A 57671-nucleotide genomic window follows, 5' to 3' on the forward strand; every position below is an offset into this window, starting at 1 on the left:
ATAAAGTTAGTTTGTCTAGCATCTAAAATAAAAATTGACGTTTCACGTTGTTTGTTTCGTTCAGTTTTCAAAGAACTTGTCTGCCGCTTCAGAAGCGACTTCATCATATTAACATCTTCATTTTTCGATGTCAACTGCGTTTTAAAATTTCTTTTTTGTCGTTTTCTGCGTTTCCGCATCAGCGACGTTTATTAATATACCATCATGGTTTTTAAATAACAAGTGTTTTTTTAAAAAAACACAAAAAAATATCCAACCTACTTTCTTCTATATAGAAACACCTCATCCCATCTAAAGAAAACGGCTATTTAAATTGTATACCAATACACTCTAATTGACCAAACCTCATTTTATAATCCGATTCTCTTCTATATTAAACCCCATAATCATTCCTTCTCTATAGAATGACAATATAGATTCATCACTTTCCTCTCGAATCAGTATGTTCACTTCCTAATAAAACGAACATGCTGATTTTTTTGTTCTTCCACACAAATTATTTGTTGAACGAATCGTGTGTTCACAGACACCTCGACTCCAACCGAAGCTTGAGATAAAAATCTTATCAACGCGAATAACGAAGGAAATAAAGAAATTCTAACAAAAACATTAACTTAAGATTATTGTTAGAATTTTTTTACATTTAATTAATGAAAAATATCCATTTTTTGTTATATAGTAAGGAAGGACGTACTCAACTACAAATAAACCAATGGAGGAATTACTTTATGGATAGGTTAACGAAGTTTTCATTAAAAAACCGTGCCGCTGTTATCATCATGGTTTTTCTCATTTCCATACTTGGCGTTTATTCCGGTTCTAAATTACCTATGGAGTTTTTACCTAGCATCGATAATCCAGCAGTCACTGTCACCACCTTATCTCCAGGACTCGACGCTGAAGCAATGACGAAAGAAGTAACTGACCCCCTAGAAAAACAATTTCGGAATTTAGAACATGTCGACACTATCACTTCTTCTACGCACGAAGGATTATCACGCATTGATATCGCGTATACATCAAAAGCAAATATGAAAGATGCAGCACGCGAAGTTGAAAAAGCCATTAATACAATTAAATTACCTAAAGATGCAACAAAACCCGTAGTAAGCCAATTAAATACTTCTATGATTCCACTCGCTCAAATTGCAATCCAGAAGCAAAACGGATTTTCAAAAGCAGATGAAAAACAAATCGAAAAAGAAATCGTACCACAACTTGAAAGCATTGATGGTGTTGCCAACGTTATGTTTTTCGGAAAATCAGCTTCTGAATTATCTATCATACTAGACCCAAATCAATTAAAAGATAAAAATGTAACAACCGAGCAAATATTAAAAGTTTTACAAGGAAAAGAGACGTCCACTCCAGCTGGAGCCGTTACCGTTAATAAAGAAGAATATAACCTTCGTGTCATTGGGGATATAAAAAATGTGGATGATATTAAAAACATTACCGTTGCACCTCAAGTGAAATTGCAAGATGTTGCTCAAATTGAACTTAAACAACATTACGATACAATCTCACATATAAATGGAGAAGAAGGCACCGGATTAATCATCATGAAAGAGCCAAGTAAAAATGCAGTTGCCATCGGAAAAGAAATCGATAAAAAAATCAACGATATAAGTAAACAATATAAAGATCAGTTTTCTATTAAACTTTTAGCATCAACTCATGAGCAAGTTGAAAATGCTGTTACTAGTATGGGAAAAGAAGTAATCCTTGGGGCAATTGCTGCAACTCTAATTATCTTAATCTTTTTACGTAACTTCCGAACGACACTCATCGCTGTTGTCAGTATTCCATTATCAATTTTATTAACACTCTTTTTACTACACCAATCTAACATCACACTTAACACACTAACGCTTGGTGGTTTAGCTGTTGCAGTTGGACGTCTCGTCGATGATAGCATCGTTGTCATTGAGAATATTTTCCGTCGTTTACAAAAAGAATCTTTCTCTAAAGATATTATTCTCGATGCAACGAAAGAGGTCGCCGTCGCAATTACTTCTTCTACTTTAACAACAGTCGCTGTTTTCTTACCTATCGGTCTCGTATCAGGGGTAATCGGAAAATTAATGTTACCTATGGTATTAGCAGTTGTATATTCTATACTATCATCCTTAATTGTCGCACTAACAGTTGTTCCACTTATGGCTTTTTTACTACTCAAAAAAACAAAACACAAAAAGCCAAGCTCTTCACCACGATATGTCGCTACATTAAAGTGGGCTCTATCGCATAAATTCATTATTCTACTTACTTCTTTTTTATTATTCGCAGGATCGATTGCAGCCTATGTATTACTACCGAAAGCAAATATAAAATCTGAAGACGACACAATGTTATCTATTAACATGACTTTTCCAGCTGATTACGCTCCTGAAACACAAAAACAAACAGCCTTTGATTTCGAAAAAAAGCTACTTTCTAACTCGGATGTAACGGATGTTATTTTACGAATGGGATCTAGCGCAGAAGATGCACAATGGGGGCAAACGACCAAGAATAATCTCGCAAGTATATTAGTAGTCTTCAAAAAAGGCTCTAATATCGATCAATATATTAAAGAGTTAAAACAAGAACAGAAAACTTTTGAGCCCGCTGAACTTGATTATATAAAAATGAGTTATTCAAGCTCTGGCGGCGGAAACAATTTGCAATTTAACGTAACAGCCACTAATGAAACGAATTTAAAAGAGGCTGCTACTATCGTAGAAACAAAACTAAAAGATATAAGTGCTCTCTCTAAAGTAAAAACAAATTTAGAAGACTCTAAGAAAGAATGGCAAATCCATGTTGATCAAACAAAAGCCGAACAATTAGGATTAACACCAGAATTAGCAGCACAACAAGTAACATTCCTTATGAAGAAATCACCTATTGGTGAGGTTTCAATCAATAACGAAAAAACAACTATTATGATAGAACACAAAAAAGTAAACATTACGAAACAAGAAGACATTTTAAATACAAACATACTATCACCTATCAATGGACCAATTCCTTTAAAAGACATTGCAACTATTTCAGAAAAGCAACTTCAAACAGAAGTCTTCCATAAAGACGGAAAAGAAACGATTCAAATAACTGCCGAGGCATCCAATGAAGATTTAAGTAAAGTAAGCAAAGAAGTAAACGAAGTGATAGCTAACTTAGACTTACCTAGCGGCGCAAAAGTAGCTATTGCAGGTGCAACTGAATCTATGCAAGAGAATTTCACAGATTTATTCAAAATTATGGGAATTGCAATTGGAATTGTATATTTAATTATGGTTATCACCTTCGGACAGGCGCGCGCTCCTTTTGCAATTTTGTTCTCCTTGCCATTAGCTGCTGTCGGCGGTATTTTAGGATTAATCATTTCAGGAACACCTGTTGATGTAAATTCTTTGATCGGCGCACTAATGTTAATCGGGATTGTCGTTACAAACGCTATTGTATTAATAGAAAGAGTGCAACAAAATCGGGAACACGGAATGGACACAAGAGAAGCCTTACTAGAAGCGGGATCTACTAGATTACGTCCAATTATTATGACAGCTATAACGACAATCGTCGCTATGCTTCCTCTTCTATTTGGTCAATCACAAGCCGGAAGCATGGTATCAAAAAGTCTTGCCGTCGTTGTTATCGGTGGTTTAGCAGTCTCAACCGTTCTTACGTTAGTAGTCGTTCCAGTTATGTATGAACTATTAGATAAAATCGGGAGAAAAAGACGCTCTCGCAGAAAAATGAGCACTTCTACAGAAACACCTGATATTTAAAAGAAAAAGCGTTATCTTCATCCATGAAGATAACGCTTTTTCTCTACCTACTCATATAATCCATCATTTTTTCCACATACCGCTCTAGCGGTTCACTAGAATCCACAATAAGATATTCACTATGTAAAGGTCTTTTACTACCATCTAACCACTTTTTAAAAGCTACTTCGGAATCCACTCGTCCAACCTGACTGACCATACGTTTACGTGTTTGTAGCCTATTATTAATCTCTTCCATATCATTAAGATAGCATTCGATATATTTATATTTTACACCATGTTTATTAGACAGTTTCATTCCCTTTTCAACCATCCCTTCATATAGACACGGACTATCCAATATCACACTATGCCCTTGTTCTAAATAAGAATCAATCAATACCCATTCAACATCGTATGATACTCCTCCAACAACCGCTGATTCAATCCCTTTCATTTCTAATGATTGTAACAACGCTGATTTCAAAACGTCATGATCTACAATTACAGCACCTGTTAACTTCGCTATATACTTAGAAACTGTCGATTCTCCCGATCCAGGAAATCCTGACATTTGCAGAAAAAACAATTCCTTCACTCCTTCATTTGCACCTGTTCATCTATATAATTCAATTCCCGTTACTTCCATTCCTTCTATATTAAAACGCAAAAGGAACTCCCTACTTATAAATAGAGAGTTCCTTTTTATAATTTATGCTGCTTTTACCTTCTTCGTCGTTTTACTTTTTCTTTTCGCTCCTGTAAAACGTTTGTGCAATATAGATGCTACTAAGCGTGAAATAACATTGAATAGCAATACCATAATAATTAATACCGCTGCAGATTTTGTCGCAATTAATTTCGCATCTGGGATAATTCCTTCAGAATTTAACTTCCAAATGTGAACCGCTAACGTTTCAGCTGGCCTAAATGGATTTAAAGGATGAGCAGGACTTGAGAAGTCCGCTGCTGAATTTAAAATTGGAGATGTTAAACCCGCTGTGTAAATTAATGCCGCTGCTTCACCAAATATACGACCCGCCGCTAAAATAACACCTGTAATAATTTGCGGTAATGACGACGGGATAATAATACGAGTGATTGTTTGCCACTTTGTTGCACCTAACCCAAGGCTCGCCTCTTTCACATTAGCAGGAACTTCTGAAATTGCATTTTCACAAACACGTGTTAAACCTGGTAAGTTTAAAATCGTTAAAGCAAGGGCACCACCCATTACTGTGTATCCCCATCCTGTCATTGTAACGAACACTAACAAACCGAATAAACCAACAACAATAGAAGGTAAAGATGCCATTGTCTCAATACATAAACGAACAAAGTTTAAAAAACGTCCTTGTTTTGCATACTCTGCTAAATATATTCCAGCACCTAATCCAAGGGGAATAGATATAATAAGCGTTATAACAAGCATATAGAATGAATTGAATAACTGCGGACCAATCCCACCACCAGCTCTTGTATTGCTTGGTTCTCCAAACAAGAAATTAGGATCCCAAAAGCCCCATCCCTTTTGTAAAATCTCAAATACTAAGAACACTAGCAAAGCTACAACTAAAGCCGCTACCGCATAAAAGATACCTGTCCAAACTTTATTTACCGTTCTTGCATTCATTATTATCGCTCACCTCTTTGCCCAATCGCTCGAATTACTAAAATAAACAGGAATGAAATAACAAGTAAAATCATCGCTAAAGTCCATAGCGCATTGTTCCAAGCAGTTCCGTTTAATGTATTTGTCATGTCCATTGTCAAAATACCAGTTAACGTTGCTGTCGGACTATATATTCCTTCTGGTAATTTAATCGTATTCCCAATTACCATTTGAACCGCTAATGCTTCACCAAAAGCACGCGCTAAACCTAAAACAACACCTGTTAAAATCCCCTTTTTCGCAGCAGGAACAATCACTCGGCTAATCGCTTGCCATTTCGTTGATCCTAAACCATAAGAAGCTTCTAAATAATCAAATGGAACAGAGCGTATTGCATCAGAAGCGATACTAGCAATAGTAGGTAAAATCATAATACTTAATACAACAATACCTGCAATTAAACTAAACCCTACTCCTCCAAACGAATCACGTAATAGTGGCACTAAAATCGTAACCCCTAATAATCCGTATACAACCGAAGGAATACCAACTAATAATTCTAAAACAGGCTTCAATACTTTATTTCCAAACTTCGGCGAAATTAAATTCATGAATATAGCAAGAGCTATAGCAATTGGCGCACTAATAATAACCGCACCTAACGAAACCACCGTTGAGCCTACAATGAAAATTACAGCCCCGAAAGTTCCCTCATCAGCATTTGGACTCCATTTTGTCGATGTTAACATCTCAGTAAACGAGATACCACTTTGCGTAAAAGATTGAATTCCTTTACCGCAAATAAACGCAATAATAGCTAATGTAACTAAAACAATAAAAATACCACAAAACGTAACAAGTGATCTTCCTATATATTCACTTTTCACGTAATTAATTTGTTTTTTCCCCTTCATCACAGGACAGACCCCACTTCATAAATTGAAATGAACAGGACTGGCCTTGCAGCCAGCCCCATAAATTTTATTACTTATTTAATTTAGACATTGGAATATAACCCATATCTTCTACTTGCTTTTCAAAATCTTTACCTTTTACATAGTCAATGTAAGCTTTCGTTGCTTCTTTTGCTTCACCTTTCGTTACCATGTACTCGTAAGACCAGAATGGATATTTACCAGACGCAATGTTTTCAACTTTCGGCTCAGCACCATCAATTTTCACTGTTTGTAGCGCACCTTTTTTCTCTCCAACCATGTAAGACATCGCTAAATAACTTACTGAACCTGGAGTAGAGTTAATCGCTTGCTCTACTGCACCGTTAGAATCTTGTGTAGTACCAGTTCCATCATTAATTTTCGCGTCTTTCATAATTGTTTTTTCAAATGTAGCACGTGTGCCAGAAGAAGCCGGACGATTAATTAAGTTGATTTTTTCATCTTTCCCGCCTACTTCTTTCCAGTTTGTTACTTTTCCAGTGAAAATATCTTGTACTTGTTGTACTGTTAAATTATCAACTTTTACATCTTTATTTACGACAAGTGCGAATGCAATACCCGCTACCTTGTTATCTACTAATTCTTTCGCTTTATCAGCATCTTTTATTTTATCTGCAGATGGAACATCTGAGTTACCAATTTGGACTGCACCAGAAGCTACTTGATTAATTCCAGTTCCACTACCGCCACCTTGTACTTGAATAGAAACGTTTGAATTTTTCTCCATAAATTTCTTTCCAGCTTCCTCTGCAAGAGGTTGAAGTGCTGTAGAGCCTGCAGCTGCTATCGTACCCGACAATTCTTGTTTTGCATTATCGCTTCCTTTAGCATCTTTACCTGATGTCTCTTCTGCTTTTCCACATCCCACTAATGAACCCGCTACCACTAAAGCTGCTAAAGAAAATTTAATACCCTTTTTCATGACCATGTCTTGTACCCCCATTTGGATTATCACTTTTCACATTTGTCTACTTCTTTCGAACACAAATTCATTGTAGGACAATAATATTATGTGAGTGTTAAGCAATTTTTAATTTTAAGTAAATGACGATAATAACCCTTAAAAACTAGGAATCCCAACATTTATAGTTGAAGAACCCAACAAAATCCACACTAATTAAGCTGTAATGTAAATTTATTCTTAACAATGTAAATTCAATGTAAATGTTTTTCACTCTTTTTCCCTTTTATTTAAAGCTACATTTACAATTCCACTGTATTTTGTTACTTTTACGCGCCTAATTTATGTACATTACACAGAATTTCAGTAATATTTTTTAGTACAACTAAATAAATTGGAACAATTCTAAAAATAAATGAATATTTTTAAAGTACCAATTGACAGCATCATCCAATGTAGTCTACTATATTACTAACAAAAAGTTTACCTAAGGAAACTTTTTAAACTTAAACTAACAATATAGAGATGAGGTAACTTTTATGGTATCGGCTAATACAAAACCACTTTCCGAATTCAAGACAGGAGAGTTTGTACAGATTGAGAAGATACAATTAGAAGGAACTATGAAACGACGTTTATTAGATTTAGGATTCATCCCTGGGGCCACAATTAAAGTATTACAGCGCAGTCCACTCGGAGATCCGGTCGCTTATCAAGTAAGCAACACAACTATTGCACTACGTAAGGAAGAAAGTTCCCTTATTTTCGGGGTATTAATAGGAGATGATTTCAGATGAGCAAACATCGCATTGCTTTAGCTGGTAACCCGAATACCGGGAAAAGTACATTATTTAATACGTTAACAGGCTTAAAACAACATACTGGAAACTGGACGGGAAAAACTGTTTTAAAAGCTGAAGGGGAATATGAACATAACGGAAATAAATATACATTAATAGATTTACCTGGAACTTACTCACTATATTCAAATTCTGCAGATGAAGAAGTAGCAAGGGATTATATTATATTTGAAAAACCAGAAGTAACTGTAGTTGTTGTAGATGCAACTGCTATGGAGAGAAATTTAAATTTAGCTCTCCAAGTGATGGAGATGACGAGTAACGTAGTCATTTGTATTAACTTAATTGATGAAGCTGAGAAAAAAGGCATCGTTATTGATGAACAGAAATTAGCAAAATCACTTGGTGTACCTGTAATTAAAATTTCTGCTCGTAACAGAGTTGGTATCGGTCATTTACTAAATGTCATTGCCAAAGTAGCAAACAAAAAGCTAATTCCAACACCAATTAAAATTTCTTACAGCGAAAAAATCGAAAGTATGATTCAGGAATTAGAACCACAAATTTATAAAGTGTTCGGTGATACGTATCCAGCACGTTGGATTGCGTTACGTATATTAGATGGAGATAAAAATTTCTTAACTACACTTCAAAAACATCATAACGAACCACTTGTAAGGGAGGTCGTAATAAATGGAATCTCACTCAGCCAGTAAAGCTCTTCCATTGGACTATATTATTCAACATGCACAAACACTTTCAAAAGAAGACATACGTGATGATATTGTCGGAGATATTTACCGAACATCTGCAAGCATATGCAAAGAATCTGTTCAATATACAAATACTGATAAATTGTATCGTTCCGAAAAACTAGATAAAATTTTCACATCTCCAATCTGGGGATTCCCAATTATGCTCGGTATTTTATCTATCATTTTTTATCTTACAATCGCTGGTGCTAACGTACCGTCTGATATGATTGCTGAGTTTTTCGGATGGGCCGAAGGATATTTAACATCTTGGTTCCAAGCTGCGCATGCACCTGAATGGTTACATGGTATTTTAATACTCGGTTTATTCCGTGGTATCGGTGCTGTTATTAGCGTTATGTTACCACCTATGGCCATCTTTTTCCCGATGTTCGCACTATTAGAAAACTACGGATACTTACCACGCGTTGCATTTAATATGGACCGCTTATTTAAACGCTCTGGTGCACATGGCAAACAATCTTTAACAATGGCAATGGGCTTTGGTTGTAATGCAGCAGCCATCATGTCAACTCGTATTATTGAATCACCACGTGAACGTATGCTTGCAATTCTAACAAACAACTTCGTTCCTTGTAACGGTCGCTGGCCGATGTTAATTTTAATGGCTTCATTATTTATGGCTGCTGGTTATACAGGTAGTATGCAAACATTAGTTACTGCTGGCGTTGTAGTTGGGATGGTTGTAATTGGCGTTATTATGACATTAACTGTTTCTTGGGTACTATCAAAAACAGCTTTAAAAGGTGTTCCAACTCACTACACACTTGAGTTACCACCGTACCGTAAGCCAAAAGTTTGGAATACAATTGTGCGTGCAACACTTGATAAATCAGTCTACGTTTTAAAAAGAGCTGTAGTTGTAGCTGCCCCTGCAGCTGCATTAACTTGGTTACTCGCTAATATTTTTATCGGTGACACAAGCTTACTTATGTATTTTGTAAACTTCCTAGATCCATTTGCTAAAATGTTAGGACTTGATGGTTTTATTCTAGCTGCGTTCATTCTTGGACTACCAGCGAATGAAATTGTTATCCCGATCTTATTAATGTCTTATTTATCAACTGGAGCTTTAACTGAAATAGATGATTTTAATCAAATTAAAAATCTATTCTTAGAAAATGGTTGGACTTGGTTAACAGCGTTAAACACAATGTTGTTCTCACTTCTTCATTTCCCATGTGGAACAACACTGGTTAACATATATAAAGAAACAAAAAGTGCCAAATGGACATTCTTATCGTTTGCAATCCCTACCGTTATCGCCATTGTTGTTACATTCCTCTCTACACAATTGGTACATTGGTTAGGGCTTGTATAAGCAAAGCATACATAGAAGGTATCCCCCTTCACATTTGCTTTGCACGAAAGAAACCTGAATTTATTCGGGTTTCTTTTTTTTCGCATTAGTATTCCAAGGCTGCGCTCCATACACTGTGAGCTTCTTATGAATAAAGTATATGGCTCCCGGAAGAACCGCCATTAATATCGTGCAACTAATTCCTAATCCAGTAAACAACTTCCATCACCTTACTTCACTTTCTTCGGTAAAGCTGAGCCTGAATGTTCAATTGTCGGATCAACATGAACATTAATTTCAGCATTACTAAAATAATTCTGACCTTGATCCCAATTCTTACTAACTTTCTTCCACTCTTTATAATTATACCTCTTATATGCCTCTCCTAATTCCAATACATCTACCTTATATTTTTTTTGAACAAGCTGTATAGACTTTTCAATACGCTTCTTCATTTCCTTTGAGATCTCTTTCTTTAAAAGCTTTTCATTCATCACTTGTTTCGGTTCATTAAAATGTAATTCAGCTAATATGCCTTCTGTGGACAATTGAATATCAAACTTCGGTTTTGTAGCATTTTCAGTAGACACCTGGATCTTTCGGCGCAACTTATGAATTTCATATGTAATGAGCTGATTCTTTTTACGAACAGTAAAGAAACCTCCAATTTTTTTACCTATTACATAGTTCATTCCTAATGTTTGTTCTCCACTCAAAGTTCCAACGCACTTATTATCCTTTCCACGGATCAATGCCGCTCCTTCCATTTGTACCCCTTGTTTAGTTAATCCTAAGAGAGGTAATGCAAAACTTCGATCTGCGATCATTTTCCCTTGCACCTCACCAATTCTCGCCGCCTCAATCATTTGAGCGTTTTTCGGAGGATGTTCAGCTAACATATCAATGTACTGCGCCGGTAAGTTTTCAGGTTTGGCGCTCTGTTTTAAAATAGATTCTGCATTTTTCTTGGAAACGAACAAACGAATATTTCTTCTCATTTCATGATCACGAAAATATACATCTAACGTATTTTGCAAAACATACGGATTCGCTAGTAATTCATCCGAAAAAATAATGACTTGTATATGCGGAAAAAATAATGTTCGACTAATTTTTTTAGCAATTATTCTTATTTGCTCAAAGACGCTATCTGCTTTCGCACTTACGTTAATATAATTTTCACTATCTCCATCGCCCTGTCCACCTTGTTGTGCTAACTTACTGGGAAGTACCATCTGATACGTCCCTTTCATAATCGGATTTGATTTCTTTTTCTTCACAATATCGTAAGCTGCGCCTACTACAAATCCTCTTTCTTCTATTTCTTCTAGTTCAGAACACCCACTTATAAATCCAGCTAAAACCATAACCATTATAATTTTAAGAAGGTTTTTCATTTCTACCATTCCTTCTTTTTATTTTATATACAATAAAAACTAGCAAAGGAGCTAATACGACAAACCCCATATCTATCCACGCTAAATACGTTCCGTAACTTGATAACGTATCTAAATTACCAGGGAGCATATTCAGCATAAAAATCAGAGGCGCGCTTCCGAAAATAAAAATATGTTTCTTCACTTTCGGAAACATGGCACAAAACAATAAAGATGCGACGTCATAATACATTGCTGTAGTGTTATAAATAGTAATAATCCAAGTCGTAAAAAAAATTGCATCGAACCTTTCTAAAAAGCCTCCACCAATTTCAATTTCTTTCCCTAATTCAATTGTTGGATATGTCAATCCACGAGTTGTCATATACGTAAAAACACTAATACAAGTTACATAAATTAAAATATATGAGAGCACATTTACTATCACGGCTTTTGCAACTGCCATTGGTGCCTTTTTCGCTGTCTTATCATTCAACAACACAGCATAAAACAAAGCTACCTCAAATCCAATAAATGTGAATATGGAATTTTTAACCCCAACAGCGTACTGACTTACTTCCGTTTGAAAAGCTGGAAATAAATTGTTTATTTCCATTAAATTTATATTCAATAAAGAAAGAAGCACTATCGCAATTAAAACAATAGGTAAAAATAGAACATTTAACCTTAATAAGGCCGCTCTTGATCCTGCTATTCCGTAAATAACAACTAGTAAGAAGAAGAAAGACAGTAGTTGTATCGGTGTCTCACTAAATAAATACGTTTGAGAAATAATTGAAATCATTCTCGATTCATATGCTGTCAAAGCAGCAAACGTTAATACTAAAATGCTACTAATTGTGTATGCAACAGGCTTTGTCAAATGCGCACTTGTATATTGAACAAAGTTTTGTTTCGGAAATAAAATAGCTATCCTCGTTACAAACCAACCTAAAACTGCACATACCAATCCACCCAAAAGTAAAATAATCCAACCGTCCGAAAATAAAGTTTGATTAGCAATATCTCGTGGCATAGACAATGCTCCTATACCAATAATGGTCGATGATACTGCAAACCCAATTTCCCGAGATCCAATCTCTTCATCGCCATACTCAAATGGTTTCAATTATTTTCGCTCCTTTGGACGTATTGTAGAATCTTTCGTTTGTAAATATTCTGGTCTATCTTTCAACATCGATTTTGGCATACGAATAAACTCTTCTTTCCAATCTTTATAAAATGCAGGAGCAATTGGAGTCGTATACGGTACACCAACACTTGTTAAATTTGTAATATGAATAGCAAGTGCAATAAGAGCTAGAATGATTCCATACAACCCAAAAGCAGTCGCTGCTAATACAAAGACGAAAAGTAAAATACGAAACGTAATCGTAATGCTATATACAGGGAGAGAAAAGGTAGCAATAGCTGTAACCGCAATAATGATAACTAAAAACGGATTTACAATTCCTGCGTTCACTGCTGCTTCTCCAATTACAAGACCACCTACAATCCCAATTGTTTGCCCCATCGGTTTCGGCAACCTAATCCCCGCTTCTCGTATTAACTCCATCGTTAATGCCATCATTAACGTTTCAATATATGCAGGAAACGGAACACCTTCTCTTGCCCCAGCAATTGAATAAGCCAATTTAGAAGGAATAAGGCCTTGATGATATGAGACGAGCGCTACATACATCGCTGGCATTAAAATCGCAATTATACCAGAACCCATCCGCAAAATTCTTAATAAAGTCCCAATTACCCAGCGCTCATAATGATCTTCCACAGATTGAAAAATATCAACAAATACTAGCGGAGCTATAAGGGCAAACGGTGATCCATCCACCAAAATAGCTGCCTTTCCTTTCGCTAATGAGGCCACAATATTATCAGGCCTTTCTGTATTCAAAAACTGGGGAAACGGTGACAAATTATTATCTTGAATTAATTGCTCAATCGTACCAGTCTCAAAAACGACATCTGTCTCTATTGATTGAAGACGCCGATCTAGCTCTTTTACAATGTAAGGATTAATAATGTCTTCTATATATACTAACGTCACTTCTTTTTGTGATCTCTTCCCCATAATATAAGATTGAAATCTCAGCTTTGGGTCACGTAAACTACGACGAATTAACATTTTATTCACGTTAATATCTTCATTTAATCCAATCCTCGGTCCACGTATTAAATCTTCTGTTACTGGCGGTTCTAAACTTCTTTTTTCCCAAGCTCTACTATTAATCACGATAGCGGTTTGAATGTTATCAATTAATATAACCGTATCTCCCGCTAAAATCGCATTTATAATATCCGGAAACGTTGTCTTCTTACCAACTTCTGCAATAGAAATAAAACGATCTAATAACGTCTGAACGACAACTGCTTCTTTTTCTATTTCTTCATATTGGAGTGTACGAACTACATATTTATAAACATTATCCTTATCTGTTAACCCACATAAAAAAATAACAGCACAGCGTGTAAAACTACCAGCAAGGGCAACTTCCCTAATTGTTAAATCATTAGGCGAACCTAACTCATCCCTAATTTCTTTCATAACTTCAAATAAGTTACCTTTTAGCTCTAACAAGTCCCCCACCTAACTTCCTTTTCAACAAGTTTTTAGTTAGATTCCGCTAATAGAAGAAAATATATACAAAAAAGAGCTATCTCTTTTCAAAGATAGCTCTAGTTCACGGATTACTTTTCTACTATTATATTGTCTGCTTTTATAGACACGTTTTTCGTGAATCCACTAACGATAAACATCACAAGCATATTCATTAACAATGCGACTATTCCTACATTTAAATCTTTTATATATTGAGGAAACCCCGGAAACATCGTAGCTACAGTTGAACCAGATAAAGTAATATATGCAACCACTAACAACCCAATCCCCATTCCTGCAATTGCCCCTTGTTTCGTAACAACTTGACGTGGAAACAAACTACATACAAGCGCAGGGAAAAGTTGTGTCACGATACTATATCCCATTAAAAGAAGTGCTCCTATCGTTTCTCCACCTTTAAAAGTGAACAAAACAGCTACAAGCGTTACTACAGGAACAAATAATTTCGCCGCTTTTGCAACTTGTCGATCCGAAGCAGATGGGACCATTGTTCGGTAAATATTTTTCGCTAATAATGTAGAAGCGGCCATGACAAGCATAGAACCCGGAACTAATGCCGTTAAAACGCCAGCGCTACCAATAATCCCAATAAACCACGGATCAAAAGTTTGAAGGGTCAGACGGAATAACGAAAGGTCTACATCCCCTCCCTTTAACCCTGGAACTTGCAAGATAGCAGCAAAACCCGCAAAGAATACGAAAAGTAAAACTAAAGAATAAAGTGGCATAATGGCCGCATTTTTACGAAATACTTTTTCATTTTTTGCAGAGAAAGCAGAAGCGAATGTATGGGGCCACATATAGAAACCGAGAGCCGTTAATACAATAGTAGAAACAAACCAAGAAATACTCATTCCTTTATCAGGTAAAGATAAAAATCCTGGTTTTGCTGCTTCTACAGCTTCGAACATCGGCTGAAATCCTCCATAATAATGGTATGGTAAATATATCCCTAAAAACATAACGATAAACAGGATCATAATATCCTTCAAAGCCGCTGTCCAAGCAGAGCCGTGTATACCTGAAACCATTACATATATCGTTATGACAATTGCACCAATCCATACCGCAATAACTGGCGATACCCTTCCGTAAGACGCTTCCGACACGATAATACCTAATCCTTTCAACTGTAAAACAAGATAGGGGATAATCGAAATAACCCCAATGATAGAAACGATAATACCAAGTGTCTGACTCTTATATTTCTTCACGAAAAAATCTGGCTGCGAAACAAGATTGTGCTCTTTCGCATACTTCCAAACCGGTGGTAATAAAAAGTAAGATAAAATATAAGCTAATGCACCATAACCTAAAATATAGAAAGTAGGTGCTCCCTTACTATACGCCCATCCACTTCCGCCTAAAAAGGTGAACGTCGTATAAATTTCACCTGCCATAAGAAGAAAAACAAAAATAGTTCCAAATCCTCTTCCACCAACTGACCATTGCTCTAAATTCATATCTTTTCCATGTTGTGCCCGAATTCCTAAAAATAGTGCGAGAAATAAAAATAAAATAATGATAAGTAATGCGGTCATTTTACATCCCCCTTATTCGCAGGATCAAATACGTACACAATCCCCATACAAAGAGACGTAATGAGCACCGATAATAATACCCAAAATAATAAAAATGGCATCCCTAATACGTAAGGAGTAACTGAATTAGCAAATACAGGTCCAATAACTAAACAAAAAACTGGAATAAGCGCTAATAGATGTATTTTCTTCATCTCATTCTCCTTTGCTTATAAAATTCATAATGGATGATACAAAGACTTCCACGCCAATTGGCAATGCATCCTCATCAATCGTAAAACGAGGGTGGTGGTGAGGATATATAATTCCTTTCTCTTTATTTCCTGCTCCAATAAAAAAGAATGTCCCTGGCGCCTTTTGTAAAAACGCTGAAAAATCTTCCCCAGCCATCGTCGGCTGTAAACGAGTAACTCCTTCCCGACCATAAAGTTGTAATGCAGTTTGTTCAATAATTTCTGTAACCTCATAATCATTTACTACTGGGCGATATCCATATTCATAAGAAAACGTATATTTCGCTCCGTAAGCTTCCGTCACATGCTTCACAATCCGTTCAATCCTTTTCTCTGTTTCTTCTCGTAACTCATGTTTTAAACTCCGCACTGTCCCTTCAATCTCCGCTTGTTCTGGAATCACATTATGGGTTGTCCCAGCATGGAATTGCGTAACAGATACTACAAGAGAATCTAACGGATTCGTGAGGCGAGATACAATTTGCTGAAGTTGGGAAACAACTTGTGTACCGATTGCAATACTATCCACAGTTTCATGAGGGATTCCAGCATGTCCACCTTTTCCTTCTATCGTAACTTTAAACACATCTGGAGCAGCCATTGCAGGACCATAAATTACACCTATTTTGCCAACCTGTAACGATGCCCAAAGGTGAGCACCAATAATATAATCCACACCTTCCATTACACCCGCTGCAACCATTTCCTCTGCACCGCCAGGAAAGTTTTCTTCTGCATGTTGGAAGAGAAAACGAATCTCCCCCTTAATCTTCTCTCTTTCCTCTACTAACTTATGTACAACTCCAAGTAATATCGCTATATGCCCATCATGGCCACATGCATGCATCACACCTGGATATGCAGAAATAAAATCAAACTCATTTTCTTCATGAATAGGAAGAGCATCCATGTCAGCACGAACCGCGATGGTTTTACCAGGCTGCTTACCAATTAACCTTGCCATTACACTATATTTAGTAGGTCTTGACACTTCTAAATGTGGGATTTTCCGAAGTATGTCGAATACAAACTGTGATGTTTTTTCTTCTTGAAAAGATAACTCTGGATACTTATGAAAATGCCTTCTCCACTCAATCAATTGATTTTTCAATACAACTAGTTCCTTCGCTACATCCATTTCTCTTCTCCCCTTCTTCACCAAGTTAAATGTTATTATAACGTGAATTGTTAAGTTTTAAAAGAATATTCCGAATTTTCCGTTATAAATATTTAAAAATAAAAAGCCATCAAAAAGATGACTTTTCATTATTACAAAATAGTAATCGCTTGTTTCCCCATTTGCTCCCACGCTTTCTCAAACTCTGCTCGTGGAACAGCGAAACGCGGATTGTTTTTTAGAGGATCATTTACATACACAAAGTTTTGATCGTATCCAACCACTACTACACTATGCTCAAAATATGTAATTTTCACTTCACCAGAACTTGTTTTCCATGTTTCAAAACTACTTTCAGCTAGCGGCTTAAACGTTGTATTAATAATAACCCATACTGGAGAGCCAGAACTAATTACCTTATATAGATCATTCACGTCTCTATCTGTTAAATTAATTACTTTTTCAGGAACATATTTTTCTGCTAAATTAAAGATTGGTTTATTATATACACCATATCCTTGTTCAGCTTTCGTATAAATATTTCCAACAAATCCCTCATAAGGATTTCCACGCAAACCATCTTGTTCAAATGGAACTCGATGAATTTCACTAGCAAGTTGCATCTTATCTACTTGCACACCTTTATATTGTAGTAACATAGCTAAGCTTGTCACTTCACATCCACGAGGTAATTCTGGTAACTGCTTTATAAACGGAACATTTTCAATCATAGCCGCTTCTTTCATTTCAGATAGAAAATCTAAGCGTAGCACTTGTGCCTTTTGTATAATCTTATCTTTCCCTATAAAGAACGCTGCAGCTAATATAATTCCAAAAACAAAAAGATATTTTAACTTTTTCATTTTAAACAAAACTCCATTAATTATTATTTTACAGACATACCTTCTATCATTGTACCTTTCTTCTTACTAGTTTGCTAGAAAGATTATGTGAATTATTGTTCACACTTTTACTATCAGGAAAATTCTAATTATTTTTAATAAAAAGAAAAAACAATATACTTTTCTGAATTTTTTTGCTAAAATCGAAATAATTAACATGGTGAAGATATCACTTTGTTAATAAAAACATTCTTAGAGTATTTAGTCATAGTTCGCTTTTTACATACTCCATTCATTTCATAGTAAATAAACCGAGTATGTGTCATATCCCCCACTAATGATTAAAAACTCGGAATAAAAATCAGTTCATACATACAGAAAATAACGGGGTGAGGGGCATATGAATCAACAAGTAGAACAAACAGATTTAAAACGAACAATGAAAAGTAGACACCTATTTATGATTGCACTTGGTGGAGTGATTGGAACGGGCCTATTTATGGGATCAGGTCAAATCGTCCATAACGCCGGTCCTGGTGGTGCTATTCTTGCATTTTTAGTCGGTGGATTTGTTATGTATTTAACGATGTTATGTCTTGGTGAATTATCCGTTGCTATGCCAGAAGCAGGTTCATTCCAAAGCTATGCAAGCAAATTTATTTCACCTGGTTTTGGTTTTGTTGTCGGTTGGATGTATTGGTTGAATTGGGCTGTTACAGTTGGAGTAGAGTTAACAACTGTAAGTATTTTAATGAAACGCTGGTTTCCAGATGTTTCTTCATGGATCTGGTGTGTTACATTTGCGGGAGCACTCTTCCTTTTAAACGCTCTATCAGCAAAAGCATATGCAGAAGCAGAATTTTGGTTCGCTAGTGTAAAAGTCGCAACCATCGTTATTTTCATCGTACTCGGTGGTGCAGTTATGTTCGGTCTACTAGACTTTAACGGAAAACCAGCTCCAATGCTTCACAATTTCACTGAAAATGGCGGATTATTTCCGAATGGTGCATTGGCTGTTCTTCTTACGATGATTACAGTGAATTATTCTTTCCAAGGAACAGAATTAATCGGAATCGCTTCAGGAGAAAGTGAGAATCCTGAAAAAACAATTCCAAAAGCAATCAAAAATACCATTTGGCGAACGCTATTCTTCTTCGTCTTAGCCATATCAGTTGTTGTAGGTTTACTCCCGTGGCAAGAGGCTAACCTAGTCGAAAGTCCATTTGTACTTGTATTTGATGTAGCTGGTGTTCCATATGCAGCAGACATTATGAACTTTGTTATTATTACAGCAGTATTATCCGTAGCCAACTCTGGTCTATACGCAAATTCTCGTATGCTTTGGGCGATGGCGAAACAAGGAATGGCAAGTCCAGCTTTTACGAAGTTAACGAAAAAAGGTGTGCCGCTAAACGCATTAATTTTCAGTCTAATCTTTGCAAGCTTGTCTCTATTAACAAGTATATTTGCAGCGGATACTGTCTTTTTAGTTTTAACATCTATTGCAGCTATGGCGGCTGTCGTAGTTTGGATGTCAATCGCGGCTTCACAGTTTTTTTTCCGTAGAAACTTCTTAAAAAACGGCGGAGACATTAATGATTTAAAATATCGCACACCGCTTTATCCAATCGTTCCAATCGTGGCTTTCTCACTCAACTTCATTACATTTGTTAGTTTAGCTTTCATTCCAGATCAGAGAATTGCTCTTTATTGCGGAATTCCATTTATGGTAATATGTTACATATTATACCAATTTAAATATAAAAAAGTTGTCACATTTGAACAACAAATAAGTCTAAAAAAAGAGGTAAACTAAATATACAAAATATTCAGCTATCTTTCTTATCATAAGATAGCTTTTTTCTATTTCTTGGATATCTTGGTATAACTTTATTTATCTTAAAATTTCCACAATCACGTTTTTAACTGGAAAATGGTTTACAATGTTATCAAGTTACAAATGATATTCACCTTAAAAAGTGTGCATTTGTGTCTATTTTTTAACAATATCACAAAAACTATTGCCATCTATAAATTAATAGGTTTATATTGTTTTATTGGCATAGTTTCAATCCAAGGAGAAAGGAGATTTTCAATCGTGCAACTAAAGAAAACGTTTTGGAAGCTGGCTTCGCTTCTTCCGTTATCATTACTTCTGTTCCTCGGTGGCTGTGATAAAAAACTCGCAGTATTAAATCCGCAAGGACCTGTTGCAAAAGCACAGTATGATTTAATTGTTTGGTCATTCTTGCTTATGTCATTAATTATCGCAATTGTATTCATCTTGTTTACAGTCATCTTGATTCGTTATCGTGAAAAACCAGAGAATATGGACTATGAGCCACCTGAACAACACGGTAACACATTATTAGAAATCATTTGGACGCTTGTTCCTGTTATTATCGTTATCGCATTATCGATTCCAACAGTAAAAGCAACTTATGCTTCGGAAGAGGTTCCGAAAGAGTCCAAACATATTAAACCAGTGGAGATTTATGTTACATCTGCAAACTGGAAATGGTTATTCAGTTACCCAGAGGAAAAAATTGAAACCGTTAACTATTTAAACATCCCAGCTGGTGTACCAATTCAATTCAAACTGACTTCTGTCGGTCCAATGAATGCTTTCTGGGTACCAGAACTTGGTGGTATGAAGTACACTATGGATGGCATGATTATGGACCTTTATTTACAAGCTGATAAGCCAGGTTCTTACCTAGGCCGTAGCGCGAACTTCTCTGGTGAAGGATTCACTCACATGGAGTTCGAAGTTGAAGCAAAAACTAAAGAGAAGTATGACAAGTGGGTTAAAGAAGTACAACAAACTGCTCCTAAACTAACAGAAGATAAGTACAACGAAATTGTTAAACCTGGTGTAGTTGGTCGTATGACATTCTCTAGTCATCACTTAAGTTATGTTGATCCAAAATCACTGGAATATTGTGATTACAACTACTACAAAAACAAAAAATAATAGCTATAATTCCAACAGATTGGAGTGAACACAGTGAAGCTTGATGAATTCTTTGTCACAGGTGACCCGATTATTTACGGTGCAGACGCTTCTATCGTTCTTGTGACATTAGCAATCATTTTCGTACTAACAAAGTATAAAAAATGGAAATGGCTTTGGGACGAATGGTTAACAACTGTTGACCATAAAAAGATTGGGGCCATGTATATTATCTCTGCGGTTATCATGTTATTCCGTGGTGGTATGGACGGTTTAATGATCCGTGCACAGTTAACATTCCCAGAAACAACTTATTTAAATGCTGAACACTATAACGGAATCTTCACAACACACGGTACAGTTATGATTCTTTTCATGGCGATGCCGTTCGTTATGGGATTAATGAACCTTGTAGTACCATTACAAATTGGTGCTCGTGACGTTGCATATCCGTTCTTAAATGCTTTAAGTTTCTGGTTATTCTTTGTCGGAGCAATGTTATTCAACATCGCTTTCGTAATCGGTGGTTCTCCAGACGCTGGGTGGACTTCTTACTTCCCAATGGCAGGTACAGAGTTTACTTCTGGTGTAGGAAATAACTACTACGCAATCGCATTACAGATTTCAGGTCTCGGTACGTTAATGACAGGTATTAACTTCCTTGTTACTATCTTAAAAATGCGTACACCTGGTATGACTTTAATGAGAATGCCAATGTTTACTTGGTCAATCTTAATTACAACGATTATCATTATTTTCGCTTTCCCAGTATTAACAGTTGCTCTTGCATTAATGACATTTGACCGTCTATTCGATGCTCACTTCTTTACGATGGCGAGCGGCGGTATGCCGATGTTATGGGCCAACCTATTCTGGGTATGGGGTCACCCTGAAGTATATATCGTTATTTTACCGGCATTCGGTATTTTCTCTGAAATCATTAGTACATTCTCACGTAAACGTCTATTCGGTTACAGTGCGATGGTATACTCAATGGTTGCAATTTCTTTACTAAGTTTCGTCGTATGGCTTCACCACTTCTTCACGATGGGTGCAGGTCCAGCGGTTAACTCATTCTTCTCGATTTCGACAATGGCGATTTCGATTCCAACCGGTGTTAAGATCTTTAACTGGTTGTTTACACTGTATAAAGGACGTATTCGTTTTACAGTTCCAATGCTTTGGTCATTGGCATTTATTCCAAACTTCGTAGTCGGTGGGGTTACAGGGGTTATGCTTGGTATGGCAGCAGCTGATTATCAGTACCATAACAGCTACTTCCTAATCGCTCACTTCCACTACGTATTAATCGCAGGTACAGTATTTGCTATGCTTGCTGGATTCACATTCTGGTATCCAAAAATGACTGGTCATATGTTAAATGAACGCCTAGGTAAATGGACATTCTGGATCTTTATGAGCGGATTCAACATCTGTTTCTTCCCAATGTACTTCTTAGGATTAGACGGTATGACTCGTCGTATGTACACTTACTCTGAAAGTCTTGGATGGGGATGGCTAAACCAAATCGCATCTGTTGGTGCGGTAATGATGGGTATTGGTTTCCTACTTCTTTGTTACAACGTAATTTGGAGTGCTCGTCACGGTGAACGTGACACAACTGGAGATCCATGGGATGGCCGTACACTTGAATGGGCAACTCAATCTCCTGTACAACATTACAACTTCGCGCAACTTCCTGAAATCAAAGAAGCTGATGCTTTCTGGTACATGAAGAAACGCGGAGAAACAGTTACACCAGCAGCAGAAGATATTAAACCAATTCACATGCCAAGTAACTCTGGTGTGCCTATTATTGCGTCTTTATTCTTCGGTCTTGCAGGTTTCGCATTAGTATTTAGCTGGTTCTGGCTTGCAGCAATCGGCGGCGTTGGTATTTTAGCTTGCTTAATCTATCGTTCATTCGATTACGATGACGGTTACTATATCAGTGTTGATGAAATTAAAAAATCAGAACATGTAGCATGAGAGGTGAAATGATATGGCGGCTTTAGATAAAAGCTTACCTTTGGAATATCAATCCGAGCAAAGCAGATTGAATATCCTAGGATTCTGGATTTTTCTTGGGGCTGAAATTATGCTGTTCGCAACACTTTTCGCCTCTTATCTAGTACTCGCTGGTCGTACGGCAGATGGCCCAACACCAGCACAACTGTTTGAACTTAAAACGCTTTTAATTCAAACATTACTACTTTTAACAAGTAGTTTCACATGTGGTATCGTAATTCACGAAATGCGTAAGCACAATCAAAAAGCGATGCTTGGATGGTTCATCCTTACATTACTTTTAGGTGCAGGTTTCCTATTCTTTGAAATCGAAGAGTTCATTTTGTACATCGGTGAAGGCGCAACAATTCAAACAAGTGCTTTCCTATCTGCATTCTTCGTTCTTCTTGGAACGCACGGAGCCCACGTAACAGGCGGTATCATTTGGGCAATTTGTGTTATTATCCAAATTTTAAAACGAGGTTTAACACCAGTTACAGCTCGTAAAGTATTTATTATCAGCTTATACTGGCATTTCCTTGATCTTGTTTGGGTCTTTATTTACACACTAGTTTACTTGAACGGGATGGTGGCGTAAATGGGTCAAAATAACAACCAAGCAAACGGACACGCGCATAGCGGATTCCCTTGGTCACACGTTTTCGGATTTATTTTATCGCTTGCACTAACGTTTCTAGCTCTATACGTGGCACTTTATACAAACCTGCCACTTTCAACGATCTTAACAACTATTATCGTAATGGCTGTTGCGCAAGCGTTGTTACAATTAATTATGTTCATGCATTTAAAAGAAGGAGAAGGAAGAGTTCAAATTCTTACTATGATATACAGTTTCTTCGTTGCAACTGCAACAGTTGGTTTAACTGTATGGATCTTCTTCTCAATGTAATGTACATGAAAAAGACTGCTGAGATTTCTCAGCGGTCTTTTTTTATTACTCTCCCTATTACATCCACATTACGGAATTAACAACAAAATCATGAAAAATATACTTATTATGACAAATGTTAAGAAAACTCTTTCTTTATGAAATCGAATCCATATGCGTTGCTTTTCTACCTATTATATGGCTAAATAAGTACTATATTTATTTGAAGGGAGAGAACGCAATGGAACATCACACTTCTGTTCTATCACTTATGGTTGTCGTTGCAATCGCGTTTTTCGTTCCCCTTTTGTTACAGCGCTTTAAATTAAAAGCACTTCCTGTCGTTGTTGCAGAAATCATCGCAGGAATCTTTGTAGGTAAAAGTGGGTTTAATATTATTGAGCCAGATATGTGGCTTCAAGTCTTATCGACACTAGGATTTATCTTCCTTATGTTTTTAAGCGGTTTAGAAATTGATTTTTCTATCTTTAAACAAAAAGGGAAAAAGAATACGACAAACGAACCAAACACATTCCAAGCAGCAAGCATTATCTTCTTATTTATTTTCATCTTATCTTATGCCCTATCATTACTATTCGTATGGCTAGGATTTGTAGATAATGCAATGTTCATGACTTTAATCATTTCAACTATTTCTTTAGGTGTTGTCGTACCAACATTAAAAGAGAATAACTTAGGAAAAACGGCAATTGGACAAATCATTTTATTAGTCGCTGTTATTGCAGATTTAGTTACAATGATTTTACTCGCTGTATTCGTCGGATTAAATTCCGAAAGCGGCCAAAGCATGTGGCTTCTTCTTCTTCTATTCGGCGCTGGTATTGTTATTTACTTCGTTGCAAAACGCTTTAAAAACATTCCATACTTAGATAGCTTAAAAGCTGGTAGTGTACAAATTGATACACGAGCTGTTTTTGCACTCATCTTAATATTAGTTGGGTTATCTGAATCTGTTGGAGCTGAAAATATTTTAGGTGCCTTCTTAGCAGGGGTGCTCGTATCATTATTATCACCAAATGAAGATATGGTTGAAAAACTGGATTCCATCGGATATGGTTTCTTCATTCCTATTTTCTTCGTAATGGTTGGTGTAAATTTAGAGGTTTGGTCTATTTTCAAAGAACCTTCTAGTATGTTAATGATCCCCATTTTAATTGTAGGACTCTTTATTTCAAAGCTGTTACCATCACTTGTTTTACGCAAATGGTATCCACGGAATATCGTACTAGGAAGTGCCATCTTATTAACATCGACACTTTCTTTAGTCATTGCAGCTGCACAAATTGGTGAAAAACTAGGGATCATCAGTCCAAGTTTATCTGCTTCACTTATTTTAAGCGCAGTTATTACTTGTATTTTTGCACCTATATTATTTAAAAAGATGTTCCCGAAAGTAGAAACACCAAAACCAAAAGTTTCTATTATTGGCGCAAGCAGAATTACACTTCCGTTATCACTTGATTTAAAACGAGAAGATTATGACGTAACACTTTATATGATGCGTCAAAATAAAATAAATGATGAGGAAGCGACATCACATGACTTCCCTATCGTAAAATTAGACGACATCACAATCGCATCATTAACTGAACAAACAGCATTTAACGCAGACCGTGTTGTTGTTGCAACAAGTGATGATGAGCAAAACTTATTATTAGCAGAACACGCAAAAGAACTAGGTGTTGAACATGTTATTGCAAGCGTAGAAGATCCACTTCTACAAGAAAAAGCAACGCAAGAACATATCGCTGTATTCTCAACAATTAACTCTACACGTATTCTATTACGTGCACTTATTGATAAACCGAGTCTCGTTCGCTTAATTACAACAGCAAACGAAACGGTCCGTGAAGTTGAACTACGAAGCAATAAATATAACGGCGTGGCACTTCGCCGCCTTCCTTTTTTAGGCGATGTACTAGTCATTCAAATTTATCGCGGGAATAAAGCATTAATTCCGCATGGTGATACGAGACTACAACACGGTGATATATTACTTGTAACAGGTTCAAAAGAACATATCGATACACTAAAAAGCATATTAGAATAGAAAATGCCCCTCACATAATTGAGGGGCATTTTTTTCCATTTTATATGGTAAAATGTTACTATCACATATTATGAGGATGGATCACACTATGTCTATTGTAACTTTAGCTCTTTTATTATTAGCGGAAATACTCGTTGCCATTATTCTCATCGGTGTTAGCATTGAAATTTGTAGTTATGGATGGAAAAAATCGAATAGAATAAAATACTCGTGCCTCCTACTTTCACTCCTTCTCGGAACTGCTAGCATACTCGGACTTCTCGCTGCACCTGCCTATTTCTTTATACAATTAACAGAAAAAGCCTTATAAGAAAGGATGTTAATATGATTACCGTGAAAAATATTGAGGGATCTGAAACTTACGCATTACGTCAAAAAATTTTACGCCCGAATCAAACATTAGCAGATTGTAAATACCCTTCCGATTATGAAACAGACACCTTCCACTTAGGCGCATTTATAAACGGTGAACTAATTAGTATCGCTTCCTTCTCAAAAGAAATATATCCCGACTTACCAACGGGTATTCATTATCGGCTACGAGGAATGGCAACATTACCTGAATTTCGAAACAAACGTGCTGGAAGCTCCTTAATTCAGAAGGCGGAACAAGTCTTGCAAGAACGCCAAGCAAATATATTATGGTGTAATGGCCGAATTACTGTAGCTGACTATTACAAGCACTTAGGCTTCCAGGAATATGGTGAAATCTTTGAAATTGAACCGATTGGCCTTCATAAAGTACTATATAAAAGAGTATAAGAAAAGCTTTCCCGTATTGCGGAAAGCTTTTCTTATACTTCAATCTTCACTTTTTATTCTTTTCATATATATGTATATAAACAAACTAGGAACTAAAAAACAAGCAAACATAATAAGTCCTGTTATACTAATTTCTTTTATCGAAATATCCGGTGTTACAACGATACAAATAGCTAAAATCCCAATAACAATACCTATAGGAATGAATAATAGCTTCATGAAATAACTGCGTGATACTCCCCCTGTATGCTCATACACTTCCACCGAATTTTTTAAGTTTAAAAAGTTAATAACTATTATCCCGCACATAAATACCATTAATAAATCTGAAACACTTTCATACCCTGCACCTTGCAAAACGTAGCGATAAAAAACAATACCTAGTATGACGATATTTTGTAAGATGAAAACAAGTCTAATATGTTTTAGCCCCTCAATCATTAAACGTTCATCTTTCACAATCCTCATCCTCTCACTCCTCTTCCTCCCAAAATAAATCATTCAATGTTTTATCTACCGCATAACAAATTTTCAAACATAAATCTAAAGACGGGTTATATTTCCCCTTCTCAATTAAACTAATCGTTTGCCTTGTAACGCCTACTTTTTCTGCTAATTGTTGCTGTGTTAAATCTAATTGAACACGCGCGACTTTTATTTTACTTACAGCCATTCATGTTCCTCCTCTACCCTTATTGTAATATATATATTCCATTAAGTAATTTATATTTTGCTTAATCGACTATAATTTCACTTTATCCTGCTATTAGCACTCTACCTCAATATTCGGCTAGAGCAAAGTAGTTAAGCAGGAAATTAACTGCCCCCACTGATTATAGTTTCACTTTATTATACACAAAAAAGGAGCTTCTCATAAGAAGCTCCCTCTCCTATATCTATATTATAAGAATAAATGACATCCAAATAAAATTGTAAATAAGTATAGTAACGGATGTACTTCCATCCCTTTTCCTTTCACAATTTTTAAGACTGGATACACTAAAAATCCAATTGCAATTCCATTCGCAATACTAGACGTTAACGGAATACCAACGAAAATTAAAAATGCTGGTAATGCATCATCAAATTCATTCCAATTAATATCACGAAGACTTTGCGCCATTAAACTACCTACAATAATTAATGAAGGAGCTGTAATAGCGGCTATGCTTGATAAAGAAGCAATAACAGGGCTGAAGAATGCCGTTATAACCGTTAGGCCAACTACTACAATACCTGTTAATCCTGTTTTACCACCTGCAGCAATACCAGCTGAAGACTCAATCGTCGCTGCCGTTGGGCTTGTCCCAAAGATAGAACCTGTAGTCCCGCCAATTGCATCCGCAATAAACGCTTTACCAAAACGCTTCTCTGTATTATCTGTAATTAAACCTGCTTGTTTAATTAAACCGAGTAATGCACCTGTTGTATCAAATAACAATACAAGTAAAAATGAAAATACAACACCATATAATCCATATTCAATGACATCTGAAAAGGCGTTGATTGGATTTGAAACGATAATTCCCTCTGGTAAATGAGGCATCGCAACAATTTTATCCGTAAACTTCAGTTGCCCTGTAAAGAAGGCGATAATTCCTGTCACGATCATACTAATAAATAATGCACCGCTCACACGCAATGCCATTAATACCGCCGCTAAAATCAAACCAATTAAAGTTAAAATAACGGCTGGAGAATGGAAGTCACCAATCGTAACTAAGTTAGATGGATGATCAACGATAATTCCAGATAGACGTAATCCAATAAAAGCAATAAATAACCCAATCCCACCTGCAATCGCATGTTTTAAACTGTCAGGAATTGCGACAATTAGCTTTTGCCTAAATGAAGTGAATGATAATAAAAGAAAAATGATACCTGTTACAAATACTGCTGAAAACGCAATTACATATGTAATCCCCTCTGCCTGTTGAACAACAGAATAAGCAAAATACGCATTCATTCCCATAGCTGGAGCAATAACAATTGGATAGTTAGCTAAAAACACCATACATAGCGTCCCTACAACCGTCGCAATAATAGTTGCCGTAAAAGCTTGATCAAATGGTACACCTGCATCAGATAATATTTTCGGATTGATGACAAGAATATACGCAAATGTAAAAAAAGTTGTGATGCCAGCTAAAAGCTCTTGCTTCACAGAAGTGTTATATTTTTGTAATTGAAACATGGTTATGTACCCTTCCTACATCTGAATTATTATCACACATTCTTTTCTTACTAGTATGTGAGAAAATATAATACTTAATCTTAACAATCAATAAAAAGAAGAGTCAATATATTCGCTAATAGTTCGAATTTTAAGTTTAAGTCTGACAAGTATAGATGTAGTACAGTTAACTATGTTTATTTTTGTAGCATAACAGATAGAAATGTTTTATAATTTGAAATAGTTAAACACTTAGTAAACGCATTCAAATATCGTTCACTCTACAAGGGGGATTCTTCTTATGCAGCAAACAAACAAATCTGGAACTTTAAACCGCGGTTTAAAAGAACGACATATTACTTTAATGTCACTCGGTTCAGCTATTGGCGTTGGACTATTTCTAGGATCCGCTTCTGCTATTAAGCTAGCTGGCCCTTCTATTCTACTAGGCTATATGATTGCTGGACTCGTTATTTTTTTCATTATGCGAGCACTCGGAGAAATGGCAATTGAACAGCCTGTTGCCGGTTCTTTTAGTAAATATGCTTATGATTACCTTGGACCGCTAGCTGGCTATATTACCGGTTGGAACTACTGGTTCTTATGGGTTGTGACTTGTATGGCTGAAATTACAGCAGCTGGCATTTACATGCAATACTGGTTCCCAGATATCCCGCGCTGGACTTGGGCTTTACTCGCTCTATTATTAATGAGTGCTTTCAACTTCTTATCCGTAAAAGTATTTGGAGAACTTGAATTTTGGTTTGCTCTCATCAAAATTGTCACAATTATCTGTATGATAATTGTTGGAGCTGGTATTATTTTATTCGGATTTGGGAACGGCGGTATCGCTACCGGCATTTCCAATCTTTGGTCACATGGCGGTTGGTTCCCGAATGGTTTTTCTGGGTTACTACTCTCCATGCAAATGGTGTTATTCGCTTATTTAGGCGTTGAATTAATTGGGGTTACAGCGGGTGAAGCGCAAAATCCGAAAAAAACACTCGCAAAAGCAATCGATAACGTATTTTGGAGAATATTACTGTTCTACGTTGGGGCTCTATTCGTTATGATGGCAATTTATCCATGGAACGAACTTGGTGAGAAAGGCAGTCCATTCGTATTAACATTCCAACAAATTGGTATTGCAAAAGCAGCAGGGATTATTAACTTTGTCGTATTAACAGCAGCTCTTTCTTCTTGTAATGGTGGTTTATTTAGTACAGGCCGTATGCTGTTTACATTAGCTCAGCAGAAAAAGGCTCCTGAAAGATTCGGTCGTTTAAATAAAAACGGGATTCCAAGCCAAGGAATTGTAGCAACAGCTACCGTCTTACTCGTTGGTGTTATATTAAACTATCTTGTGCCCGCAAAAGTATTTACATGGCTCACTAGTATTTCAACTTTCGGGGCAATTTGGACTTGGGGCATTATATTAGTCGCTCAAATCAAGTTCCGTAAAAATTTGCCTACGCAAAACAAACAAAAGTTATCGTATAAAATGCCTTTACACCCATTAAGTTCATATTTCTCACTCGCTTTCCTTGCACTTGTATTAGGTATAATGGCGTATTCAGAAGATACACGAATCGCATTAATCGTCGGTCCTATTTGGCTTATCGGCTTAGCTATCGTGTACTACATGAAAGGGTTTCATAAGATTGATGAAACGCCTAATTCAAAAATTAGTTAAACAAAACATCCCTTCCTTATTACTTGGAAGGGATGTTTTTAAATCTACATAAATATTTCTCAACAAAATTCACGTTATTTTTACAATTTTTTAATATTTTTTATGTTTTCCGTCTTTATTTTTACAGAAAAATAAATTACATTATTAAAGCACATATATTTATTATTAGGGGGATTCTTCTATGAAGAATAAAAAATGGATTACATTTTCTTTAGCAACAGCAATTACACTAAGTATAGGGGCTTCGTTCATACCGTCTACTAATGCAGAAAGCTCTGTAGACCCAGCTCCTGAAATTGCTGCAAAAGTTGTAAACCAAAACAATGGGAAGAAAGTATTATTCGATAATACGCACGGTCAAACTGCCGGGACAGCTGACTGGGTTATCGATGGCGGCTTTTCTGATTTCGGAAATGGCATTGCCGAAAACGGATATCATGTAAAAGAACTTCGTAAATCAACACCTATTACATACGAAGATTTAAAAAATTACAATGTGTTTATCGTTCCAGAAGCAAATATTCCTTACAAAAAATCAGAACAAGATGCTATGTTACAATACGTGAAAAATGGCGGTAGTATCTTCTTCATTGCCGATCATTATAATGCAGATCGTAATAAAAATCGTTGGGATTCTTCTGAAGTATTTAACGGATATAGACGCGGTGCTTGGGATAATCCAGCGAAAGGAATGTCTAACGACGAAGCAAATTCACAAGCTATGCAAGGAGTAGAAAGCTCTGATTGGCTATCTGATAACTTCGGTATTCGCTTCCGCTATAATGCAATCGGTGATGTTTCCGCTAAAAATATTGTATCACCTGAACAATCATTCGGAATTACAGAAGGGGTTTCATCTGTAGCGATGCATGCTGGTTCTACTTTAGCAATTACAAATCCAAAACTAGCAAAAGGACTTGTTTATCTTCCAGAAAACCCGTCAAAATGGAATAACGCTGTTGATACCGGTGTGTATAACGGCGGTGGTGTTGCAGAGGGTCCTTATGCTGCTATCGCAAAAGTCGGACTTGGAAAAGCTGCCTTTATTGGAGACTCTTCTCCTGTTGAAGATGCTACGCCAAAATACGTTCGTGAAGATTCTGGCCAAACAAAGAAAACTTACGATGGATATAAAGAAGAAAACGATGCTATCTTACTAGAAAATATCGTAAATTGGCTATCGAATAAAGAAACATTTACAAGTTTAGATCAAGTAAATGGTTTACAACTTGACTTACCTACAACTTTACAAACATTTGAACAACCAAGCTTATCAACTGAGCCACAACCTGAACCTTGGAGTGCGCCAAGTGCAGGTTATCAATGGTTTAATACAAATACTTTTAAACCCGGTTCATATGGCTATAACGGTGCAGTAACAGCAAATGACTACGTCGTTACACACCCTAGCATTCTACCAAACAATGAAGTGTTCCAAATGAAAATTCAAGTAAATAACTTATTACCAAACACAACATACAATAATTACTCTTTAGGTATATTCACTACTGGTGGTACACAAGTAGCAAAAGTTCAAAATTCAAATGGCACTTGGCCAACTACTTTTGGATATAGTAGTGCATTTTCTTTCACAACAAACAGCTTAGGTTCTGCTGAGAAGATTGTAAATGTGCAAATAAATCCAAATACGACTGGACAAGCAACACTTCGTCTACGTCAAAATACAACAGCGAAATATAGCGAGAATGTAACAATTGATAAAAAATAATGAAAAAGGCAATCCGCATACGGATTGCCTTCTTTTTACTTCTCTTCTTTTGAGAAAAACATTCTTGAAATAACGATACCTATACTACCTACTATTAAGAATAACACTGCCCTGATCATCATTGAAACTTCTGGTAAGTCTAGAAGGAATAGCTTTCCTATCGTTACGACTAACACGACTAAGCCAGCATATAATATTTCATTCATATGTTTATTCCGTCCAAGCCAAACTGCAAATAATGCATATACCATCCATAATAACGATACAGATACACTTATTATGCTTCCATCTGTAGAAAGCACTTCACCAACTCTAGTAATTGCAATAAATATGATAACCATAAACCAATAGAGCGCTATAGAATAAACATATTTGCCAAAGCTCATTAACACATCTTTCGCTTGTTTCATGCAGTAATAAAATGTACCTATTAAAATAATATGAGCAACGAACCCAGCTGAAAGGAAATGATCGAACGGGCTAAAAATAGTTTGTATCATTCCAATCGCATAAACCGTCGCACTAACATACAATTTTATTTGTTGTTTTACTTTAATAGCAGTCACCATACCGAGGAAACCTTGTAATAATAATACAATCGCTGCATTCACTAAACTATACTCATATAAAATCGCTAAACTAAATGCACCCATTGCGAAACCAAATAAAAGATTTGTAAATGTAGAATGTCGATTCTTCCTATATTCAAACACGAACATAACAGCATGCCCAAGCGCACTAATCATTAATCCCCATGTTGTAAATTCGGGTATTTTTGAAATGGCTAATATAAAGAAAACTGCATTCGCACTAAATATCGCCAAGCGTGGCTCTAATATAAAACTTCGCTCCGTAAACATATGCCAAAATAATAGTAAGTGAATCAAACCATAAACAACTGTTAGCTGTATTTGCAAATCCTCTACTAACATTGACATAATAGCAAAAAAGACGAAAAGAACAATAGCAGCAACAGCATAAGAAATCATATATAAATACTGATAACGACTTTTCAACGCATACCATAATAAGCTAAGTGTTAGTATCGTCTCATATCCAAAGAAAATATAAGGATTAGGAGTCGTACTATTTAATAAGAATGGCACGAAGAAAGCTCCCACCGCTACGAAAATAGTAAGATATTCCGATTGATACCTCTTGGCTACATAAATACCTAAAATGACCCATGCAATATTACACAAAAATGCAACACTTGCCGGAATAAAGCCATATAAATAATGTGCCGCAAATGTCGTTAAAACTATACCCGTAATACTTCCTCCTGCTAATACTAACCCTAACGCTTGCCGCTCTCGTTTAATTTGAATATCCCCTATATAATAAAAACCGATTGATAGGACAATACCAAACACAATTCGTATTGCTGGCGTTAATAATCCAGCATCTACCCCTGCTTTAAATAACCAGATTACTCCAAGTAACATAATACCGACAAATATGCGTGGTAACCACGTTTGGCAAAACTGAATAATATTAAATGGTTCTGGTTTAAAAGCAGATATATCTACTTGTTTTACCTCCCGTTCTTGCACAGGCTCTTTTATTGTAACTACTTCTTCTTTTGATTTTTCTTCCGTTACCGTTTCAATATGTTCTTTCTTTTCCTTACTAACATATTGCTGAGCATTTTCTACTTCTATTTCTTTTTGTTTTGCTTTCAATTCAAAAAGTGCTTCTTGAATTGTTTCAATTGCCGTTTCGAGCGCTTCTATTTTCTTATTTAAATCTTCCTTCATACGCTCCCCCCTCATCACCCATTCAAACCCTATATATTACCAATTACCTTAATCATACTATTAGTCTATTCATTTTCAATACCATTTTTCAAAAAAAGAAAGGTGCTTTCCGAAATAGGAAAACACCTCTTACTTATTTCTTCTTGAAAACACTACTCACGATAACGCCAATACAAGCACCTATAATAGCTGGAACAATCCATCCCACACCTTCTATATAAAACGGAATGTATTTCAATACTGATGTCCACTGATTCATCATCACATTTTTATTGAAAATATCGATTGCACTAAATACCGCTACAATCCCAACTGTCACTGCATATACGTATGCATACTTTCCAATATACTTATGGAATAACCCTAAGATAATAAGCGTTAGTGCAATTGGATAAATAAATCCAAGAATCGGTACTGATACTTTTAAAATTTGTGTTAATCCTAAGTTAGCTAAAATCATACTAATACAACTTAATATAAATGCCCACACTTTATACGCCACTTTCGGAAATGCACTTGCGAAAAATTGACTACAAGATGTAACAAGTCCAATTGAAACACATAAGCACGCGATCGTAAAAATAAGACCTAATAAAACGACTCCACCTTGTCCAAATAACGTCGTCATCACTTGTGCTAATACGTTCGCCCCATTATCAAATGGACCTAACGAACCACTTATTGAACCAACATATCCAAGTATGACATAAATAATAGATAATAATAGTCCTGCCCCAATTCCAGCAATACTCATATATTTTGCTAAACCTTTATCATCTTCAATACCTTTTGTACGAAGAGCATTTGCAATAACAATCCCAAAAATTAAAGCTGCCAATGCATCCATCGTTAAATACCCATCTAAAAACCCTTGGAACATAGGAGCTTGTCCATAGTTTCCAGCAGCCTCTTTCACACTACCTACTGATGTAAACATGCTCTTTATAAAAATAAGGGCAATCATACCTAATAATAACGGTGTTAAAACCTTTCCGAATAACCCCATTAATTTAGATGGTGATAAACTTAACCAGTACACGATACTAAAGAAAATAACCGTGTAACATAATAAAATTATGCTTCCTGCTTCTGGGAAGAACTGACCTGGCCCCATTTCAAAAGCTAAACTTCCTGCACGTGGTATACCAAGTCCTGGTCCAATAAATAAATACACGATACACGGAAAAATAATGGCAAATGAAGAATGAACCCTACCCGCTAGCGTTTGAAAACTTCCTGCTTTCGCAATCGCAATAACTCCCAATATAGGAAGACCTGTTGCTGATATAATAAACCCTACCAGTGAAATCCACACATGTTCTCCCGCTTCATACCCAAGGAAAGGTGGGAATATAAGATTCCCCGCGCCAAAGAACATCGAGAATAACATAAGACTAATAAGTAAAATTTCTTTTTTCTGTAACAATTTCATTTCTTTCTCCTTCTTTAATTTCATCTTTTATGAAATCAATTTCACATATAAAAAAAGTGCAATAAACCGTTTCCTTACAAAGAAAACATAGTCCATAGTCTAACATAAAAGAAACCCCCATTCTATAGCTATATCTCTTTTCCAATTTCTTCTGAAAAATCAACCTTTATTGACTTATAATAGTTAATAAAGTAAAATATTAAATGTACAAAATTATTAACTTTGTTTTTGTTTGTGTCAGGAGGAAAATAACATGGAATCAGCGATACAACTAGAAAGAGAACAACAAAGAAAAAAGAAACATCCTCCAGGTTTATACTTACTCTTCTTTACAGAAATGTGGGAAAGATTTAGTTACTATGGATTACGAGGATTATTAACATTATATTTAACAACAGCTTTAGTAAGCGGTGGTCTTGGGTTTAGTCCCGCATGTGCACTCTCTATTTACGGATTTTATACTGGAGCCTGTTATTTCACACCAATGATCGGTGGATACTTAACAGACCGGTTCCTAGGTAGACGAAAAGCGATCACAATTGGTGGTATAACAATGGCAATCGGTAACCTTACACTATTTGCCATGCAAAACCAAGTCGGCCTATACCTCGGATTAGCGCTTATTATTATCGGTAATGGATTCTTCAAACCGAATATCTCTACACTGGTTGGAGAATTATACGAAGAGAATGATCCAAAACGTGATAGTGCATTTACTATTTTCTATATGGGTATTAACGTCGGATCATTTTTAGCTCCACTCGTTTGCGGATTTTTATCAGAAAATTTATTCAAAACAACAGTTGATGGTGTTGTACATTACGGATTCCGTTACGGTTTCTTAGCCGCTTCAATCGGAATGATCATTGGACAAATTTTATTTACAACACTATCAAATCGCTTCCTTGGTGATATCGGTAAAAAACCAACTCGCGATTTGCAAGCAGCTGCTGGACAACCATCAGTAGGAGATACACCGTTAACGAAAAAAGAAAAACAACGTACCGCAGTTATCGTCATTTTAACATGCTTCGTTGTCTTCTTCTGGGCTGGCTTTGAACAAGCTGGTAGCTCATTAACATTATATACAAACAAATTTGTAGACCGATCTGTGTTCGGATGGGAAGTTCCAACATCTTGGTTCCAATCGGTCAATCCATTATTTATTATTTTACTTGCTCCAGTCATTTCAACATTATGGGCAAAACTTGCAACTCGTAAGCGCGGGGATTTAAAAATCCCAACTAAAATGGGACTTGGTATGATCTTGCTCGGTATCGGTTATATCATTCTCGTTATCGCTACATTAAAAACAGGTAGTGATGAACATAACATTACGGAAAAAGCAAACTTACTATTTATCGTCTTTACGTATCTTTTCCATACGTTAGGTGAGCTATTCTTATCACCTGTTGGACTATCAATGGTTAGTGCACTTGCCCCAGTAAAACTTGCTTCTTTATTAATGGGAGTATGGTTAGCAAGCTCAGGTATCGCTAACATTTTAGGTGGACAACTTGCAAGCTTCACAACTTCACTTGGATATGCTGAAGTATTTACCGTAATCGGAGCTGTAGCAATTGTATTAGGTTGTGTTTTATTACTAATTTCTAAGAAATTAGTGAAATGGATGGATTAAAAAAGATGAGGGAAATCCCTCATCTTTTTTATGCACTCTTACCTTTTTCTATCGCTTGTTCGTACAGCTCTTTATGTTCTTTATATTCACTTGGCACAAAATTCTTATAGAAGAACGCAAGCCAACTGTCGCCTTTTTTATATCCTTCTTCTCTAATTTCGGCTGCTTTTTTATTTGATTTAAATCCTTCAATAAACCATTTCTTTAATGATTCATTTTTTTCATACTTAGCAGGAACTTTCAAATCATAGTTTTCAAATGCATACTTATAGCCAGCCTTTTCTACTGCTTTTTTTGTAGACTTATAGCCCTTTTCATAAGCTGTTTCATACGCCTTCACGTACACATCTTTCTCTCTATTTCCAGGATTCTTTCCAGCTAGTTCTTTACCTGCCTTTTCCCCTAGTTCAGCTTGCTCTTTTTCAATTTTGTCTGTTCTTTCTTTATTCCCTACTTGGAAACCTTCAGCAAAGTTCGGCTTAAACTCCGGAGCAATTTGACTGTCTTCCATCGTCTCTTGTGCTAAACCTTGCTCTTTTCCTTTTTCAAAATACGTTTTTTTCTGCTCTTCTAAAGACCAAGATGCAGCATAAGCAATTTTGAATGCTTCTTTATATGTATCTGATTTTCCAGCTAAATGTGATTCTGCATCATTTTTCCCCGCTTTAAAATCAATCTCTCCATTTTTTTGTCCCTCAAGCTGTCCCTTTTCCATATCAGCTTGACGTTGTGCTTCCTCTCGCTTACGTGCTTCTTCCGCTTTTCTTTGTTCTTCAGCTACACGTTGTCTCTCTGCCTCTGCTTTTCTTTGTTCCTCCGCTACACGTTGTCTCTCTTCTTCAGCTTTACGCTGCGCCTCTGCAGCACGTTGTTTTTCAGCCTCAGCATTGCGCTGTGCTTCTGCTTGTCTTTCAGCTTCTACAGCACCATTATTATTAGAGCTAGGAGCTGGACTTGTTGCACCGCTACTAGAAGCTGGTTTATTGTGATAATGATACTCCCCGTACTGTAATCCCCATTTCTCACAATTTGTACGACACGTATGCCCCCCATTAGCATCTGTACGCCCTGGATGCGCATAGGCTGAAATCGGAGCTACCAATAACGCTACGCCTGTTGTTAAAAGAAGTTTCTTCACCTGTTGTTTCACTCTTGTTCCTCCCAAAATCTTGAATTCTAACTTTATTATACATAAATAGAGAAATACTTAAATACCAACCAAAATATTCTATTATTTCTCAACATTAGTAAAAAAGAAGGTCAACTCTTTAAAGAGTTGACCTTCTTTTTTACTTCTTCGCCTTCGTTCCTACTAAATCACCAGCAACAACGTAACGCTTAGAATTATCCTTCACAGATACACATGTAATAAGCGTTATTTCATCTTTCCCATGATCCTCAACAACTTCCCACTTATCAGGATTTACTTCAGATACACCAGTAACCGCATATTCATATTCATTTTCATTATCATACAAATAAATTTTGTCACCTTTTTTTAAAGAGGCTATATCACTAAATAAAACACCTTTTTTAGACATATTATGTCCTGCTAATGCATAGTTCCCTTTTCCCATTACTTGATTTTCTTTTACTGTTGCTGCACCTGATAATAGGTTCTTCTCAGTAGAAGATTTTAAAACAGGAAGTTCTAGTGAAACACTCGGGATCGAAATACGACCAATTACTTGTTTCTTATCTAATGATGCATTCGCCACTTCTGCCAAGTCTGGCTGATTAATTTTCGAAGCATCTACAAATTCCGTCTCATGTTTTTCATAATCCATCTTTTGAACAGCTTGCACATTTTCAGTCTGTTTCTTTTCAGCCTGATATCCATCATAGAATGGCTTTCCAATTAACACACCACCTACAACAAATAGAAGGATTGCTACTATACTATAAATTCTTTGCTTATTCATATACAATTCCTTTCCCTTACAAAATCTTACTCTATATAAAATGATAAGATAATATTGCTATATGTACAAGTGTAAGCTGAAAAGAAACCTTCTTGCATCGGCAAGAAGGCTTCTTTTTAAGCAATTTTATTTCGATATAAGGATACGTGGAAAATCGTCATTTGAATAAAGAAAATACTAAATGCAATATATACCGGATATGCAGGAACATATAGATTAGCAATTGGAGAAAGAGTTAAAAAACCAACCGCACAAGGCAACACGTACCATAATGACATAAATGTAGTACGACAAGCTTTTTCCGTAATTGCCTTTTCTCGTTCATCTTCTTGAGGAAATAATAGTGGAAACATCCAATACGAGAGCTTTTTATATTTTTTCTTTTGAATTTTATAAAGAATAGTCGATACAATACTAAATATTAATAGTAATGTTAGCGGCATTAAACTCAATGAAACTTCAAATGGTACTCTCTCCGTTTGAATAAAGTTAGCAACTTCGATAGTAAAATCATACAACTCAATAAACGCCCAACCTGCTAATACCATTAAAAGTACATTTAACATATAAGAAAATACAAGTCTATTCATCCTCTTTCCCCTCCTTATTTAAAACAAACACATCTTCCATCTTTAACTCGAATACATCACAAATCGTAAGTGCTAATAACAAAGAAGGAACATAATCTCCTTTTTCAATAGCGGCGATTGTTTGTCTCGTCACTCCAACCTTTTCTGCTAATACACTTTGCGAAAAATTAAAGCGAGCTCTTAATTCCTTCACCCTATTTAAAATGGACAAATTTACCACCTCTTAATTATATTGTATGCTTCCTTTAACAAAATGTAAACTCAACTTAACATTATTTTCGTAAAAAAATCCAACTTTACGTATTGTAAAGTTGGATTACATGTTAGTTTAAAATTGTAACTTTAACTGTTCTTCTGCCCCAAGCACTTGATGAACCTTTATCTGGCATTAAAACATCAATTCTGTGACCTTTAATAGCTCCACCAGTGTCCCCAGCAATAGCTTCACCATATCCTTCAACATATACGCGCGATCCCAGTCTAATAACCTTCGGATCTACTGCAATTAATTTCATACCTGGATTCCCAGTTAAATCATGTCCCATTGCTGATTTAACATGCTCTCCTGCTTTATAACCATTTTCAGCTGGATCTGCTGTATAAGCTGTAGCTTCTACATAAATTTCTCTTCCGCCAGCAGTTGGCTTCGAAGGTTGTACAGGTTCTACCTTCGAATTATTATTAACAACAGGTTCAGCTGGTTTATTAGCTTTTTCTTGCTTTTGTTTTTCAGCAATTTCTGCCTGTGCCTTAGCTAATGCTTCTTGCTCAGCTTTTGCAGCTGCTTCTGCTTTTGCACGCTCTTCTGCTGCAATTCTTGCTGCTTCTTGCTCACGAGCAATTGTTTCTTGTACTGCCTTCATATTTGATTCGATTTTAGCTTTTTCTTCTGCTGCTAAATTAAGTTGGCTTGCAACCTGATTATATTTAGCTTGAACTGTTTGTAAGTTAGCTTGACGTTTTTTCAAGTTATCTTGCAAATCAGCTTGTGCTTTTGTTAATTTTTGTTTGTCTACTACTAAAGATGCTTCTTTTTCGTCAATTGTTTTCTTATCCTCTTCAATTTGACGAAGATCCTGTTCTTGTAGACGTAAAATTTCTTTATCAGCTTCTAGAATAGTAGAAACTGCGTTCATACGTTGTAAGAAATCTGCAAAGTTTTTTGACTCTACAACAACTTCTACTACTAAACTTGTATTTGAACTGTTTTGAACAGAAACCATACGTTTTCTCATAATGTCCTTGCGCGCAAGAACTTTATCTTCTAAAACGACAATCTCTTTCTTTTTTTGTTCAATCTGCTTATGTGTTTCATCGATTTTACGTTGAATAGCAGCTTGATCCTCTTTATTTTTTGCAATTGTATTATTTAAATTATGTAGTTCGTTTTCGATACCTTGAATTTCTTTACTAACAGCTTGCTTCTCTTGCTCTTTCTTTTGCATTTCTGCATCGTTTTGCTGCAATTGCTGTTGCATGTTGTTAAGTTTCTCGTCGTTTGACTCTGCTTTAACAGCGACTGTACTAGAAAGACCTATAATTCCTGCTAATACTAGACTACTGATTCGCTTAAAATAGTTCATAATCCGACTCCCTTCTTATACAGTTATACATGATTTATTTTACAGTTTGTTTACAATACCATTAAATACAGTTTATTTTTCATGACGAAAAAAAGGGAATTATGCATAAAATGTAATAGATTCTTAAATATTTAACAATTCCTATATTTAAAAATTATAAAAGATGCTAAAATCCAAATATAGAGAAAATATAACTTCTAAAGGCGGTTGAAATAAATATATGTTTACTCAAAAGAAATCACTCCAACATAAAATTGATCAATTAGAAAGTCGTATACAAGAACTAGAAGCAGAATTAAAACAAAAGGATATCGAACAACAAGAGACTATTTCTTCTATCCACGATCGTGTACAAAGCGTTGTTCAAGAACATAAACTTGTAAATAGCCAGCACCATACACTTCAAAATTTAGTTCAACAATTAAACTCATGTTTCGAAAATGTTTCAACGCGCACGACACATTCCAATGAATTGAATAACGAAATGTTACAAAAAGAACAAAGCTTAATTCAATCTATTGAAGAAATTATTGACTGTTCTAATGAAGGTAAAGAATCTGTTCATCGTTTACTTATTGTAATTAACAAATTAGGTGAACAATCTCAGCGTACGTCTAACAGTATGAATCATTTAAGTGAACGCTCAAAAGAAATCGAGCAAATTGTAGAAGTCATTCAAAACATTGCAGCACAAACAAATTTACTTGCTTTAAATGCAAGTATTGAAGCCGCGCGTGCTGGAGAGCACGGTAAAGGATTCGCTGTCGTTGCTAATGAAGTAAGAAAACTAGCAGAAAGTACAGCGGAAAGTACAAAAAACATCGGCAACTTAACGAAAAAAATTCAAGAAGAAATTGAAAAAGCATACGATAATACAAAAGATAATTTACATTTAGTCGATGAAGGTGTAGAAATGAGTGCCGATACAAACGCTAGAATCGAAAATATTTTAATTATGATTCAAACGTTACAAAACGGTGCTACAAATGTTATTAAAGCTATCGAAAACCAAAAATCTTGTAATGATGATATATTACGAGAATTTGCTAATACACAACAAATGTTCCAAAAGTTAAATACTACTATTATGAATCACATTCATGATGCTGAGAAAGTCGATGTTCAATTAACGAAAAGTCTTGAAGAAACAGTAGTTTCTCATTAATAATAAAAATCCCTTGTACTTTTATAAGGGATTTTTATTATATTTCGAATATTTATTTCCTCTCAATCTTCATCTGTATCTTTGTTATAATGGACAAATTGTTTCTTTCGACTATTAAACAAGGAGGTTATTATGGAACAATTTTACTACGTTTTAAAATATTTAATTCTCGGTCTGTTCCAAGGACTAACAGAACCAATTCCGATTTCTTCAAGTGGTCACCTCGTTTTAGCACAACATTTGCTAGGACTAAAAATAGAAGGTTTCAGCTTCGAACTACTTGTTAATTCAGCTTCATTATTAGCTGTATTACTTATTTATAGAAAGGACTTAATTCGTCTAACGAAGAATGGTCTATCTTATATCTTTACAAGAGCAGAGGACGCAAAATCAGATTTCTTCTTTATTATTTACCTTGTTATTGCGACCATTCCAGCAGGTGTTATTGGTGTTTTATTTAAAGATTACATCGACCAGTACTTAAAAGGTGTGAAAATGGTTGGGATTTCCCTTCTTATTACTGCTGTCGGCCTTTGGATTATTAGAAACTTGCGTGGACGTAAAAATGATGGTGATCTTTCTATGAAAGATGCAATCATTGTCGGATTAGCACAAGCTTGCGCATTAATTCCTGGAATAAGCCGATCAGGTGCAACAATCGTAGCAGCTATGTTACTTGGTATGAAGCAAGAAACAGCTCTTCGTTTCTCATTCTTACTATATATCCCTGTTAGCTTAGGTGGTTTATTACTAAGTATTACAGACATTGCAAAAGATCCAAATCTAGACACACTATTCGTACCATATGTCGTTGCTTTCATCGCAACATTTATCATGACATATATTTCGTTAAAATGGTTTATGAACATTATGGCAAAAGGAAATTTAAAATATTTCTCTTTCTATTGCATTATCGTAGGTGTACTTACTCTTATTTTCTTATAAAGTGAAACCTACAAAGCGAAAAGCGAGTCATTCTATTAAACTAGGAAGACTCGCTTTTTTTATACCTTTATAAGGATAAAGCCCCTCTTACTTTTTTGTACAGTAAGAGGCGCCCCTTTATGTGTATACTTTCTTTTCTTGACAATACAAACGAATAACATGTTTATTTTGTTGAAATACATCATGCGTTAGGCGGATAATAATAAAATTTCGTTTTGTTTGATCATCATGAACAAAAATCTGTTCTCCCTCCTGAAAACGCCATGCACTTTCAAAAGTTGTAATATGACCCCCACTTACTGAAAAAAGCTCATATCGCATATCTTGTACCCTCTCTCAACTTATAATAATCATAATATCCTTATATTAAATTTAGTATAACTTAATTTCGTTTAAATTTGTAATTTTTTCTATTTCGAAATATTTTAATTTTGTTTTACGGTTCTTTTAACGTTATAATGATAAACGAATTTTCATTGAAAGGAGCTTCATTTTGACTGCATATTTATTTCCAATAAAAACAGCATTTATTTTATTCCCTATTTTAGCGGTGTTTCTATTAATCCCTTTTTTAATATTTAATTATCGCAAATACGGTTATTTGAATAAATGGCGTTCATTTATTTTATATTCACTATTACTCTATGTATTAAATGCCTATTTTCTTGTTATCTTACCTTTGCCACAAACATATGATACATGTAGCCTACAACCGGCTAATACACAACATATGCAACTCTCACCCTTTTATTTCATACAAGAGATTAGTAATCATACATCGGCAATTTTAACGAAGCCAGCTACCTACTTCTATCTATTAAAGGAATCTGCGTTTTTACAAGTCGCTTTTAACGTTCTACTAACCGTTCCATTTGGTATGTACTTGCGTTATTATTTCCGACGCAGCTTCTTACAAACAGCGTGCATTTCTTTTTGCCTTTCGCTGTTCTTTGAGTTAACACAAGTAACTGGATTATATGGTATTTATAATTGTGCCTATCGCTTATTTGATATTGACGATTTGTTTTTAAACACACTAGGCGGCGTAATTGGTTTTATCATTGCACCAATATTTACGTACTTCCTTCCGAAAACAAGCGAATTAGATATTCATATTGATTTAGAAACAAAACCAGTCGGATTTATTCGTCGTCTCATTGCTATGCAAATTGATTGGATTTTCTTATCTATCGTTGTACCGTTCATTAAAAACAAAGGAAATTCACTATTTATCGCTAACATCCAATCTTATACAAATGTATACGAACTCCTTTTCATTACATGTTCAGTCTTCATTTACTTTATTATCATTCCATACTTTACAAATGGAAGAACAATAGGAAAAGCATTGCTTCGGATTTACATTAAAGGCCAGGCAGAGCGTATTACACTAAAAGAATTATTCATCCGCTACGGCATATTCTATTTCATTTTAGGTGGAATCAATTATATTCTTTCGAGTAGCTCTATCTTAAATCTTAAAGAACCTTTAGTATTAGTAGTTATATTATTATTCCAACTCGTAATTAACGGTCTATTTATTATTCATGTTTTATTACATGTATTTAGTCGTGATAAGTTACTATTTTACGAGCACATTAGTCAAACAAGAAATGCGATCATACTAAAAAAAGCTGACAAGTAGTACTTTGTCAGCTTTTTTTCATAATCGTAAATAATTTTTCTGTGTAAGGATTTGAAAACACTTCTGCTTCATCTAGTAACTTTCTCACCTTTAGAAACGAATGCATTTCCGGATATATATTTTGTAATTTTTCGTACGTTAACGTATGCATTTTCCCCCAATGTGGGCGTCCTTCGTACTTTAGAAAAATTTTCTCCACCTCACCAAAATAAGCTGCATACTTCATACCTTTATACATATGAACAGCAATGTACGCTGAATCCCTTCCGTATGCTGGACTGAGCCATATATCATCACTTTTCACATAACGACATTCAATCGGAAAGTGTACTTTATACTTTTTCTTTTCAATAAGATTTGATATTTCTTCTACAACGACCTGCATATACTTTGAAGGAACACTATACTCCATTTCGTAAAATGGAACCGCACGAGATGTAGCAAATACTTCATAACTCGGACCAATTATTTTTGTATTCGGTACAGCTTTAGCTGATAATCGACTTACTCCTTTACTTATAGAAGGAAACCATTTACATCCTTTAGATAACAAAGAGAACATCTTATTTTCAAGCAACTCTACCTTTAGTTTATGCCATTTCAAATCACTTTTTTTACCCGTCGTTTCATTTGTAAATTTCACTTGTACTTCATCTGAATAAGGAAAAACGAAAAATTCAAAATGGCGATTTTTTTTATATTCTTCTAGCTTGTTCATTACAGTAGATAATGACTGTTTTTCACTTTTATAAACGAGTGAATAGGCTGGAATAACCTTCAATTTTATTTTTACAATGATACCTAACATTCCAAGCGATAACTGAAAGGCTCTCCAATATTCCACATTCTCAGTTTCCGAACAAACTATACTCTCACCTGTAGATAAAACTGCCGTAATCTCTATAACTTGTGTTGATAAACTTCCAAAGGTAATACCCGTTCCATGAGTCCCTGTACTAATCGCTCCTGCGATCGATTGTGAATCAATATCCCCTAAATTTTCTTGCGCATAACCTTTTTCTGCAAGTAACTTCCCTAAATCATGTAGCTTTGTTCCTGCCCATACTTCGGCAACCATCTTCTCTTCATCAATATTCACAATACCTTTCAATTCATCTAAAGAAATTAAAATTTCTTCCGTCTGCACAAGAGGTGTAAACGAGTGTCCTGAACCGACAACGCGAATTTTCTTCCCTTCTTTTCGTGCAAGCTCTACAACTTCTACTACATCTTTTATGCTTTCTGGATACATCGTATAATGCGGCGTTCCTTCAACATTCCCTGTCCAATTTCTCCATTTCTGCCCCTTTATAGAAAGCATTGGCCATCCCCCCGATATGTTGCATACTCCCCAACAATCTCTCCTTCTTTCACACGATATAAAAACGGAAACCGCTCACATAACTCGCCAGCTTTACTATGGCGAAATAAGATAGAATCTCCTATCTCTACTCGTTCCTCACCGTTATAAAAAATCGGTGTTTGTACCTCACCAGCACCTTCTAAAGCTAATAATCCCGCACCATTTGGCCTCCAAATCTCAGGTTCTTTATCTTTCCCGATTGCGCCTGAGGCAATATATCCACCACCTAGACAAGTGTAAATAAACGGGGCTGGTTTACGCACAACTGGTAAAGCAAATCCGACAGCTGGATGAAATTGCACCTCTTTATAATAATCAAACAGCTTCGGGGCATAAAAAGCAGATCCTATTGTAATCTCCGAAACAGAATTATCTTTCTCAGTTGTTTTTATACTTCCTGTGCCTCCCCCATTTACAAACCTTAGATCAATACCTAGGTTTTGTATTTCTTTTACGATATGTCCTCTTCTTTCTTTAACTTCCAACACCGATTTCTTCTTTAAATACGAAATCACTTTACTTTTCACTCGCTGATTCGGTATGTGATCTCCTACCCCAGCGATTTGTGCTTCATATCCCATGACACCGTCTAGTATTAAAAATGATGATTCCTTCAATCTTTTTACTATTTTCAAAGCACCCTGCACATCTTTTACCGGTGATCTTTTGACCCCAAAATGAAATTTTACAAAACGACTACTCATATCAATATCCAAACATACACGAAAACACCCTTTAGACTTCTCAGCAATTTTTTCTAAATAAACAATATGATCTTCACAATCCACCATACAAGTTATAATGAGCCCTTGCTTTGTTAGCAAACTTATTTCATGTAACGCTCTATCATCATAAGCAGGATATCCGAGCAATAAATCATTGAATCCTTGTTCAATTAAAAACAAAACTTCCCTAGGTGAAAAACACATAATACCTTGAAAACGATCATTTGCAGATAAAATCTTTTGCATAACCGGAACAGAACGTAACGATTTACTCGCTATACGAATCTTCTTATTTCCACTTAATTCTATAATCGATTGAATATTTCTATCTAAAGCTACTTCATCTAAAAATGCACACGGTAATGGAACTTCTTTAAAAATTCCTCGATCCACATTTTTCTCTCCTCTTCTCTATATGTCTTATACATATTGGAAAGAAAGTTGGAATCTCCTCTACAAAATAAAAAAGTTTCTTCTTATTTAAGAAGAAACTTTTTTAGGACTACTTCATAGAAATAGTTGCCGCTACTGGATAATGATCAGAATAATCATCATACGTATATTTTTTGAGCCATGATGTAACAGTCCACTGTGGAGATTTCGGTTGTAATACTTTATTCTCTATAAATGACGGATTCGCATGGTCCTTACTTGCAATAATATAATCTAAATACTCGGCAGGGCTATCAGGGAAATTATATTTCGCAATACTGTTTGTCGTCGCATCCCAAGTCGCTGTATGTCCCGTATAAGATGGAATAGAAGCGTGCAATGTTTTGAACATGGATGCGTACTCTGAATCACTATTGTTCCCTGCATTTATTTTATTTACGTTCATATCGCCACCAAATAAGACGTACTCATCATTTGGTATATTCTTATTTTTTATAAAATCTTGTATTTCTTTTAACTGATTTGTTCGTACAGATGCAGGTGAAGTTTTTCCGCACATACTATCTTCAGCCTGCAAATGTGTCCCAATCACATGAACGAAACGATCATTTTTCTTAATTTTCGTGTATACAAACCCTTTATTTGATAAATTATCTGGTCCGCATCCTTTTGAAAATACATATTGAATCTTTTCAACGATCGGCCATTTACTCACGATTGCAACACCACCATCTTCAGGCGTTGAAGATGAATAGCTACCTAACGTTTTATCCCATTCATTTCCGTTACTACGACCTAATACCGCTGTTTGATTTGGATATTCCTTCTTCAAATTTCCTAACAAACGATCTGATGCGCTATTATCAAATACTTCATTTAATATAACAACGTCTTGATTCTTTATATAATCTGCTGCCCCAATTAAATCAGCACGCTCACTTTGTCCCCAGTTCGGATATAAGTTTGTTGATAGCATGTACACGTTATGTGTCATCACTTTTAATGTATCGTTTTTATTTGTAGACACTTCCGCTTGAGCCGAGGATCCACTATATAAAGCCGCTAGACCGATTCCAACGCTAAGTATACTTTTTAGCAATTTACTTTTCACGATTCATACCTCCATGTATTGTATAGTGATAAAAAAGGCCAAATACTCTATTGTGAGATTTGACCTTTTTTAAATACTTAACGATCTCCGTACGTATCAAACCAAAGCTGAATGTATCCAGCAGTTACACGTTGTGCATCCATTAATCGCTTACCTGTCATTGGTGTAACTTCAGCGCGCCATTTATCTGCATATTCTTGTGATACAGCCGCTTTTACGAACCAATCCTTCGTATTATCATTTACAATTCCAGAGTAATCTTGTTTCGCTGCTACTGCCGCTCCATGAATCCACTCTTCTGGATTTGTACCTTTCCAGTTCCAATATCCATTTCCATCCGTTACTTTATAATTATCTTTTATCGTATCTACAAAGTTTTCATATTTAGAATGGAATCCTTGTGGGTACGAAAGGTTTGTAAAGTTTGCCGCATGCATTGGTTGGTTTACATCTCCTAAATAATGAAGGGATAATCCTAAATAGAAGAATGCTTGTTTCATATCTTTGTTTTTGTATGACTCACCAGCTAATTTAAAATATTTAGCTCCAGTTTCTTTCGCCTGCTTTGCAAATGGAATATATGTTTTTCCATTGTCTGGATCATAGAAATGTGAAGCAAATGTGCTATTATCATAATAAGGATTTTCATAGTCAGCAGCATAAATACCGTTCTCTAACTCCGTACGCCATTCATTTAATTGTGCAACTCGATCTTGTTTTACAAGTGTTGTATTACGAGACATAATATCAATCGCACGGTTTACAATCCATAAATGAGAGTTTACACCTTCTTTATGTTTATCTTCAGCAGACCAGCGATGAACTATTTTTATTTTACTTCCCCCATCATTTTCATGAGCAAATGCAACACTTTGTAACGGAGCTACTAATGTAATAGCTGCTGCTAAAGCAAGTACTTTCTTTTTCATCTGAAATCCTCCATTTTATAATCGAATTATTGTAAACTTTTTGTTAGGATCCTATGATGTCGTCCGGTTAACCTATGACTAGAATATCCCACCTTTCATGAAATTTCTATTACTAAATTAAAATATGCAAATGTTCATATCATTATAACTTTATACACAGTGAATATAATGAATGAATACACTTTCATTTTAATAAACTATTATTAAGGGTTGTCTAAACTAATGTAAAAAAAGAGTAAAGCATACACATGCTTTACTCTTTTTTTCTATTCGATAATATACTTGGCAATTGTACATTCACTGCCAACTTATGAATAAATCCAAATACTAATCCAATCCCAATAAATATGTATAAGATTGTAAATATCTTTCCGAAATCAGTTTGCGGACTAAAGTTCCCATCACCGACAGTCGTCAACGTGACCACACTAAAATATAAAGCATCAAGAGGACGTAATCCTTCAACTGTACTATAAAAAATCGTACCTGATGTTAATGTTAAAAATGTTAATACGAATAATACTTGAAATTCTTTATCTTTCCACGCTCGTAAACAAGCTTTTAACATCCGCTTCAATGTCAACATAAATGAAAGCATTCGACTTCCCCTTCCAAACAAAATACCTGTAGTTAAAGGAAAGTCTATCACTTTTCTTTATAGAAAAAAAGTAGCCCTCTTCGCGAAATAGAAGAGGGCTACTTTTTACTATTCTCTATTATTTAGGTGAAACAAGAATTTTTACTTGTGTTTTATCTTTTACAAGTGCTTCAAATCCTTCTTCAACAACTTGATCCACTGTGATTTTTTTCGTAATTAATTTCTCTGCTTGAATTTGGCCAGAGCTAATTAATTTAATAACAGCTGGGAAGATATGACGGTACCCAAGAATACCGATAACTTCTTTTTCTTTTAGTACAAGGTTGTTTGGCGTAATTGTTGCGTCTTTTTCCCATACACTCACAATTACCGTTTGTCCTTCAAAGCTTGTACTTTCAATCGCTTGACGAAGTACTACTTCAACACCTGTTACTTCAAAGCTCACATTTACACCTAAACCATTTGTTAAGTTACGAATTTCTGCTAATACATCTTGAGTAGCTGGATTTAATACGTAATCCGCACCTGCTAATTTTGCTAACTCTTGACGCTCTTTAGAAAGTTCAACTGCAATAACAGGAGTTGCTCCTGCTGCTTTAGCTGCTTGGATAACAAGAAGTCCAATTGGACCACAACCAAATACTGCTACAGCTTCCCCTTCTTTTAATTTACTTTGACGTACTGCATGAACTGCTACTGCTGCTGGTTCTACAAGCGCACCTTGTTCATACGTCATTTCATCAGGAATATGGTGAACCATATCTTCTGGTACTACTGTATATTCAGAGAAACCGCCGCCTTCTCCGCCAAGACCGTGGAAAACAAGTTGTTCACAAACATTGTAATGTCCATGTTTACAAGCTTCACATTTACCACAAGAATAAATTGGTTCTACAACGACGCGATCTCCCACTTTATGAGAAGTAACGCCTTCACCGATTTCAACTACCTCACCACTAAACTCATGACCTAAAATAACCGGTGCTTTTACGTGTGTTAATGGATGCTCTTCTGTTGGAATAAAAATAGGTCCTGCTAAATATTCATGCAAGTCTGTTCCGCAAATACCACACCATTTAACTTTAATCTTAACTGCTCCTGGTCTTACCGTTGGTTCTGGTACTTCTTCTACTCGTACATCACGTTGATTATGCCAAAGTAATGCTTTCATTTTATACATCCCTCTCTATGTATATACTTAACCTGGTGAAGTTTACAAATCTATTATAATACTTCTATCCATATATTTCAAAAAAACAATCTCGTCCCCACTAATTTTTAACAAATAACGTTCAATATTTTGTCACTTTGTACTTTTTTCCACATCTGTTAATTCAATTTCATTGCGGTTGAAATTAGCATTATGCCATAATAGCATAGGAGAGGTGAATATCGCTTGAAATATTTTATTTACTTTATTGTTATCGTAGCGTTTCTAGATACATTTTCACAATTACCTATTATGAGTACGTTCGCTCAAAGTCTTGGAGGATCCCCTCTTATTATTGGACTGGTTGTCGGCATGTACTCATTCGCTAATATGATTGGTAATATTATTGCTGGCGCTGCTGTCGATAAATTTGGTGCAAAAAAAATACTTTATATAAGCATGGGACTTACGAGTTTCATAGTCTTGTTATACACCGTTGTTCAAAGTGGTGAACAACTATTAGTTGTGCGCTTTATGCACGGCTTTAGTGATGGATTTTTAATTCCTGCTGCCTTTACGTTTTTATCAAAACAAACAAATGCAGCAAGACAAGGTAAGGCAATGGCTCTATCTGGTGCTGCTGTTGGAACAGCCGCAATTGTAGGACCTGCTTTCAGCGGGATTATGAAAGCAACTGCTGGTATAGAGTGGGTGTTCATTACCATTTCTATTTTAATGGTTCTTGGCACAATCGTATCTCTATTCTTCTTACCAAATAACGTATCGAGAAAAGATACTTCAAGAACACAAATGATGAACAAAGAAGATATGATTGAACTATTGAAATCAGAACCGTTATTACAAGCATATATTGGTGCTTTCACACTAATGTTTTCACAAGGAATTGTCACTTATATGTTACCAGTGAAATTTGAGGCATTAGCACTTAAAGCATCTACAACAGGCATGATGTTAAGTGTATTCGGCATTACCGCTATCCTCTTCTTCTTACTACCAACAAATCGTATTTACGATCGATTTAATCGTTCAAAACTAATGCTAATTGGTATTGCAGTAATGGCATTAGCATTATCTTTACTTGGATTATTCGCAACAAAAGGTATGCTCTTTATCGTTATGATGATTTATGGCATTGGATTCGCTATCCTTTTCCCATCAATAAATGCATTACTTGTTGAAAATACGACAGATGATAAACGCGGAAAGGCATTCGGATTGTTTTATGCTTTCTTCTCATTAGGAGTTGTTGCTGGATCCTTTACAGTTGGTGCAATCGGGGCATCCCCTAGCATCAGCTTCGTTATCGGAACTGCATTCTTATTAACATTCGCTGGAATGATTTATGTAAGAAGCAAAATAAAAAGTAAAGAAAAAAGCAACGTAAAAAAGACAATGATGGGATAACTCCATCATTGTCTTTTTTTAAATGCATATTGATATAGCCCGTAATATAATGGCAGAGTTGGGATAATACCAATTAATTTAAATATAAAAGGTAGCGGGTCATCCTTCTCTTCATATAAACGTAAAACAAAAACTGCAGTAAAAGTCCAAATAACGCTAAACACGAAGATACACTTCCAAACGAGTGGAGTTACTATCTCTACATCAAAAACAAAACCAAATAGCCCTATCCATGTAATGATAGTCACTACAAAATCAAACTTTTGAATTGACGTTTGAAACATACCTCTTACTAACGAAGTAATAGCCAATATCGCTACAATGACTAAATAAATTTTCCACAACATAATGATAATCTCCTATTCAATTTTTAACTTTCAATAAACCATATTTAATAAACAATATGGCATTATATTTTTCATAGAGATAATACAATGGATAACAAAATAAGAAGAAAATAAGTACAGTTGGTACATCATCTATAATAGAAAAATATTTTACTAGTAATTCCTTAATACTCTCTCCAATTATAATAAGCAGTGGAATGATACAAATTGCTGCTAATATTAAGCAAGGTGTGATTCTCATTTCTTTTAACCTCACCTTGCAGTGTGGACATCTGAATGAAAAAGGATGCGGGAGATCAATAATATGTTGCGCAGTAATATCTCCTTCACACTGTGGACATTCAATTACTTCTTTCATTTAATTCAACTCCTTTCTATCCATAAAAAAGAGCACTATCCAGAGCGCTCTTTTATTGCCGAATATATTACTTCTGTGTATAGCCAAGTAACAATGTAAATAAATTAAACTGTAAAGGCAATACTACATTTCTTCTTTTACAAAAAAAGTGTATAAATACCGACGATACTTCGACAATTTCCTCGGAAATATTTCCTTCTCCCACATAATTTGATACACTACATATGAACAGACACTTGTATTACATAAGCTAAAATAATAACTTACTGTACAATTAAAAAGCACATTCTTCATATGAAGAATGTGCTTTTCTGTTATTAACGTTTAATCCAAACAGCGCCTGCCGATTTATCATCTGCTTGTCCAACAACTTGGAATTTAAGTCCAAGGTTTGGAACTTTTCTTCCTGCGTCTGCAATTTGTTTGTTACTATAGACTTTTGAATCGTCAAAAGTTGTAACACCTTGTAATCCAGAATAGTTAAACTGTCCACGTGTTAATGAATTTACGCTCCATGCTGGTGTTTGATCAAACGAAAATGCAGCGTCCGCAATTTGCATACCTGTATTACCGTATGCTGGTTTCCCGTTTAAATTACCAACAAGGGCTTCTGGATGAGAATCTACAACACCAAGGAATCCTTCACCTGGATGCACCCCAACCCAGTTATCTTTAAAGCTATCATCTGCATACCAAACGACAAGACCTGTATTATACACTGGACCTTTTCCTGCTTTTAATCCATTATCTGATCCCGCATAGTTTCTCCACTCTAAGTAGTAATAATGAGCTTTCTTCTCTGTTCCATCAGAAACAACAAAACCATTTACATTCATTTTAGACTGTCCTTCTGCATCATCAGAAAATACAACTTGTCCATCAACAGTTACATTTACATTATCCATCGCGAAACCTTTATATGTTACAGCCGGATCTGTAATATAATCGAATTGTAGTTTCACCTTTTTTCCTTTAAATTGACTTAAATCATATGATTTATCAATCCATTTCCCATCTGTTGTATCTTTATCTCCTTGGACTACTTTTTCTCCAAGTCTATCAATTAATGTTTTCGTTCCATCTTCTGTTACTGCATGTACTTCGACAAAATCGCACTCTGCTTCTAACTCATAATTTGCTTTATAATCGAATTTTGCATTTGTTCCTTTTGTTACATCAAAGAATGGTGTTTCTAATGTTGTATGCATATCATCGCCTCTTGTACTATAATATGCATGTTTTCCAAACTCAGGTTTAATCGTTTCAACACTTTTACCTGGTAAGTTAACACGTACAACGCCTGGACGATTTGATTTCGTAACACTTTGATCGATATATGTAGGAACTCCTACACCACGCTTAATTTTATCGTAGTCTACTTCTAAAATTTTTGCCCAGTTGCCACCCATATTCTTTTGTAAGAAGTCTTTATTTTGTGGCGAGAAACTAGTTGGCTCTGTTCCTGCAATTTTCCCTGTCCAACTACCTCCACTCATTAATGACCAAGCTTCGACAGGTGAACCAGTTCCCGTATATTTCGTGTCATATTCATCCGGCAAGCCAAGATCATGTCCAAATTCATGTGCAAATACACCGACTGCTCCATCTTCTGGTTCAATTGTGTAATCATGTGCTGCTACTTTTCCTCCAAAGTAATCTACCTTCGATTTTGTCCCTTCAATTGCTACTGGATCTATTGCTAATTTTGAACGATGTGACCAAATTGCATCATCACCTAATTTACCGCCACCAGCTTCTTGACCAACACCAGCATGGATTACCATTAAATGATCAATTACACCGTCAGGTTCATTTTGATTCCCGTCACCATTTGTATCATATCTATCAAATTGATCAAATTGAGATAAATCTAATCCTTTCTCAGCAGCTGCATGTAAAGCTTCTTTCACTAAATCACGTGCACCTTTTGGTCCTTTATTATCGTGCCCACTACTACCATCAGCACCATAGTCAGATGCTTTTCCTGGAACAGTTAGCCACTCCGTTACATATCCGTCTGTCGTATAACTACCACCAGACTGCTCTTCATAATATTGTTTAAATGTTTTTACTTTCGAACCATCAAATAACGTGTATGGTTCATTACCAAATAACATTTTTTGGTAATGCTCTCTACTAAAGTCATTCGAATACATATACCCTGGTGTTTGATCGATATTATTATGTTTATAATCACTAAATTCAACGAGTAATACTAATACTTTATCTGTTCGAACAGATCCCTTATACGGCGCTTGCTTTGCTTTAGATGTTGGAACTTGTCCATTCAATTGTTTTTTATTTGGTTCAGGCTTTTGCTCAGGACTCACATTTTTTTCAGGTTTCTTTACTTTCTCCTTTTCTTCCATTTTTTTCTCTTTTACTTTTTTTACAAAATCAGATGCTTCTTTAGCAGTATCCGCTGGAAGAATTTCTTTATTTGCCTGATCTCCTTGTTTCTTTTCAATATATTTCTCTACAGCCTTTTTCGTCTCTTCTTTAGAAGATGCTGGATTAATTGTTCCTCTTTCTTTCAGCGCTTCCGCTAGACGATCTTCTTGAATTAAATTGTAATCAATTGTTGTTGTAGACACATTTTCTTTCTCTCTTGCTGGCGTTTCTGCGTACGCTAATGGAGCACTCATTACAGATGTACATCCGATAATTGCCGCAATTGCTAATGACGATAACACTTTAAATGGCGCTTTTCTTCTCATTCTATTTCTCTCCTTTTATAAAACTTAAAATTCAGATAAATAAGTGCATTTTTGTCGAAATCCCCGTTTACTGCCCTCCCTATATAAAAAGGCACAATTCTATAAACGTTAAGCTTTCTGTTATAGAATCATGCCCTCCAGTTTTCTGGTCAGAACTTCTACCGTTTTATGTCGAAATATGAAAAATAAAAAGTGATTTGATATATATTAAATAGCTTATATAACAAATTTAAAAGACAATATGCAAAATTGCATGAAAATTCTTTTAAATAAAAAAGAATCCTAGTCAATTAAACTAGGATTCTTGATTTCTATTATTTCTCTTGTGTTTTTTCCCAATCAGCTAAGAATTTCTCAATTCCTTGATCTGTTAATGGATGCTTCACTAATGAAGCAATTACGTTTGCTGGGATTGTTGCAATATGTGCACCATTTAATGCTGCGTCAGTTACGTGAACACTGTGACGTACAGATGCTGCGATGATTTCTGTTTCGATGCCGTGAATGGCAAAGATTTCTGCGATTTGGCGAATTAAGTCCATACCGTTATGACCGATATCGTCTAAGCGACCTAAGAATGGTGAAACGTATGTCGCACCAGCACGAGCTGCAAGTAATGCTTGAACTGCTGAGAATACTAATGTAACGTTTGTGCGAATTCCTAAGTCAGAGAATGCTTTTACTGCTTTTAAACCTTCTGTTGTCATCGGAACTTTTACAACAACGTTTGGAGCAATTTTCGCTAATTCTTTTCCTTCTTCGATCATTTTATCAGCTTCTAAGCTAATTACTTCTGCACTTACAGGGCCTTCTACAACGCTGCAAATTTCACGAATACGCTCGTGGAAATCTACTCCTTCTTTTGCTACAAGTGATGGATTTGTCGTTACTCCAGCTAATACGCCTAATGCATTTGCCTCTTTAATTTCATTAATGTTTGCTGTATCAATAAAGAATTTCATTTGTTATTCTTCCTTCCTAATTTTCATTTTATATTTATTTGTTTTTCTTAATAAGCTCTAATTCAATCGGAATAGATTTGTCTACTTTTTTACCTTGCGTTATCTCTTTTGCTGTTTGCATCGCCTTCTCCCCGATTAATTCCGGTTTTTGAGCAACTGTTGCAGCCATACGCCCATCTTTAACCGCTTTTACAGCATCTTCTGTTGCATCAAAACCAACAACGAATACATCCGTTTTTCCAGCAGACTTCAATGCTTCAAGTGCTCCTAATGCCATTTCATCGTTATGCGCAAACACGGCTTTAATATCAACATTTGCTTGCAAAATGTTTTCCATAACAGATAATCCTTTTGCTCTATCAAAATCAGCCGCTTGTTTTGCAACTATTTTCAAAGACTTATCCGCTACGTTATGGAATCCTTTCCCGCGCTCACGAGCAGCAGAAGAGCCAGGAATTCCTTCTAATTCAGCAACATTTGCTCCATCGCCAACTAATTCACGCATGTAATCACTAGCCATTTGACCACCTTCAATATTATTAGAGGCAATGTGTGAAACAACTTTACCTGAATTTGCAACGCGGTCTACAGTAATAACAGGGACATTCGCTGCATTTGCCGCACTTACCGCTGAAGCAACAGCATCTGAATCGGTTGGATTAATAACAACTACATCGACACCTTTTTGAATTAAATCTTCAACATCGTTCGTTTGCTTTGCTGCATCATTTTGCGCATCAACAGCAATCAATTCAATGCCACTTTCTTTCGCTTTCTTTTCTGCCCCTTTTTTC

At 35.7% G+C, this 57671-nt stretch carries 52 protein-coding genes (1 of these 52 running past the window's edge); 19 read left to right on the forward strand and 33 right to left on the reverse strand.

Annotated elements, in window-relative coordinates; translation table 11 throughout:
- Positions 1-728 precede the first annotated feature (728 nt).
- Positions 729-3773, forward strand: a complete 3045-nt coding sequence (locus tag AC3WVA_RS21305) for an efflux RND transporter permease subunit (protein ID WP_195756361.1) — start codon at positions 729-731, stop codon at positions 3771-3773.
- A 43-nt stretch (positions 3774-3816) separates the two neighbouring features.
- On the opposite strand, the gene AC3WVA_RS21310 is transcribed toward AC3WVA_RS21305, so the two are convergent.
- The 4 genes from AC3WVA_RS21310 to AC3WVA_RS21325 all read right to left on the reverse strand — a co-directional run bounded on the left by AC3WVA_RS21310 (position 3817) and on the right by AC3WVA_RS21325 (position 7248).
- Positions 3817-4341: a P-loop nucleotide/nucleoside kinase family protein gene (locus AC3WVA_RS21310; protein ID WP_492322173.1), complete on the reverse strand. Its 525-nt coding sequence runs from the start codon at positions 4339-4341 to the stop codon at positions 3817-3819.
- Positions 4342-4464: 123 nt separating this feature from the next.
- Complete coding sequence (gene pstA, locus AC3WVA_RS21315) at positions 4465-5385, reverse strand: phosphate ABC transporter permease PstA (RefSeq protein ID WP_000994138.1); 921 nt, start codon at positions 5383-5385, stop codon at positions 4465-4467.
- A 2-nt stretch (positions 5386-5387) separates the two neighbouring features.
- Positions 5388-6278 (reverse strand): phosphate ABC transporter permease subunit PstC, encoded by an 891-nt coding sequence (gene pstC, locus AC3WVA_RS21320; RefSeq protein ID WP_000676681.1) that lies wholly within the window; start codon positions 6276-6278, stop codon positions 5388-5390.
- Positions 6279-6348: 70 nt separating this feature from the next.
- Positions 6349-7248 (reverse strand): phosphate ABC transporter substrate-binding protein PstS, encoded by a 900-nt coding sequence (locus AC3WVA_RS21325; protein ID WP_492322174.1) that lies wholly within the window; start codon positions 7246-7248, stop codon positions 6349-6351.
- A 512-nt stretch (positions 7249-7760) separates the two neighbouring features.
- On the opposite strand from AC3WVA_RS21325, the gene AC3WVA_RS21330 reads away from it, so the two are divergent.
- Genes AC3WVA_RS21330 through AC3WVA_RS21340 form a run of 3 tightly spaced genes read left to right on the forward strand, consistent with a single transcriptional unit; the run spans position 7761 to position 10115 of the window.
- Positions 7761-8018, forward strand: coding sequence for a FeoA family protein (locus AC3WVA_RS21330; protein ID WP_000252989.1), 258 nt, complete (start codon positions 7761-7763; stop codon positions 8016-8018).
- Positions 8015-8737, forward strand: coding sequence for a FeoB small GTPase domain-containing protein (locus AC3WVA_RS21335; protein ID WP_492322175.1), 723 nt, complete (start codon positions 8015-8017; stop codon positions 8735-8737). Before AC3WVA_RS21330 ends, AC3WVA_RS21335 begins: the two co-directional genes overlap by 4 nt.
- Positions 8715-10115, forward strand: a complete 1401-nt coding sequence (locus AC3WVA_RS21340; protein ID WP_144615874.1) for a nucleoside recognition domain-containing protein — start codon at positions 8715-8717, stop codon at positions 10113-10115. The genes AC3WVA_RS21335 and AC3WVA_RS21340 overlap by 23 nt, the downstream gene beginning before the upstream one ends.
- Before the next feature lie 209 nt (positions 10116-10324).
- Here AC3WVA_RS21340 and gerLC read toward each other — a convergent pair whose 3' ends face one another.
- The 7 genes from gerLC to AC3WVA_RS21375 form a co-directional block, all read right to left on the reverse strand.
- On the reverse strand, positions 10325-11491 hold the full coding sequence (gene gerLC, locus AC3WVA_RS21345; protein WP_417902729.1) for a spore germination protein GerLC: 1167 nt from the start codon (positions 11489-11491) through the stop codon (positions 10325-10327).
- The gene (gene gerLB, locus AC3WVA_RS21350; RefSeq protein ID WP_048527854.1) at positions 11475-12599 is read right to left on the reverse strand and encodes a spore germination protein GerLB; all 1125 of its coding nucleotides are present in this window, start codon (positions 12597-12599) and stop codon (positions 11475-11477) included. Before gerLB ends, gerLC begins: the two co-directional genes overlap by 17 nt.
- A complete protein-coding gene (gerLA, locus tag AC3WVA_RS21355; RefSeq protein ID WP_417902730.1) occupies positions 12600-14078 on the reverse strand; it encodes a spore germination protein GerLA in 1479 nt (492 codons plus the stop codon).
- Positions 14079-14179: 101 nt separating this feature from the next.
- Positions 14180-15652 carry a sodium:solute symporter family protein gene (locus AC3WVA_RS21360; protein ID WP_492322176.1) on the reverse strand — a complete coding sequence of 491 codons (1473 nt, stop codon included), beginning with the start codon at positions 15650-15652 and terminating at the stop codon, positions 14180-14182.
- Complete coding sequence (locus tag AC3WVA_RS21365; RefSeq protein ID WP_000719845.1) at positions 15649-15846, reverse strand: DUF3311 domain-containing protein; 198 nt, start codon at positions 15844-15846, stop codon at positions 15649-15651. The genes AC3WVA_RS21360 and AC3WVA_RS21365 overlap by 4 nt, the downstream gene beginning before the upstream one ends.
- Position 15847: 1 nt before the next feature.
- A complete protein-coding gene (locus tag AC3WVA_RS21370; RefSeq protein WP_098345969.1) occupies positions 15848-17023 on the reverse strand; it encodes an amidohydrolase in 1176 nt (391 codons plus the stop codon).
- Between the two features lie 131 nt (positions 17024-17154).
- Positions 17155-17865: a C39 family peptidase gene (locus AC3WVA_RS21375; protein WP_000734484.1), complete on the reverse strand. Its 711-nt coding sequence runs from the start codon at positions 17863-17865 to the stop codon at positions 17155-17157.
- A 379-nt stretch (positions 17866-18244) separates the two neighbouring features.
- On the opposite strand from AC3WVA_RS21375, the gene AC3WVA_RS21380 reads away from it, so the two are divergent.
- From AC3WVA_RS21380 to AC3WVA_RS21415, 8 genes are all read left to right on the forward strand, one after another.
- Positions 18245-19660 (forward strand): amino acid permease, encoded by a 1416-nt coding sequence (locus AC3WVA_RS21380; protein WP_098345968.1) that lies wholly within the window; start codon positions 18245-18247, stop codon positions 19658-19660.
- Positions 19661-19942: 282 nt separating this feature from the next.
- Positions 19943-20818 carry a cytochrome aa3 quinol oxidase subunit II gene (locus AC3WVA_RS21385; protein ID WP_048527849.1) on the forward strand — a complete coding sequence of 292 codons (876 nt, stop codon included), beginning with the start codon at positions 19943-19945 and terminating at the stop codon, positions 20816-20818.
- A gap of 33 nt (positions 20819-20851) precedes the next feature.
- A complete protein-coding gene (gene qoxB, locus AC3WVA_RS21390; RefSeq protein ID WP_048527848.1) occupies positions 20852-22786 on the forward strand; it encodes a cytochrome aa3 quinol oxidase subunit I in 1935 nt (644 codons plus the stop codon).
- A 13-nt stretch (positions 22787-22799) separates the two neighbouring features.
- Positions 22800-23402, forward strand: a complete 603-nt coding sequence (qoxC, locus tag AC3WVA_RS21395; protein WP_048527847.1) for a cytochrome aa3 quinol oxidase subunit III — start codon at positions 22800-22802, stop codon at positions 23400-23402.
- Positions 23403-23714 (forward strand): cytochrome aa3 quinol oxidase subunit IV, encoded by a 312-nt coding sequence (gene qoxD / locus AC3WVA_RS21400; protein WP_000531382.1) that lies wholly within the window; start codon positions 23403-23405, stop codon positions 23712-23714.
- A 220-nt stretch (positions 23715-23934) separates the two neighbouring features.
- A complete protein-coding gene (locus tag AC3WVA_RS21405; protein ID WP_098345967.1) occupies positions 23935-25764 on the forward strand; it encodes a monovalent cation:proton antiporter family protein in 1830 nt (609 codons plus the stop codon).
- Positions 25765-25816: 52 nt separating this feature from the next.
- Positions 25817-26074 (forward strand): DUF4022 family protein, encoded by a 258-nt coding sequence (locus tag AC3WVA_RS21410; protein ID WP_053082857.1) that lies wholly within the window; start codon positions 25817-25819, stop codon positions 26072-26074.
- 14 nt (positions 26075-26088) lie between these two features.
- Positions 26089-26526: a GNAT family N-acetyltransferase gene (locus tag AC3WVA_RS21415; protein WP_098345966.1), complete on the forward strand. Its 438-nt coding sequence runs from the start codon at positions 26089-26091 to the stop codon at positions 26524-26526.
- A 39-nt stretch (positions 26527-26565) separates the two neighbouring features.
- Here AC3WVA_RS21415 and AC3WVA_RS21420 read toward each other — a convergent pair whose 3' ends face one another.
- The 3 genes from AC3WVA_RS21420 to AC3WVA_RS21430 form a co-directional block, all read right to left on the reverse strand.
- Positions 26566-26994, reverse strand: a complete 429-nt coding sequence (locus AC3WVA_RS21420) for a hypothetical protein (RefSeq protein WP_098345965.1) — start codon at positions 26992-26994, stop codon at positions 26566-26568.
- A gap of 4 nt (positions 26995-26998) precedes the next feature.
- Entirely contained in the window at positions 26999-27199 is a 201-nt protein-coding gene (locus AC3WVA_RS21425; RefSeq protein WP_000301181.1) for a helix-turn-helix transcriptional regulator, read from the reverse strand.
- 228 nt (positions 27200-27427) lie between these two features.
- Positions 27428-28720: an NCS2 family permease gene (locus tag AC3WVA_RS21430; protein WP_492322177.1), complete on the reverse strand. Its 1293-nt coding sequence runs from the start codon at positions 28718-28720 to the stop codon at positions 27428-27430.
- Between the two features lie 280 nt (positions 28721-29000).
- Between AC3WVA_RS21430 and AC3WVA_RS21435 the strand changes: the two genes are divergently transcribed.
- Both AC3WVA_RS21435 and AC3WVA_RS21440 read left to right on the forward strand, forming a co-directional pair.
- Entirely contained in the window at positions 29001-30392 is a 1392-nt protein-coding gene (locus AC3WVA_RS21435; protein ID WP_098345963.1) for an amino acid permease, read from the forward strand.
- A gap of 181 nt (positions 30393-30573) precedes the next feature.
- Positions 30574-32121 carry a DNA-binding protein gene (locus tag AC3WVA_RS21440; RefSeq protein ID WP_098345962.1) on the forward strand — a complete coding sequence of 516 codons (1548 nt, stop codon included), beginning with the start codon at positions 30574-30576 and terminating at the stop codon, positions 32119-32121.
- Positions 32122-32156: 35 nt separating this feature from the next.
- On the opposite strand, the gene AC3WVA_RS21445 is transcribed toward AC3WVA_RS21440, so the two are convergent.
- Together AC3WVA_RS21445 and brnQ1 are read right to left on the reverse strand one after the other, a co-directional pair.
- Positions 32157-33878, reverse strand: a complete 1722-nt coding sequence (locus AC3WVA_RS21445) for a DUF2339 domain-containing protein (protein ID WP_098345961.1) — start codon at positions 33876-33878, stop codon at positions 32157-32159.
- 133 nt (positions 33879-34011) lie between these two features.
- Positions 34012-35310, reverse strand: a complete 1299-nt coding sequence (gene brnQ1, locus AC3WVA_RS21450) for a branched-chain amino acid transport system II carrier protein BrnQ1 (RefSeq protein ID WP_098345960.1) — start codon at positions 35308-35310, stop codon at positions 34012-34014.
- A gap of 253 nt (positions 35311-35563) precedes the next feature.
- Between brnQ1 and AC3WVA_RS21455 the strand changes: the two genes are divergently transcribed.
- Complete coding sequence (locus tag AC3WVA_RS21455; RefSeq protein WP_492322178.1) at positions 35564-36949, forward strand: peptide MFS transporter; 1386 nt, start codon at positions 35564-35566, stop codon at positions 36947-36949.
- Positions 36950-36977: 28 nt separating this feature from the next.
- Here AC3WVA_RS21455 and AC3WVA_RS21460 read toward each other — a convergent pair whose 3' ends face one another.
- The 5 genes from AC3WVA_RS21460 to AC3WVA_RS21480 all read right to left on the reverse strand — a co-directional run bounded on the left by AC3WVA_RS21460 (position 36978) and on the right by AC3WVA_RS21480 (position 41044).
- On the reverse strand, positions 36978-38099 hold the full coding sequence (locus AC3WVA_RS21460) for a YHYH domain-containing protein (protein ID WP_429603959.1): 1122 nt from the start codon (positions 38097-38099) through the stop codon (positions 36978-36980).
- A 139-nt stretch (positions 38100-38238) separates the two neighbouring features.
- Positions 38239-38871 carry a class A sortase gene (locus AC3WVA_RS21465; RefSeq protein ID WP_349302935.1) on the reverse strand — a complete coding sequence of 211 codons (633 nt, stop codon included), beginning with the start codon at positions 38869-38871 and terminating at the stop codon, positions 38239-38241.
- A 116-nt stretch (positions 38872-38987) separates the two neighbouring features.
- Entirely contained in the window at positions 38988-39461 is a 474-nt protein-coding gene (locus tag AC3WVA_RS21470; RefSeq protein ID WP_429603960.1) for a DUF2178 domain-containing protein, read from the reverse strand.
- Complete coding sequence (locus tag AC3WVA_RS21475) at positions 39454-39672, reverse strand: helix-turn-helix transcriptional regulator (protein WP_048527833.1); 219 nt, start codon at positions 39670-39672, stop codon at positions 39454-39456. The genes AC3WVA_RS21470 and AC3WVA_RS21475 overlap by 8 nt, the downstream gene beginning before the upstream one ends.
- Positions 39673-39784: 112 nt before the next feature.
- Entirely contained in the window at positions 39785-41044 is a 1260-nt protein-coding gene (locus AC3WVA_RS21480; protein WP_048527832.1) for a 3D domain-containing protein, read from the reverse strand.
- 484 nt (positions 41045-41528) lie between these two features.
- Here AC3WVA_RS21480 and AC3WVA_RS21485 point away from each other — a divergent pair, with 484 nt between their 5' ends.
- Together AC3WVA_RS21485 and AC3WVA_RS21490 are read left to right on the forward strand one after the other, a co-directional pair.
- A complete protein-coding gene (locus AC3WVA_RS21485) occupies positions 41529-42209 on the forward strand; it encodes a methyl-accepting chemotaxis protein (protein ID WP_370174618.1) in 681 nt (226 codons plus the stop codon).
- A 132-nt stretch (positions 42210-42341) separates the two neighbouring features.
- Positions 42342-43154, forward strand: a complete 813-nt coding sequence (locus AC3WVA_RS21490) for an undecaprenyl-diphosphate phosphatase (RefSeq protein WP_048525019.1) — start codon at positions 42342-42344, stop codon at positions 43152-43154.
- Between the two features lie 117 nt (positions 43155-43271).
- Here the strand turns inward: AC3WVA_RS21490 and AC3WVA_RS21495 are convergent, their stop codons facing one another.
- Positions 43272-43475: a hypothetical protein gene (locus tag AC3WVA_RS21495; RefSeq protein ID WP_098345956.1), complete on the reverse strand. Its 204-nt coding sequence runs from the start codon at positions 43473-43475 to the stop codon at positions 43272-43274.
- A gap of 172 nt (positions 43476-43647) precedes the next feature.
- On the opposite strand from AC3WVA_RS21495, the gene AC3WVA_RS21500 reads away from it, so the two are divergent.
- Positions 43648-44799: a VanZ family protein gene (locus tag AC3WVA_RS21500; protein ID WP_098345955.1), complete on the forward strand. Its 1152-nt coding sequence runs from the start codon at positions 43648-43650 to the stop codon at positions 44797-44799.
- A 7-nt stretch (positions 44800-44806) separates the two neighbouring features.
- Here AC3WVA_RS21500 and AC3WVA_RS21505 read toward each other — a convergent pair whose 3' ends face one another.
- The 6 genes from AC3WVA_RS21505 to bdhA all read right to left on the reverse strand — a co-directional run bounded on the left by AC3WVA_RS21505 (position 44807) and on the right by bdhA (position 51089).
- The gene (locus AC3WVA_RS21505) at positions 44807-46120 is read right to left on the reverse strand and encodes a D-arabinono-1,4-lactone oxidase (protein ID WP_098345954.1); all 1314 of its coding nucleotides are present in this window, start codon (positions 46118-46120) and stop codon (positions 44807-44809) included.
- On the reverse strand, positions 46108-47280 hold the full coding sequence (locus tag AC3WVA_RS21510; RefSeq protein ID WP_098345953.1) for an amino acid deaminase/aldolase: 1173 nt from the start codon (positions 47278-47280) through the stop codon (positions 46108-46110). The genes AC3WVA_RS21505 and AC3WVA_RS21510 overlap by 13 nt, the downstream gene beginning before the upstream one ends.
- A gap of 109 nt (positions 47281-47389) precedes the next feature.
- Positions 47390-48391: a sphingomyelinase C gene (gene sph / locus AC3WVA_RS21515; protein WP_048525024.1), complete on the reverse strand. Its 1002-nt coding sequence runs from the start codon at positions 48389-48391 to the stop codon at positions 47390-47392.
- 77 nt (positions 48392-48468) lie between these two features.
- The gene (cerA, locus tag AC3WVA_RS21520) at positions 48469-49320 is read right to left on the reverse strand and encodes a phospholipase CerA (protein ID WP_000731009.1); all 852 of its coding nucleotides are present in this window, start codon (positions 49318-49320) and stop codon (positions 48469-48471) included.
- 253 nt (positions 49321-49573) lie between these two features.
- A complete protein-coding gene (locus AC3WVA_RS21525; protein WP_000948236.1) occupies positions 49574-49918 on the reverse strand; it encodes a potassium channel family protein in 345 nt (114 codons plus the stop codon).
- Positions 49919-50036: 118 nt separating this feature from the next.
- Positions 50037-51089: a (R,R)-butanediol dehydrogenase gene (gene bdhA / locus AC3WVA_RS21530; RefSeq protein WP_000645834.1), complete on the reverse strand. Its 1053-nt coding sequence runs from the start codon at positions 51087-51089 to the stop codon at positions 50037-50039.
- A gap of 225 nt (positions 51090-51314) precedes the next feature.
- Between bdhA and AC3WVA_RS21535 the strand changes: the two genes are divergently transcribed.
- Positions 51315-52493, forward strand: coding sequence for an MFS transporter (locus tag AC3WVA_RS21535; protein ID WP_098521325.1), 1179 nt, complete (start codon positions 51315-51317; stop codon positions 52491-52493).
- Between the two features lie 5 nt (positions 52494-52498).
- Here the strand turns inward: AC3WVA_RS21535 and AC3WVA_RS21540 are convergent, their stop codons facing one another.
- The 5 genes from AC3WVA_RS21540 to rbsB all read right to left on the reverse strand — a co-directional run.
- Positions 52499-52840, reverse strand: a complete 342-nt coding sequence (locus AC3WVA_RS21540) for a hypothetical protein (RefSeq protein WP_429604199.1) — start codon at positions 52838-52840, stop codon at positions 52499-52501.
- 16 nt (positions 52841-52856) lie between these two features.
- The gene (locus AC3WVA_RS21545) at positions 52857-53198 is read right to left on the reverse strand and encodes a hypothetical protein (protein ID WP_098345950.1); all 342 of its coding nucleotides are present in this window, start codon (positions 53196-53198) and stop codon (positions 52857-52859) included.
- Positions 53199-53515: 317 nt separating this feature from the next.
- Complete coding sequence (gene inhA2 / locus AC3WVA_RS21550; RefSeq protein ID WP_098521285.1) at positions 53516-55915, reverse strand: M6 family metalloprotease immune inhibitor InhA2; 2400 nt, start codon at positions 55913-55915, stop codon at positions 53516-53518.
- A gap of 314 nt (positions 55916-56229) precedes the next feature.
- The gene (gene fsa, locus AC3WVA_RS21555; RefSeq protein ID WP_000667664.1) at positions 56230-56877 is read right to left on the reverse strand and encodes a fructose-6-phosphate aldolase; all 648 of its coding nucleotides are present in this window, start codon (positions 56875-56877) and stop codon (positions 56230-56232) included.
- A 34-nt stretch (positions 56878-56911) separates the two neighbouring features.
- A protein-coding gene (gene rbsB / locus AC3WVA_RS21560) for a ribose ABC transporter substrate-binding protein RbsB (protein WP_098521284.1) crosses the window boundary here: on the reverse strand, positions 56912-57671 show its 3' portion. It continues 167 nt past the right edge of the window; 760 of the gene's 927 nt are visible here — the last part of the coding sequence; the start codon falls outside the window, past its right edge; the stop codon is at positions 56912-56914.

This window comes from Bacillus sp. EB106-04-02-XG92 (genome assembly GCF_058791995.1).

What these genes read in the sequence shown, in the direction of transcription:
- AC3WVA_RS21330 (WP_000252989.1), top strand. Translation starts at nt 7,761, where the DNA reads ATGGTATCGGCTAATACAAAACCACTTTCCGAATTCAAGACAGGAGAG.
- AC3WVA_RS21505 (WP_098345954.1), bottom strand. Translation starts at nt 46,120, where the DNA reads ATGCTTTCTATAAAGGGGCAGAAATGGAGAAATTGGACAGGGAATGTT.
- AC3WVA_RS21545 (WP_098345950.1), bottom strand. Translation starts at nt 53,198, where the DNA reads ATGAAAGAAGTAATTGAATGTCCACAGTGTGAAGGAGATATTACTGCG.
- bdhA (WP_000645834.1), bottom strand. Translation starts at nt 51,089, where the DNA reads ATGAAAGCATTACTTTGGCATAATCAACGTGATGTACGAGTAGAAGAA.
- fsa (WP_000667664.1), bottom strand. Translation starts at nt 56,877, where the DNA reads ATGAAATTCTTTATTGATACAGCAAACATTAATGAAATTAAAGAGGCA.
- AC3WVA_RS21465 (WP_349302935.1), bottom strand. Translation starts at nt 38,871, where the DNA reads ATGAATAAGCAAAGAATTTATAGTATAGTAGCAATCCTTCTATTTGTT.
- cerA (WP_000731009.1), bottom strand. Translation starts at nt 49,320, where the DNA reads ATGAAAAAGAAAGTACTTGCTTTAGCAGCAGCTATTACATTAGTAGCT.
- AC3WVA_RS21325 (WP_492322174.1), bottom strand. Translation starts at nt 7,248, where the DNA reads ATGGTCATGAAAAAGGGTATTAAATTTTCTTTAGCAGCTTTAGTGGTA.
- pstA (WP_000994138.1), bottom strand. Translation starts at nt 5,385, where the DNA reads ATGAATGCAAGAACGGTAAATAAAGTTTGGACAGGTATCTTTTATGCG.
- qoxD (WP_000531382.1), top strand. Translation starts at nt 23,403, where the DNA reads ATGGGTCAAAATAACAACCAAGCAAACGGACACGCGCATAGCGGATTC.
- AC3WVA_RS21410 (WP_053082857.1), top strand. Translation starts at nt 25,817, where the DNA reads ATGTTACTATCACATATTATGAGGATGGATCACACTATGTCTATTGTA.
- AC3WVA_RS21430 (WP_492322177.1), bottom strand. Translation starts at nt 28,720, where the DNA reads ATGTTTCAATTACAAAAATATAACACTTCTGTGAAGCAAGAGCTTTTA.
- AC3WVA_RS21440 (WP_098345962.1), top strand. Translation starts at nt 30,574, where the DNA reads ATGAAGAATAAAAAATGGATTACATTTTCTTTAGCAACAGCAATTACA.
- brnQ1 (WP_098345960.1), bottom strand. Translation starts at nt 35,310, where the DNA reads ATGAAATTGTTACAGAAAAAAGAAATTTTACTTATTAGTCTTATGTTA.
- AC3WVA_RS21335 (WP_492322175.1), top strand. Translation starts at nt 8,015, where the DNA reads ATGAGCAAACATCGCATTGCTTTAGCTGGTAACCCGAATACCGGGAAA.
- AC3WVA_RS21525 (WP_000948236.1), bottom strand. Translation starts at nt 49,918, where the DNA reads ATGCTTTCATTTATGTTGACATTGAAGCGGATGTTAAAAGCTTGTTTA.
- AC3WVA_RS21375 (WP_000734484.1), bottom strand. Translation starts at nt 17,865, where the DNA reads ATGAAAAAGTTAAAATATCTTTTTGTTTTTGGAATTATATTAGCTGCA.
- inhA2 (WP_098521285.1), bottom strand. Translation starts at nt 55,915, where the DNA reads ATGAGAAGAAAAGCGCCATTTAAAGTGTTATCGTCATTAGCAATTGCG.
- gerLC (WP_417902729.1), bottom strand. Translation starts at nt 11,491, where the DNA reads ATGAAAAACCTTCTTAAAATTATAATGGTTATGGTTTTAGCTGGATTT.
- AC3WVA_RS21370 (WP_098345969.1), bottom strand. Translation starts at nt 17,023, where the DNA reads ATGGATGTAGCGAAGGAACTAGTTGTATTGAAAAATCAATTGATTGAG.
- AC3WVA_RS21340 (WP_144615874.1), top strand. Translation starts at nt 8,715, where the DNA reads ATGGAATCTCACTCAGCCAGTAAAGCTCTTCCATTGGACTATATTATT.
- AC3WVA_RS21455 (WP_492322178.1), top strand. Translation starts at nt 35,564, where the DNA reads ATGGAATCAGCGATACAACTAGAAAGAGAACAACAAAGAAAAAAGAAA.
- pstC (WP_000676681.1), bottom strand. Translation starts at nt 6,278, where the DNA reads ATGAAGGGGAAAAAACAAATTAATTACGTGAAAAGTGAATATATAGGA.
- AC3WVA_RS21540 (WP_429604199.1), bottom strand. Translation starts at nt 52,840, where the DNA reads ATGTTGTGGAAAATTTATTTAGTCATTGTAGCGATATTGGCTATTACT.
- AC3WVA_RS21485 (WP_370174618.1), top strand. Translation starts at nt 41,529, where the DNA reads ATGTTACAAAAAGAACAAAGCTTAATTCAATCTATTGAAGAAATTATT.
- AC3WVA_RS21470 (WP_429603960.1), bottom strand. Translation starts at nt 39,461, where the DNA reads ATGAATAGACTTGTATTTTCTTATATGTTAAATGTACTTTTAATGGTA.
- qoxC (WP_048527847.1), top strand. Translation starts at nt 22,800, where the DNA reads ATGGCGGCTTTAGATAAAAGCTTACCTTTGGAATATCAATCCGAGCAA.
- AC3WVA_RS21365 (WP_000719845.1), bottom strand. Translation starts at nt 15,846, where the DNA reads ATGAAGAAAATACATCTATTAGCGCTTATTCCAGTTTTTTGTTTAGTT.
- AC3WVA_RS21480 (WP_048527832.1), bottom strand. Translation starts at nt 41,044, where the DNA reads ATGAACTATTTTAAGCGAATCAGTAGTCTAGTATTAGCAGGAATTATA.
- AC3WVA_RS21305 (WP_195756361.1), top strand. Translation starts at nt 729, where the DNA reads ATGGATAGGTTAACGAAGTTTTCATTAAAAAACCGTGCCGCTGTTATC.
- AC3WVA_RS21380 (WP_098345968.1), top strand. Translation starts at nt 18,245, where the DNA reads ATGAATCAACAAGTAGAACAAACAGATTTAAAACGAACAATGAAAAGT.
- AC3WVA_RS21420 (WP_098345965.1), bottom strand. Translation starts at nt 26,994, where the DNA reads ATGAGGATTGTGAAAGATGAACGTTTAATGATTGAGGGGCTAAAACAT.
- AC3WVA_RS21490 (WP_048525019.1), top strand. Translation starts at nt 42,342, where the DNA reads ATGGAACAATTTTACTACGTTTTAAAATATTTAATTCTCGGTCTGTTC.
- AC3WVA_RS21405 (WP_098345967.1), top strand. Translation starts at nt 23,935, where the DNA reads ATGGAACATCACACTTCTGTTCTATCACTTATGGTTGTCGTTGCAATC.
- AC3WVA_RS21495 (WP_098345956.1), bottom strand. Translation starts at nt 43,475, where the DNA reads ATGCGATATGAGCTTTTTTCAGTAAGTGGGGGTCATATTACAACTTTT.
- AC3WVA_RS21425 (WP_000301181.1), bottom strand. Translation starts at nt 27,199, where the DNA reads ATGGCTGTAAGTAAAATAAAAGTCGCGCGTGTTCAATTAGATTTAACA.
- AC3WVA_RS21360 (WP_492322176.1), bottom strand. Translation starts at nt 15,652, where the DNA reads ATGACCGCATTACTTATCATTATTTTATTTTTATTTCTCGCACTATTT.
- AC3WVA_RS21415 (WP_098345966.1), top strand. Translation starts at nt 26,089, where the DNA reads ATGATTACCGTGAAAAATATTGAGGGATCTGAAACTTACGCATTACGT.
- AC3WVA_RS21435 (WP_098345963.1), top strand. Translation starts at nt 29,001, where the DNA reads ATGCAGCAAACAAACAAATCTGGAACTTTAAACCGCGGTTTAAAAGAA.
- AC3WVA_RS21445 (WP_098345961.1), bottom strand. Translation starts at nt 33,878, where the DNA reads ATGAAGGAAGATTTAAATAAGAAAATAGAAGCGCTCGAAACGGCAATT.